Consider the following 56161-nt stretch of genomic DNA (forward strand, 5'->3'; position numbering starts at 1 on the left):
GTCGTCAGAGATAATGGCAAAATCGAAGGCGGCCAGGGATTCCTTGAACATTTCCATGGCGTAGTACTGCTTGCCCAACTGGTGCCAGGCGACCTGGCAATAGGGACGTGTCTCCAGGTAGTCGTTCAGGTAGCGGATGGCCCCCTCAAAATCCTCGAGGAATTCGAAGCAGTATACCACGTTGTAAAGGGAGGCGTAATCTTCCGGATCGGCTTCCAGGCACTTCATGAAACAGGTTTGCGCCTGGCTGTATTCGTCCAGGAAAAGGTATTCCATCCCCAGGAGGGAATAGACGTCAAAATCGTTTTCGGAAATTTCGAGCGCCTGCCACAGGAGTTCGATGGCCGCCGGGTGGTTGTCTTTCTTTGAGCAGATATTTGCACGCTGGATATAGATCTCCTCATTCAGCCCGTCGAGCACCTGCAATTGATCCAGGATGTGTTCGGCCCGGTCCAGGTGGTTTTCGAAAACGAGTACCTCCACCTTCAGCAACTGCAGTTCCAGGGAGTCCGGGTGCTGCTGCAACCCCATGCGGATGGCCTTTTTGGCCAGGGCGATTTTACCGTTGTTCAGGTAGTGGTGGATGATTTCCTCAAAATCCTCAGAATCAAAGAAATAGACCTCATCGGTCTTTAACATGGATTCAAATTTGAGGATGGATTGGCTGGGTTGTTCATTCGGATCGAGCGTCATAGAAGTCCGTTTGGTTTCCGTATGGATTTAAAAATAGTTTTTGATAGCTTGAAAAGGGGCGGAAGGAGCCTTTGTTATCAACAAATTAGTTAACAGGGGTCCCCGGGGAGGTATCCAGTACCTCCAGGAGGGTCCTGCATCCCTCCCTGATTTCCGCCTCCGAGATAGTCAGGGGCGGGGTAATGCGCACGGCCCGCGGTTCAAAGAGCAGCCAGAAGAGCAGGAGCCCGCGTCGCTGGCACTCCAGGATCAGGTGATTTGCCGCAGCCGCATCTGCCAGGATCAGGGCCAGCATCAGGCCCCGTCCCCGGATTTCGAGGATAAGCGGGTGCCTCAGGAGCTCCCTGAAAAGCTGTTCCTTACGGATGGCTTCCCGCATGTAATCCCCGGATTGCAACTCCCGCAGGGTGGCCAGGGCCGCTGCGGCAATGACGGGGTTGCCGCCGAAGGTGGTGATATGCCCCAGTTTTGGCTGGTCGCTCAAGGTGGCCATGTGCTCCCTGGAGGCGGTGAACGCCCCTACAGGCAGGCCCGACGCCATGCCTTTGCCCATCACGAGGATGTCCGGTACACAGTGGTAATGCTCAAAGGCAAAAAGTTTTCCCGTCCGGCCGAATCCGGGCTGGATCTCATCCAGGACCAGCAGGGCCCCGGCCTGGTTGCACCGCTCCCGGACCTTTGCCAGGTAGCCTTCCGGGGGGAGCCGGAACCCCGCACCCCCCTGGATGGTCTCCAGGACAACGGCTGCCGTATGGTGGTCTATCTTTTCCAGGTCGGCCTCCTCCCCGAAACGGATGTGCCGGATATCGGGCAGCAGCGGACGGAACGGGGCTTTGCGCGATTCGAAACTCATCAGGCTCAGGCTCCCGTAGGTATTTCCGTGGTAGGCATCTGCTGCGGCGATGATCCGGGATCGGCCGGTTACCCGGCGCGCTAGTTTCATAGCCCCTTCCATGGCCTCCGTCCCGGAATTGACCAGGTAGGTCGTTTCCAGCGGAGCCGGGAGGGCGTCTGCCAGTTCCCTGCAAAATCGCACAGCCGGTTCCAGGGCAAATTCCCCGTAAACCATCACGTGCATGTACTTCCCTGCCTGCTCCTGCACGGCCGCCACCACCCCGGGGTGGCAATGGCCCAGAGTACAGGCGGAAACCCCGGCGATAAAATCCAGGTAGGCTTTTCCCTCCCGGTCATACACATAACTCCCAGAGGCCCGTTCGATCTCCAGACCGAGGGGGTGGGGGGTGGTCTGTGCCTGGTATGAGAGGAATTCTTTGTTCACCTTCCGGATTTTTCGGGGGCCGGTTTGCCCGCGCTTCGTTTCGGTACGGGTTGTGTCCCGGCGGGGGAGGCCGCCGGTTCCTCACCGGGGGTGGGGTCCGAATCCCGGTCGATCGGTTCGCTCAGCCCCCGGATTTCCGGCAGGACGAGGTTGTTGTCGTCATCGTCAAAGATCTCCTCCCAGGACCGCATGCGTTCCTCCCCCCTCCAGGTAAACCCCTCGAGGATCCGGCTGTCCTCCGGCAAGTCCTTTTCCGGGAAGATAACCCCGTCCGGGTCTACAAAAAAGGTGATGTCCTCGATGTCGCTGTCCTCCATCAGGAGGCGGATCCGGCTGCAGAGGGTTTTGTCAATGCCAATCAGCTGGTTGTCATCGTCGTACATGAAATAGACCACCTCGGTATTCCCGACAAGGTCCACGATTTTGAGCTGGTCGTCGATGAACTTGCCGAGCAGGTCCTTGCCCTTTGCCTGGTTGTAACCGCGATGGCCGATGGTATCCTCCGATACCAGGAAGGCATTCCCGATGACCTTCAGGGAGTCCAGCTTTTCGGTTTCGAGGTCGCTGAGCAGGTAGATGCTGTCGCCGGTCATCTGGTTTTCCAGGTTCCACATCACCGGGTCGCGGATCAGCTGCGTGATACCGGTTCGCTCCTCGAAATGGATGGAATCGCATTTCCCGCTGAGATCCGTTTTATAGAACCGGGCCCCCCGGAAAGCCCTTAAGATACGCGCTTCCGGTTTGCCAGTCACCATGAGCGTATCCCCGTGCATATAGAGGGAATCCTGTTCCACCAGGCTGATGGAGACGGCCCGCCGTGTGGCAAACACCGAATCCTTTTCGCGGTGCACCTCCGCATAGTGGGCCCGGATCACGCCATTGTTAAGGGTGTCCGTGATCTTGATATTGTTGGTGGCCGAGGCAAAGGCCGTGGCCTTGTCAAAGTAGACGCTGTCTCCCTCGATGATCCGGTTGTTGTAGTGGATTTCAGTGTTGCGGATGCCGTACCCCTGTTCTACCTGGGTGTCGTAGTACCCGCGCTCGCAGTAAAGGGTGTAGTCCTCCCCGGTAATGGTTGAGGGGCCATACATATAGGCATTTTTGGAAGTGGTGTAATAGTCCAGGCGCGTGGATTCCAGGGTGTAGTCCGGGTTGGTAATCAGCACCGAATCCTGGAACTGGTATTTCTTGGGCTCCATATAGTAGCGGCCCACCCGACTGGTGAGGGTGTTGACGGAATCCACGATCCGGCCGTAATCCCGGTAGTACGCTTCCTGTTTTTCCCGGTCAAAATACAGGGTATCCGTGGTCAGCGTCATCGACCGGTTTTTGAGCCGCACCGTTTCATAGGCTTTGGCCAGTCGGAGGTTGCCGTTGTATTCCACCCTGCCGCTGGTCATCAGCACGGAATCTCCCTGTTGCAGGCGGACGTTCCCAATGGCTTCGAGCCGGTTGTCCTTCTGGTACAGGAAGGCGTAATCGCACCAGAGGTCGGCACCCTGGTGCTCAAATTGGACCTGCCGGGTATCCTTGCTGAAAATCGACGCCCCGGGTCTCAGGCTTTCATCTTTGGTGAAATTCCCCCCGTACACGATGGTGATCCTCCGGTCCAGGGTGCTGTCCGCCTGGGCACCCAGGGGGAGTACCGTCAGCAGGAAGGCCAGTATGGCAAAGGCGTTTTTCAATCTGGAAATTTGTCCAAAAGTAGCATAAATTGAACCGGTCCCGAAGGATTTCACATGCATTTAGCACTTGGTTGCCACCCGCTCACAGGGAGCCCGGGCAGGCATCAGCGCCGGATGGTCTGCAGGCGGTCCGGCCCGACGGAGACAATCCGGATGGGGGTCTGCAGGGCTTCTTCCAGGAATGCGATATATGCGTTGAGGGTTTCGGGCAGCTCGGAAGCTTTGGTCATCCCGGTCAGATCTTCCTTCCAGCCGGGCATCTCCGTGTACACAGGGGTCAGGTGTTCCGCTTCAAGCGTGTAGGGCAGGTGGTCGATCTGCTCGCCTTTGTACTGGTAGGCCGTGCAGACCCGGATGGTCTCAAAGCCGCTTAGCACGTCGGCCTTCATCATCATCAGCTGGGTGACCCCGTTGATGCGTACCGCGTATTTCAGGGCCACCAGGTCCAGCCAGCCACAGCGGCGCGGCCTGCCCGTCGTGGCGCCGAATTCGTTCCCCACGCGGCCCATGGTTTCCCCGTCCTGGTCAAAAAGCTCCGTGGGGAAGGGGCCGCTCCCCACCCGGGTGGTATAGGCCTTAAAGATACCGTAGACGTCCCCGATGGTGCCCGGGGCAATGCCCAGGCCCGTGCAGGCTCCCGCAGCAGTGGTATTGGATGAGGTTACGTAGGGGTAAGTGCCGAAATCGATATCCAGCAGGGATCCCTGGGCGCCCTCCGCCAAAATGCGTTTCCCCGCATCCATGGCGCGGAAGAGGTATTCCTCGCTGTCGATGAAGGTCAGTTCCTTCAGGCGTTCCACGGCCGTGAAGAAATCCGCCTCCAGTTCCTGAAGGTTGTAATGGATGTCCACGTCGTAGAAGTGGATCATCGCCTCGTGCTTGTCGGCCAGGGCCCGGTATTTATCCCGCCAGTCGGACATTTCCAGGTCCCCCACCCGGAGGCCGTTGCGGCCGGTCTTGTCCATGTAGGCCGGTCCGATCCCCTTGAGGGTACTGCCGATCTTGGCTTTGCCCTTAGCAGCTTCCGAAGCGGCGTCGAGCAAGCGGTGGGTCGGCAGGATCAGGTGTGCCTTCCGGGAAATCAACAGGCTTTTTTTGGGGTCGACCGGGAAGTCCTTCAATTTTTCCAGCTCCCCCCGGAAAATGACCGGGTCAATGACCACCCCGTTCCCGACCACATTGATGGCTTTGGGGTGGAAGATCCCTGAGGGGATGGTGTGCAGCACGTGTTTGATGCCATCGAATTCCAGGGTATGGCCGGCGTTTGGCCCGCCCTGGAAGCGCGCGATTATATCGTAATCGGCAGTTAGTACATCGACGATTTTTCCTTTTCCCTCGTCTCCCCACTGGAGGCCGAGCAGCAGATCTACAGACATGGGTCGGTTATGATTCTTTGGCGGTTTCCTCGCTACGGTTCCGGGTCCCGTAGAAGTAAAGCGAATGATTGTTGATTTTGATATCGAAAACCTCCTCGATGGTCTTCTTGATGGATTGGATGCGCGGATCGCAGAACTCCACAACCTCCCCGGTGTCGGTGAGGATCACATGGTCGTGTTGTCGGTCGAAATAAGATTTTTCGTACTGGGCCTGGTTTTTGCCGAACTGGTGCTTGCGCACCAGCTTGCACTCCAGCAACAATTCGATGGTATTGTACAGGGTGGCCCGGCTGACGCGGTAATTCTTGTTTTTCATCTTGATATAGAGCGATTCGATATCAAAATGGTCGTCACTGTCATAGATTTCCTGCAGGATGGCGTACCGCTCGGGGGTTTTGCGGTGCCCGTTGTCTTCCAGAAAACTGGTAAACACGTTTTTGACGATTTCCTGATTCTTGTCGGCCATGGGCAGTGGAGCTAAATCCGCCTACAAAAATACGCTTAAAATTAGGAATAGCCACAAGTTGCGGCCGAATTTAGGCGGGTGTCGCCTCAGAGGCGGATCACCTTGTCGATGCCGTTGATCTCCTTGAGGTTTGCGACGAGTTTTTTGAGGATGGCCTTGTTTTTGACCACCACGGTGATCTTGCCTTCGAAGGTACCCCCGTCCGTGCTGAAATTGATATTGCGCATATTTACGTGCATCTCATCCGAAATCAGGTCGGTGATGTCGTTGATCAGCCCCATATTGTCGATGCCGCTCATCCGGATCTGGGCGGTAAACTCCTCCTGGGTGGAGTCCACCCACTTGGCGGAGATGATCCGGTAGGCGTAATTGGACTGGAGGGAGATGGCGTTGGGGCAGTTCTTTTTGTGGACTTTGATGCCTTCGTTGACACTGACAAAGCCAAAGACCTCATCCCCGGGGATCGGGTTGCAGCACTTGGAGAGCGTATAACTGAGCTTTTCCTCTTCCTTCCCGAAGACGAGCATATCGTACTTGGCCGTGATCTCGTCCCGGTCGATATCCTTGGGGGTTTCCTTGCGCCGGATCTTGTTCTTGAAAAAACTGATGAACGCATTGTTGTAGGAAGCCGCGAAATCCCGGATCTGCTGGTTGTCAATGGCGCCGTTGCCCACCCGGTAGAAAAGGTCCAGGCTGGTCTGCAGCTTGAAGAACACGACCATCTTGTTGACCACATCCTCGCTCAGGGTGATTTTCAGGGATTTCAGTTTGCGCCTCAGGGTTTCCTTGCCCTCCACGGCAAGTTCCTTTTTCTCCTCCCGCAGGGAAGAGCGGATCTTGGAACGCGCCCGCCCGGTGGTGGCATAATCCATCCAGTTCTGGTTGGGTTTGGCGCTTTCCGAGGTAATCACCTCCACCTGGTCGCCGCTCCTGAGTACGGTGTTGAGCGGGACCAGTTTGCCGTTGACCTTGGCGCCCCGGGTATGCATGCCCACCTCCGTGTGGATGTGGAAGGCAAAATCCAGGGGGGTCGCCCCTTTAGGCAGGGATTTCAGTTCCCCTGAAGGGGTAAAGACGAAGATCTCCTTGGAATAGAGGTTGAGCTTGAATTCCTCTACAAAGTCCACGGCACTCCCGTTGGAACTCTCCAGGGCTTCCTGCAGGCGGTTGAGCCAGATTTCGATGCCTTGTTCCTTCTGGTCGCCGTGTTTGTACTTGAAATGGGCGGCATAGCCCTTTTCGGCGATCTCATGCATGCGCTCCGAGCGGATCTGCACCTCTACCCAGCGCCCTTTTGGGCCCATCACGGTGATGTGCAGGGCTTCATACCCGGTGCTTTTGGGGGAGGAGATCCAGTCCCGTAGGCGTACCGGGTTGGGGGTGAAGTGGTCCGTTACGATAGAGTAGATCTTCCAGGCGAGGAACTTCTCGTTTTTCCGGTCCGATTTATAGATGATGCGGATGGCGAATTTGTCGTAGATCTGGTCGAAGCTCACATTCTGTGTCTGCATCTTGCGGCGGATGGAATGGATGGATTTCATCCGCCCCCTGATCGTGTAGTTGAGCCCCTCCCGGTCCAGGGAGTCCCGGATGATGGCCGAGAAATCCTCGATATACTGGGTCTGTTCCTCCTTGGTATCCTCAATTTTGCTCAGGATATCATTGTAGACCTCCGGTTCGGTGTATTTCAGGCTGAGGTCCTCGAGTTCCGTCTTGATATTGTACAGCCCGATACGGTGCGCCAGGGGGGCGTAGATATAGAGGGTTTCCGAGGCGATTTTCACCTGCTTGTATTCCGGCATGGAGTCCATGGTAAGCAGGTTGTGGTAGCGGTCGGCGATCTTGATGATGATCACCCGGACGTCGTCGTGGAGGGTCAGCAGCATCTTGCGGAAATTCTCCGCCTGCTGGGAAATATTCGTGTCCTTCTTCAGGTGGGCAATTTTGGTCAGCCCGTCGACGATCCGCGCAACCGTCTCCCCGAACATCCGCTCGATATCGTTCAGCGTGTAGGGGGTATCCTCCACCACGTCGTGTAACAGGGCCGATGCGATGCTCACGGCATCCAGCCCGATTTCCGAAGCGACGATCTTCGCTACCGCTATCGGGTGGAATACGTAGGCTTCGCCCGATTTGCGGCGCTGGTCCTTATGGGCATCCACGGCTACGTCAAAGGCCTGCCGGATCAGGCGCTTGTCCTCGTCGGACAGCGTCTGGTAGCTGATGCGCAGCAGTTCCTTGTACTGCTTGGCGATCTCCTTGTTCTCCTTTTGTATGAGTGTTTGCGGCGCCATGGATTAAAAGTAGCACAAATTCAAAAGCATACCAACAAAAACCATGCCTGTTGACGGGAAGTATCGGCCATTTTATCGGGTTCAGCCCCCGTAAATCACCGCATCCGGAATTTCATACTGCGCGTCCCCGATCCCGATGATGAACACGTCTCCCTCGTGGGAGGACTGGAATTCCCCGGTGGCGGGTAGCGGGTCGCAGCCAATTGCCCGGCCGTTCTCAAAGAGGATGGTTTGGCGCGTGCCGTCCTGGAGGGTCAGGATCACCCTGCCGGAGCCGTTTCCGCTGCGGATCACCCCGAAATTGCATTGTTCCGTTCCGTTCACCCCACAAGGCACCTGGCCCGTGGCGTGGAAAGGGGTCCCCGGGACCAAGGCATCCGCCTCGGGTTGTTTGCCCCGGATGACCTCCAGCCGGAAATCTGCTGTTTCCCCTCTGCGGGCCGCACTGCGCATCAGGTAAACCCGGATGCGGTACTCCCCGCTTTTTGCAGACGTCCCCTCGTACTGGTTCCCCGATACCGACCCGATGAAGACGGCCTCATAGGCTTCCCCGGGCTCCATCAGGTTGAAGTAATTGGCGCTGTTTTGGGTCGCCAGGCTGATATTGAGGTATTGCCCGGCTTGGGCCGAGAACAGGTAGTCCGCGATCCGGTATCCGGAGAGCGTGTCCCGGACCACTGCCGTCCGGGTATCGCCGGGCCATTCGATCCGTTGGGTGCGGATATCCGGATCCGCCTGGCAAAGGAGGTTGTAGTGGCCTAAAAGGGCCAGGATGAGGAAGGTAAAAAGCGGTCGATTCATGTAAATAAAGATTAATCGGACTCGAAGGAAAGGTACCGGTCAAAAAATGGCAGCATGTCATTGGGGATCCGGCCATCCCGCGTATATATGCCGCTGGTGTGCGTGCCGATGTACTCCTCGGCGAAGTGAGTGATATTCGCATTTTCCAGTCGCTGGCTGAACATGTTGCACTGCTGGGTAAAACGCTCCCCGGCATTCCTCCCCCAGTCCAGGGCAATGCCCCGGAGCTGCCGCAGGTTTTCCAGGTTGTCCTCGATCATATGGACGGGCATGTTTGCCTGCCACTTGGCCAGGACCTCCGGGCGGGTAACCAGGGAGTCCCCCTGGTATTCAAAGGGTACGTCACAATAAAAAGGCGGGTTGTCCGGGTTGGGGGACCAGGAGCGCCCAAAGGCGACAATTACCCTGGGGAAATAGGAATTACTGAGTTCCTCCGCTGTACGGATTGCCGCCAGGTCCCTGTAGGTGGTGCTGTTGGGGCCGTATTCCCTGACGATTGCAAGGGCACCCGGACTCAGGGCATAGACACTCCCGAAAATATCCGGGTGGTGCATGGCGATCTTCAGGGCCCCGTACCCTCCCATGCTGTGTCCCGTGATCCCCCGGCTGTTTTTGTCCGGCAGGGTCCGGTAATGGGTATCCATGTACCCGACCAGGTCCAGGGCGGTAAAATCCTCCCAGTTGCCAAAAAGGCCCGAGTTGCTGTAGAAGCTGCCGTCATAAGTTGTTTTCTGGTCGCTGATTACCAGGATAAATGGCCGGATTTTCTTTTTTTCGATGGCGTGATCCAGGATATCCACCATCTGGGGATACAGGGTATGATCCCCCATAAAGCCATGCAGGAAGTAGATTACCGGGTAACGCTCCCCGCTATTGTCATAGCCGGGAGGCAGGTACACGGAGAGTGCCCGGGTGGTTGCCTCCCCCATGGGGTTTTCGAGACGGGCAGAGTAAAGGGAATCGACAATGACTTTGCCTCCGGCGGTTTGTGCCTGCAGCAACTCCGCAAAAAGGATCAGCAGCAGGAGCATCGTTTTTTTCATAAGATCTGATCAGTTGGAAATCAATTGGAAATCAGCTGGAAATTAAGGAATTTAAGCAAAACCTGTCGACTTCCTGAGCGGCATTTTCACGGATCCCCGGGAATCTTGTACTTTAGGGGTTCAGATCAGTCGCTATGCTAGCCCTCCTGGGAGTCCTTACCATCGCCATCCTGCTTTTCCTGATTATGAGCAAAAGGGCCTCAGCGATCGTGGCGCTTATCGTTGTCCCGCTCCTGACCGGCCTGGCAGGCGGGTTCGGGACGGAACTCTTCGGTTTTATGACCGAGGGCATCCAAACCATTGCCCCGACTGGGGTCATGTTTATTTTCGCCATCCTTTTTTTTGGTATCCTCACCGACGCGGGCACATTCCGGCCCATCATTGAACGGTTGTTAAGAGCCGCCGGGCGACATCCTGCAAGGATTGCCGTGGCAACGGCCCTGCTGGCCATGATGGTCCATCTGGACGGCTCCGGAGCCGTAACCTTCCTGGTTACCGTTCCCGCTTTACTGCCGCTGTACGACGAATTGAAAATGCCCCGGACGACCCTGGCCACCATTGTGGCACTGGCAGCCGGGACCATGAATATACTTCCCTGGGGGGGGCCGACGCTGCGGGCGGCTTCGGCCCTGGAGGTTCCGGTTACCGAACTTTTCAACCCGATGCTGCTGCCTGTGTTGGCGGGCCTGGGATTTGTGCTCTTCCTGTCTTACAGAATGGGGCTCAGGGCCGCGTCCGGGACAGGGGCCGACCCGGGAAATACGGAGGGGATTTCCATGGAGCTTCCCGAAACGGACCCCGACCTGGAACGTCCCCGGCTGTTTTGGGTCAACATCGCGATGATCCTGGCCGCGGTGGTCTTTTTGATTTCCGGCCTTGCCCCGCCCCATGTGGTGTTTATCATCGCCTTTGCCCTGGCCGTTACGCTGAATTACCCCAACCTGAAACAGCAGGCGGATCGGATCAATGCACATGCAAAGGCGGCCCTGCTGATGGCGGGGATCCTTTTTGCCGCCGGATGCTTTACAGGGATCCTCAAAGGCTCCGGCATGATCGATGCAATGGCCGAGGGTTCGGTAGCCGTACTGCCGGATTGGGTAGGGGGCCACCTGGCGATTATCACCGGGGTTTGCTCCATGCCTGCCAGCTTGTTATTTGACCCGGATTCCTTTTATTTCGGGATCCTGCCCCTTTTAGGCTCAACGGCGGAATATTTTGGGGGGGATGCATTGGAAGTAGGCCGTGCGGCCATATCCGGTCAAATGACCACGGGATTCCCTGTAAGTCCCCTCACGGGGGCTACCTACCTCCTTGTCGGTCTCACAGGGGTGGACCTTGGGGACCATCAGCGGAAGACCATCCCCTATGCCTTCCTGACCACCCTGATCATCCTGTTTGTTTCACTGCTCGTTGGCGCAATATCTCTATAATATGAGCGATAGTTTACGGATCGGAAGCGGGGCGGGATATGCGGGCGACCGCCTGGAACCTGCCCTGGAACTCATGGAGCGGGGCCGCCTGGACTTTATCGGTTTCGAATGCCTTGCAGAGCGGACCATCGCCCTGGCCCAGCGCGAACGGGACCGGGATCCTAAGGCGGGTTACAACCCCATGCTGGCTTATCGGATGGAACACCTGCTCCCCCTGGCCCGGAAACACGGCATTGGCGTGCTGACCAACATGGGAGCTGCCAATCCTGCGGGGGCAGCGGCTAAAACCGCCGGGATTGCAACAAAACAAGGCCTCCGGGGCATGAGGATTGCGGCTGTGACCGGTGACGACGTACTGGAACAGGTACGCAACCGGCCCGGTCTGAAAATTCTGGAAACCGGAATGGCCCTCGAAAGCCTGGGTAGCCGGATCGTATCCGCCAATGCCTACCTGGGGGTTGCCCCCTTGCTTGAAGCCCTGCGGCATAAGGCGGATGTCATCATTACCGGTCGGGTGGCCGACCCCGCCCTCTTCCTTGCACCCATCATGCATGCCTTTGGTTGGGATATCTCCGATTATCAGCGGCTGGGCAGGGGTACACTGGTCGGGCACCTGCTCGAATGTGCGGCCCAGGTAAGTGGCGGGTATTTTGCCGACCCCGGCCGGAAGGACGTCCCCGAGTTGTGGCGCGTGGGATTCCCCTTTGCGGAGGTATACCCGGACGGGAACGGTTTTATCTCCAAGCTGGAGGGTACGGGCGGGCAGGTGAGTACGGCGACGGTTACCGAACAGTTGCTTTATGAAATCCACGATCCCGCTGCGTATCTGACCCCGGATTGTACAGCAGATTTTTCGGGCGTTCACCTCCATTCGGAAAAAACGGATGAAGTGGCCTTTTCAGGGGCCGGGGGCAGTCCCCCGACCGACACCTATAAGGTCAGCGTGGGGTATCGCAATGGCTATCTCGGGGAAGGACAGATAAGCTACGGGGGTGCCAACTGCCTTGATCGCGCCCGACTGGCCGGCGAGGTGGTCCGCAGGTGGCTGGAGCCGGTAGCCGGATCCATAGCAGACCTGAGGATTGACCTAATCGGCTATGATTCCCTGGGCCCTTCTGCCGGAAATCGCAGCCCCGCCCCCAGGGAAGTCCGCCTGCGGGTGGCAGGGAGGTCGGAAGACCCGGAAGTTGCGCGCCGGATCGCCAACGAGGTGGAAGCCTTGTATACGAATGGCCCGGCTGGGGGAGGCGGTGCCTCCAAGCGGGTCGAAGAACTGATTTCGGTGGCATCCGTGCTTCTCCCCAAAAGCGAGGTGGCACATACGGTCAAATACATGGAAACCTGATCAGATGAAACTCTACGAGATAGCGCATTCACGTACCGGGGATAAGGGGAACATCTCGAATATTTCCCTCATCGCCTATGACCCAACTGATTTTGAATTGCTCCGGGAGCGGGTTACCGCATCCCGGGTCCGGGAGTTTTTTTCCAGCCTGGGGGTCACGGAAGTCCGGCGCTATGAATTGCCCCAGCTCGGGGCCCTGAATTTTGTGCTCCACAACGCCCTTGCAGGCGGTGTAACTTCGGCCACCACCCTGGATAAACACGGGAAGACCCTGGGTTCCTTTCTGCTGGAAATGGAGATTTGAATTTTGGCCGGTAACCCGAGGCTGCCCTTGAATGTGGGTAGTTTGTCGGTTTCAGGAAGCCCCGTCCTTTACGCGGACGGGTATCCAGAGGTCCTCTTCGGAATCCGGGTGGTCCCCCAGATAAGTCGGGCCCATAACCGCAAGGTGCGGCCTGTGTTCCAGGTCGTAAAGGGAGGCCGGTAACCATTCGGTCAGTATCCGGTGATAAAATGCGCCGACAGTCCGGGGACTGCCCCGGTAGCGAAAGACTGCATACAGCCCCTCGGGAAGTTCCAGTTTTTCTAACGGTTCCGGGAGGCCCTCCCAGGTGGTTACCGGGACGCCGGCCCACTTCCTGAATGTGCGGTGGGGGTCGAAGTCCCTGAGGTATTCCGCGTCCGGGTAAATGTCGACGGAGTAGAGTTCGTTTCCAACCCGCCCGGGGATGTGGTTGCGAAGGGGCATGAATTCCTGCCAGAGTTCCCGGGTCTGATTATCCATCAGGGACATGGCGCGGCAACTACCGGCAAGGAGCATTCCGGGCATCGTTTCAATTCTCGGCAATAAGGGATTTCTGGCTGTTTCTGGAAGCATTTTTTACTCTTTGAGTCGGGATACGGGAAAGGGATCCGATATCAGGGGTATCCGCCAGGCGGTATCCCCGTCGCTGAGCCTGCCACCCATCTCGCGGGGGACGACCCGGTCGATCACCTCCAGTCCCGTCTGGGCCATTTGCCCGAAGGTATCGATACCCCCGTTTGGAAAATTCTGCCGGGTCCGGTGGATATTGAACCGGTCGGAGAAGGTGCGGCCAAAGGCTTTTTCCACCCCCTGGCGTCCCAGGATAAACCCGAGCAACCCGCCCCATGTGGCCGTCGGGTTGTCGGAATCCCAGCCACACAAAACGCCAATTTTAATGGTTTCCTTTAAATCGCCCCTGCCGTAAAACAGGCTGACCAGGCTGGCCGCGTAATTGATCCCTGCTGCAAAACACCCGTTGCAATACAGGTTTTGGGAGGTAATGTCATACCCGTCCTGCCGTTCGACCTGATAGCGCTGGTAAATGGCATCCCGTGCCTGTTCCCAGGGAATCCCGGATTCGTATTGGGATTTGACAAAGTCGTACATGCGGGCGGAATAGCCGCTTTCAGGCAAATGGGTGCGGGCCATTTCCGCAATTTCGAACAACTGCCCCTCCAGAGGTTTCCCGGGGTCGACCAGGGGGGCCAGGGAATGCATGATTACGTAGAATTCGGAAATCAGGGCCGCCTGCCCGCCAGCCGAGGTGCGGATGGGCAGATGGGCCATCTGCAGCGCCACATCCGGGCGGGCAGGGGAGAGGAGGCCAAAGATTTCCGTGGTCAGCTGGGCATCGATCATTTCCCAGTGTTCATTGAGCGCGGGGTCACTGGTTCGGGGCGGCAGGATTCCTTCCTGCATCAGGTCCAGGGCGCGCTGGTTGGAGACCCAGAGGTAGTTTTCCTCCTCTTTCCGGATATGCCTGAGCCAGCCTTCCCGGATTTGTTCCGGCGTCAATACGGCGGTTTGGTGAGTGGCCAGCAGGTGCTGGTACATATATTCGATATCGGTGTCGTCGTCGGCACCCCAGATGCTGTCCGGCCCGCGGAATACAAAATCGATGGTAGCGGAAAGCGGACTGGGCGAATCCGGCGTAAAGATGCTGGGTTGGTCCGGTTTCCCCCAGTCTTCCCGGGTGTAAAATTCCCCGGTCCGGATATCCCCGATGTTGCCGATCTTGTCCATTTCGGTGACCAGGCCCGTCCAGTTGGCAATGCATTCGGCAAGCCAGAACCCCTCTAGTTTTTCTGCATAACCGGCCCGGTCAAGGACCAGGGTATCGGTTGGGGCAACGGCCCCGGCTGGCTGGGCGAAGGCAGTGGGTGCGGTCGCGGCCAGCAGGAGGACAAAAAATTGGATTCCGTATTTCGGTTTCGTTTTCAGGCGCACAGGACTCAGTTTTCGGATTGGAGGAGGTCAAAATACGACACCTCCGGGCGGTTTTCCGGATACCCGGCCGTTTCCCGGAAGGCCTTGCGTTCTGCGGTAAAATCCCACCACCTGCGGCTGCTGTCCCCGGTCTTCGCATAATGTACCGCGAGCCGGAACTGGTCTTCCACGCAAGGGTCCGTCCGGTATCCTTTCCGGAACTCATAGGTGTCCGTAAGGGTGGCACCGTCCAGTCCCCGGAGCTCCTGGATACGCCGGTACCCCAGGAAGTAGAGGTCATCGGCAAAGTGGATCCCCACGGAGGGAATCTGCTGGAATTCGGCCCGGGCCCTCAAAAGATCGGCCCGTTCGGGGGAGGCACCGAGGATGACCTCCAGTTCGTCGGTGGCGTAGTCGGGGATTTCACGGATTTTGACGCCATGGGCCCGGAGGCCCTTCCGTTCGGAATCCGTCAGGTTGAGCACGGGATGGAATCTTGTTTTCATTTGCAGGGCATTCCAATCAGGCGTTGAGGACTTCCAGGACGCGTTCCGGGGTAAAGGGCAGGTGCCTGAGGGATTTTCCGGTCAGTTTCAAAAAGGCATTGGCAATCGCCCCGGCTACAAGGGGGGTGCCCGTTTCCCCCACACCTTCCGGATGCTGGTCGGAACCGAGGATGACCGTTTCGATGCTTTCGGGTGCATCCTGCATCCGCAACAACCGGTAGTCGCTATAATTGGATTGCTGTACCCGGCCGTCCCGGATGGTGATCTGTTCGCTGAGCACGCTGCTCATGCCCATGATGATCCCCCCTTCGATCTGGGCTTTGATATTATCGGGCTGCACGGCTATGCCGGGGTCCACGGCACACCAGAAGTGGTGGACGGTGATTTTCCCGGTATCCCGGTCCAGGGAGATTTCACAGATCCCCGACCCCAGGGAGCCGTGTTCCACAAAGGCCACCCCCCGGGCGCGGCCCTCCGGGGCCGGTGTGTCCCAATCCGCCATTTCGGCTACCTTGTCCAGGGTGGCAAGGGCCCTCGGCGCGTCGGCCATCAATTCCCGGCGGAGGGCCACCGGGTCTTTTTTCAGGTCGGTTGCAACCAGGTCGAGCATGTGTTCGATTGCGAATTTATTCGGGCCATGCCCCACGGATCGCCAGTGCTTGAGCCGGATCCCGTGCCGGGCTTCCCGCCATTCGGCCAATTGGTTCGGGATCCGGTAATGGTCGTTGCGGATGCCGCTGGCCACCAGGTTCCCCCCGTCCCCGACCACGCAATGCGCAAACCCCGTGAGCTTCCCACCGGAATCCACTCCTGCTGTGACGCGCTGCAGGCTCATCGGCCGGAAGGCACCGTATCGGACGTCATCCTCACGGGTCCAGATGAGTTTTACGGGCTTAGGGGCCACTTCCTGGGCCAGTAGGACGCATTCGGAAACAAAATCATTCATGCTGCGACGGCCAAAGCCCCCGCCGAGGTACTGGAGGTTTATGGTGACATTTTCGGGCGGGATGCCCAGGAGTTCCGGTACCCCCAGCTTGGAATCCGGGCCCTGCTGGCTCCCTACCCATACTTCCGCACTGCCCCCGTCGGCGGCAACCTGCACCACCGCGTTTAGGGGTTCCATCTGCGCGTGATAGATATAGTCGTTTTTAAAATCTGCGGTTATTCGCCGGGCTGCCGAGTTAAAGGCTTTGTCGACATCCCCGCTTTCCACGATGACCTCGCCCCGGGCATTCCCTGCGGCAATTTTTTCGTATTCCCGGTAAGCCGTCCCGGAATCAAAACCACTGGCTGCTGAAGTCCCCCAGGAGATACGCAGGTTTTTTTTCGCCTCCAGCGCGCCTTCCAGAGAGGTCGCGATCAGGCCTATGGCATAGTCCAGGCGGATGATTTTTAGCACGCCGTCCATCCCCAGGATTTCTGCCTCGTTCTGCAGCTCAGGGGCTGCCCCGTGCAAATCCCCTCGTTCCAACACCCCGTAAACCATATCCGGCAGGCGGATATCTATGGCAAATTGTGCCCGTCCATTTACCTTTTCGGGAAGTTCAGTCCGCTGCAGGTCCTGGCCCACCAACCGGTATTCCGAGGATTTCTTAAGCGGGATATTCTCCGGGAGGGTTTCGGGTATTTGCAGGCCGGAGGCGATCTCCCCGTACCCGAGCCGGCGATCCGATTCGGGGTGAACCACATATCCCGGCTCGGTTGTCAGTTCGCCCATTGGTACCCCCCAGGTTTTCGAAGCGGAGTACAGAAGGATATAGCGGGCCTCGGCCCCGGCCCGGCGCATCACATCAAAATAGCTGTTGGTGGTGCGGCTGCCGACGGTGAACATCAGCTTGCTGCCCGGGGCCCAGCCCGGGGAGCCATACACCTCGGTTACCTGGGGCGAAAATTCCACATGCACCTTGCTCCAGTCCGCATCCATTTCCTCTGCGAAAATGGCCGGCAGGGCCGTCATGGAACCCTGTCCCATTTCTGCTGCCGGGTTGAAAATGACCATTTCCCCGTCTGATGAAAGTTTAACCCAGGCCGTCAGCGGTTCCTTTTTCAGGGCCGCTTCGAGCTTTTTCGGGTCTTCGCAGGAAATGAGTCCCGGAAGGATGCCGGATACCCCGATGTATAGTGTAAAGCCGCCTGTGGCCTTTAAAAAATTACGGCGACTTGCAGTATAAGTGTTTGTTTCCATGTGCTATTGTTGTAAAGGGGTACCGTTTTCCGAGGCTATCCGGATCGCCTTTTCAATCCGCAGGTAGGTGCCGCACCGGCAGAGAATGGGACTCATATGCGCACGGATTTCCTCCCTTGTGGGACTGGGGTTCTGATCGAGTAATGCAGCGGCCTGCATGATCTGGCCTGACTGGCAGTAACCGCACTGGGGTGCCTGTGCTTCTATCCAGGCTTTTTGGAGGGGATGCTCTCCCGAACCGGATAGTCCCTCGATGGTCGTGATTTGCTGCCCGTTGGCGTAATCCTCCGCACGGAGGATGCATGCGCGCATCGGGCGGTTGTCTATGTGGATGGTACAGGCGCCGCACTGGGCGATGCCGCACCCGTATTTGGTTCCGGTAAGCCCCAGGTGTTCCCGGAGCACCCACAGCAGGGAAGTTCCGCTTTTGACCTCGGCTTCGAATTGCTCCTGGTTGATGTTGAAGGAAAGTTTGGCCATAGCTGATCAGATAAGGGAAATAAGATACAGAAAAAGATGCCCAAATGGGAATATCACCCCCTGAATTTGCACCGGGCCATTCAGGGGGCGGGCTGTCCGAAAACCCGGTACGGGATGTCCCCGGCTTCGCGGTACCGGGAGCGCATGTTCTTTCCCTGCGGCGGGTTCCCGATGAACTGCCCGGGAATCATTCTTCCTCTTTTGGCTTCTTTACCCGTTTTTTCTTCAATTCGAACAAATCCAGCCGGCGGTCCTTCAGGTTCCGGACACTGCCCAGTTGGTTCAGTTCGAGCAACAGGTCCATGTCCAGGTCGGCAATCAGTATCATTTCCGTATTCGGGGTTGCCTCCGCTTTGACCCCGTCCGAAGGGAAGGCAAAATCGCAGGGCGTCAATACGGCAGACTGCGCATATTGTATGTCCATGTTATGGACCTTGGGAAGGTTTCCGACGCTGCCGGCAATAGCCACGTAACACTCATTTTCAATGGCCCGCGCCTGGGCGCAGTTACGGACACGGGAATACCCGTTCTGGGTATCCGTGAGGAAGGGTACAAACAGGATGTCCAGGCCCTGATCTGCCAGTAACCGGCTGAGTTCGGGGAATTCGATGTCGTAGCAAATCAGGACGCCTACCTTGCCGCAATCCGTATCGAAGGACTGCAGGATATCGCCTCCCTGCATGCCCCACAACCGGGCCTCATCAGGGGTCATGTGCAACTTGTCATAGCGCTCGGTGGTTCCGTCCCGGCGGCACAGGTAGCCGGCATTATAGAGGAGGCCGTCCCTGATTTCGGGCATGCTGCCCGTGATGATGTTGATGTTGTAGGAGATAGCGAGTTCCGAAAAGCGGCGCATCACCTCCGGGGTATGCTGTGCCAGCATCCGGATGGCCTCCGCTTCCGGCAGGTGGTTGTAGGCTGCCATCAGGGGGGCATTGAAAAATTCGGGGAACAGGGCAAAATCCGAACGGTACTCGGAGACGGAGTCCAGGAAGTATTCGGCCTGTTGCATGACCCCGTCCAGGTCGCGGTAATGCCGCATCTGCCACTGGATCAGGCCCAGGCGGACCACTTTTTTCCGGGTAGTGGCCTTGCGGGTGGGCTTTTCGTAGTAGATATTGTCCCATTCCATCAGTACGGCAAACCCGTTGGAGTCCGAGTCGTCCTTCAGGTAGCCTTTCAGGATTTTGGAAGGGTGGAAGTCGTTGGCGATCTGGAAATTCAGGACCGGGTCGTCCAGTTCCTTGCGGCGTACCCGGTCGATGTATTGTTTGGGGGTGAGTTCTTCGGCATAGCGATGGTAATTCGGCATCCGGCCCCCGAAGGCGATGCCCTTGAGGTTCAGTTTTTCGGTAAGTTCCTTCCGGTAGTCATACAAACGCCGCCCCAGGCGGAGGCCCCGGAATTCAGGCTTGATAAATATATCAATCCCATAGAGTACATCCCCCTCGGGATGATGGGTGTTAAACGTGTCGTTCCCCGTGATGTCCTGGTAAGTGTGGGTGCCGTCCAGGAGCGCACTGTCGACAATGATCGAAAGGGCACAGCCCGCCAGGGAATTGTTTACCTTGATCACCACCTGGCCTTCCGGGAATTTTTTGATCAGCGACCGGATATCCCCTTTTTCCCAGTAGTCTTCCGGCATGCTCGGATACGCCTGTATCATGGCTTCCTTCAGCTCCTCGTAGTCCTTCATGGTGAGATACCGCAGCTCGATATTCTCAATATTCTGTTTCATTTCAATCATTGTATTCGGGAATTGGAACGCTGCAAAGGTAAGGCCTTCGCCCATTTCCGGGAGGGGTCCGGCGTCGAATTCTTCGCGATCCCCGGGGATTATCGCACTTTCCGCCCTTTTTCGGCATCCCGTAAATTCCGGATGCGGGCCGTCAGGGGCGGGTGGGAATACCGGACAAATACATAGGCCGGGTGGGGGGTGAGGTTGCTCAGGTGGTTGCGGGATAACTTCTTGAGGGAGCTGACCAGCGGTTCTGCGGCAAAGGTCTCCCGGGCAAAAGCGTCTGCCTCGAATTCAAATTTCCGGGAGAAGTAATTCATCACCAGGCCGGTGATTTCCGATATGGGGCTGTACAACAGGGCAAAGCTCAGCAGGGCGGCATGAAAACTCGGGCGGTCCACCCCGATGGCCAGGGAGAGTTCCGGGTGGTTGATGAACAGGGAAAGCACATACAGGGTTACCCCGGTAAGCGCCGCGGAGGTAAGCAGGTTGAACAGGATGTGGTTTCTTTTGTAATGCCCTACCTCATGGGCCAGCACGGCAACCACTTCCTGCTCCTCCAGATCCTTGATCAGCGTATCGTACAGGGTTACCCGCCGCTGGTTGCCGAAACCGGAAAAATAGGCATTGGCCTTCGTGGAACGACGGGAGCCGTCGATCACAAAGATTTTCTGGAGTTCAAAGCCCACCTGCCGGGCGTATTCGTAGATGCGGTCTTTCAGGGGCCCGTCCTCAAGGGGCTGTTGCCGGTTGAACAGGGGGACGATCAGGCGGCTGTAAAACAAATTCATGAATACGGTAAAGGCTGTAATGAGGATCCAGGCGTACACCCAGAAGCCCTGCCCGACCCACGCGTATAACCACATGACCAGGACCAGCATGCCGCCCCCGAAAACCATGGCGAGTGCCCAGCCTTTCAATTTATCCGTCCAAAAAAGGGCCGGGGTTTGCTTATTGAACCCGAACCGTTCCTCGATCACAAAGGTCTGGTAATAGGCGAAGGGCAAGCCCAGGATTTCCCCGCCCAGGAACAGCAGCCCGAAGAAGGTCAGGGCCTGCCCCACCGGGTGGGGGCTTACCGATGCGGCAAGGGAATCCAGCCATCCAAACCCCCCGGAAATCAGGAAAGCCAGGGTGATCAACAGGGAGGCTGTTGCGGCCAGCAGACCGAACCTGTAATTCACGGTTTTATAGGCCTGGGATTTTTGGTAGGCCTCCTGGTCGTAGAGGTCCCGTACCTCCTCGGGCATTGGATCCCCGAACCTCCGGGCATTGAGGTAGTCCAGGATCCGGTCTGCCAGGTAGTCCAGCAGGAGGATCCCGATAATCAGGTAGTAAAGTGCCTCAGCGGTCATAGGTTAGTTTTTGGCAGCGCATAAAATAGGTAAATTCTGACGGCAGGCACAAGAAATACGACCAGATACACCCCTGCCAGCCTATTTTTCGACAACGGGTGCGAATCCCCGTTGGCGGCAAGCCTCAAATATCAGTATGGCCGCTGCCACGGATACGTTCATCGAATCGATCTCGCCCCCCATGGGGATTTCCACGCATGCGGCCGCCTGCTCGGTCCAGCCCGGGGTCAGCCCGGTGGCCTCCGTGCCAACTGCGATGGCCGATGCCCCGGTAAAGTCTGCCCGGTCGTAGCGCACGGCCCCGCCCAGGCTCGCGGCAAAAATCCCGATATGCCTTTTTTTGAGGAAGTCCAGCACCTCTTCCGTGGTCCCGGTGGCCACCGGCACGGTGAAGAGGCACCCCACACTGGACCGGATCACGTTGGGGTTGTACAGGTCGCCCTGCATGTCCGCGACGATAACCGCATCAAGAGAGGCTGCATCGGCGGTTCGCAGCAGCGCCCCGAGGTTACCGGGTTTTTCCGGGGACTCCGCCACCAGGATCAGCGGTTGTTCCCGCCTGAACTCAAGGTCTCCGAGACGATGGCTTTTTGCCTCCATAAGCGCGATCACTCCTTCGGTCTTGCCGCGATATGCCACGTGCCGGTACACTTCCGGGCTGAGGCTGACCAGCGGGCACCCCGTGGTGCCCCCTAGTTGGTGCAGCTCTTCTACCGGCAGGATATCCGGGCAAAAATAGAGGGTCCGGATCCGGTACCCCCCCTTTAATGCGAGGCCCAACTCCCGATACCCCTCCAGCACAAACAGGCCGGATTTCCTGCGGTCCCGGGATTTCTGGCTCCAGTGCTGCAATTGCCGGATTTCCGGGTTCTGGATACTGCTGATATGCTTTTCGGACGCCATGGGCAATAAAAAAACGGAACAACATGAGAATTGTTCCGTTTCAAATATAGGGTTAATCCGGATTACTGTTGTCCGTACTTCCCGGCATAGCGCTTCCAGAGTTCCGTCTGGTGGGTCTCCAGGGAAATTTCGCGACCGTCGATAAATGCGTGGGTCAGTTTGTTGGTCCTCATATCCAGCGCGTCCCCTTCCGAAACGAACAGCGTGGCGCTTTTTCCCTGGGCCAGTGTCCCGTAGCGATCGTCTATCCCCAGGATCCGGGCTGTGTTCCCGGTGATCAGCTGGAGGGCCTTTTCCTTATCCAGGCCATAGCCGGCCACGTGTCCGGCATAAAAAGGGAGGTTCCGCGTCTGGAAATTGGCCATATCCTCGTTCTGCAACCCCACCAGGATGCCCGCATCGGCCAGTAATTTGGGGAGTTTGTAGGGGTGGTCATAGTCGTCGTCCGAGTATTCCGGGAGCATGTGCGGCTGGTTGACCAGTACCGGGATGTCGTTTTCCGTGAGGAAATCTGTCACCAGGTGGGCCTGGTAGCCACCCACCAGGACAATTTGCCGGATGCCTGCCTCTTTCAGGGCACTTACGGCGTCGATGATTTCCCGTTCCCCGTTGGCATAGGCGTAGAGGCGTTTGGAGCCGTCAAAGAGGCCCTGCATGGCTGCAAAGGCCGGGTTGAGGGGTGCATTGGCCCCTTTGCCGTAAGCCCGGGCATCCCGGATGAATTCCAGGATTTCCTGTTGGTCTTTTTCGTAGTCCTTATTCGGTCGCAGTCCACGGGGTTCCCCGGCCCACCAGCGACCCCTGCGGAAGGATTGGGGCCAGTGCAGGTGGATGCCGTCATCCGTTTTGACTGCGGCATCCTCCCAGTTCCAGGCATCGAACTGCACGATGGAGGACGTGCCGGAAATGGTGCCCCCCTGGGGCGTGACCTGGCCGAGCAGCACCCCGTTGGGGCGCATGCTCTCCACCACCTTGGATTCTGCATTGTAGGCGATCAGGCTGCGGACATGGGGGATCATCCCGCCAATTTCGTCCTCGTCGTCGGAAGGCCGGACTGCATCGATCTCTACGAGGCCCAGGGACTTGGCCGGGGCAATGATGCCCGGGTAGACGTGTTTGCCGGCCGCGTCGATCACTTTGCCGCTGGCGGCGACATCGGCTCCCACGGCGGTAATGGTCCCATTCTGGAAAACGATGGTACCGTCCTCAACGACAGTCCCGTCACCCAGGTGGAGCGTGGCCCCGGTTATACTGATGGTTTCGCTCTGGGCCGGGGCAGGGGTTTGTTGTGCCCCCAGGGTTCCCATGGCCAAAAGCATTAAGAGAAAAATGTTTTTATAGCGTTGCATACGTTTTGTTTTAAGTGTTCGGGATTACAGGCTGTCGCAGTGGAACCGTTCTTTCCGGCTCTGGCGCGGGGTTCGTTTGGACCCCCCGTCCTTTTCCTCGAGCATCATGTTGATGAGCGTGGTGCGATCGCGGTCGATGCGCTGACGGATCTGGGCATCCCTCTCCAGGTCAAAGTATGGGACCCCCTCGATATAGGTTTTTTCCGCCCTGGAATAAACGGCAAGGGGATTCCCTGACCAGAGTACCAGGTCCGCGTCCTTGCCTTCCGCAATGCTTCCCACCCGCTCGTCCAGGTGCAGGAGTTTTGCAGGGTTGATGGTGACCATCTTCCACGCTTCCTCTTCGGACATGCCCCCGTACTTGACGGTTTTGGCAGCCTCCTGGTTCAGGCGGCGGGACATCTCTGCGTCGTCGCTGTTGATGGCGGTGGTCACCCCGGCCCGCGACATGATGGCGGCGTTGTAAGGGATGGCATCATTTACCTCGAACTTGTAGGCCCACCAGTCGCTGAAGGTAGACCCCCCAACACCGTGTTCGGCCATTTTGTCGGCTACCTTGTAGCCTTCAAGGATGTGGGTGAAGGTGTTGACCCGGAAGCCCATTTTCTCGGCCACTTTCATCAGCATGTTGATTTCGCTCTGCACATAGGAGTGGCAGGAAATAAACCGTTCCCCCCTGAGGATTTCTGCCAGGGTTTCCATTTCCTCGTCGTGGCGGTAGGGTTCCCCCGAATCCTTTTTGGCCTGGTATTCCCTGGCACGCTGGAAATAGTTCAGGAAGACCTGTTCCACGCCCATACGCGTCTGCGGGAACCGCTCATAGCTCTGCCAGTTGCTCTGCTTGACGTTCTCCCCCAGGGCAAATTTGATAAACTTCGGCATTTCCTGGTACAGCATTTCGGATGCCGGTCGGCCCCACTTCAGCTTCAGGATGGCGGACTGGCCCCCGATGGGGTTGGCGGATCCGTGCAGAAGCTGTATGGAGGTAACACCTCCGGCCAGGTCGCGGTAAATATCCACGTCTTCCGGATCCACTACGTCCGACATCCGCACTTCCGCCGAAGAATTGTGGCCGGCTTCATTGATGGCCACGGCGGCCAGGTGGCTGTGCTCGTCGATGATCCCGGCCGTCAGGTGTTTCCCGGTGGCATCGATGACGTGTGCCCCGCCCGCGCTCAGGTCCTGCCCGATTCGGGCAATCCTGCCTTTGCGGACCAGGACATCCGTGTTTTCCAGGATACCGGCGTCCTCACTGGTCCAAACCGTTGCGTTCCTGAACAGTACGTCTTCCTGGGTCGGCGGGCTTGCGTAGCCATAACCGACATTCGGGTAGGTCAATGGGAGCACTTCGGGGGTTTTTGCGGAAGCGCCTTCCGGATCCGAATCCGAATCCCCCGCCTCAAATGGCTTGGTCAGGCGGGCAGTGAACCTGCTCTCATTGCCGTTGGGCAAAACGCCCTTGCCCTGCAGGTTGTCCGAGCTTTCGCTTACACGGGCCGTCATCCGGTAACGCTCGCCGGTATCGTTGAAGCTGATGTCCACCCAGTCCCCGCTGTAATTCAGGTTGGATTTGAGTTCGGCAGTGTCCCGCATCACCTTGATGCTAGGGGAGGCGGCCTTCCCGGTCAGACTCAGGGTAAAGGATTTCCCGCCCGCGTTCAGGGCGTATTCGCCCCGGATGTCCTTGCGGTCCATATCCTCCAGGATATCGCGGTTTCCCCGCACCCAGTTTTCATACAGGGTGGTGGTTTCATCGAAAACGGGACCGGAGGTGATCAGGAAGTTGGCGAGACGCCCTGGCTGCAGGGATCCGATCTGCCCGCTTTTGCCGAGCAGCCTGGCCGGGGTGGTCGTCAGTGCCTCCAGTGCCTGTTGTTCCGTAAGCCCGTGGGCCATGGCCTTGCGGACCTTCTCGTGGAAGTCCGATTCCTTGGAAAGGCCGTGGAGGGTAAAGGCAAAGGTAATCCCGTTATCAGCGAGTACCTTCGGGTTGGTGGGCGCCTGGTTCCAGTGCTTCATGTCCTCGAGGCTCACGATTTTAGCCTCGTAGGGGTTGGATACGTCAAAGGCATCGGGGAAATTCAGGGGTACCACCAGGGAAGCCCCGGCAGCTTTTATCTGACCGATGTTCTCGTATTCCTGCCCGCCTGCCAGGATCACGTAATTCACGCCAAAGGCATCCCCGATGCCGTCTGCGCGCAGGACGTTGTTTTTGTCCCCGGCCGCGAAGAACTGTACCATCCCCTTGTTGGCGTTCAGTGCTTCCAGGGAGCGGTCGGTGTTGGAGGTATTCCCTTTGGCATACCAGTCGGCATCGTAATACATCTGCCGGAGCAGGGCCATGGCCCCCATCAGGGAGGTCGGGTAAGACTGTCGGGAGGTCACGCTTTTCTCAAAGGAAAAATACTGCCCGGAGCCGTCGTCCAGTACCCGGCGCGCATCATCGTCGGAATCGCTGAGGGTCAGCAGGATTCCGGTACCCCGTGCAATCCCGTCATGGACATGGCTGTTGACCACCCCGAAACCCGCTTTTCGCAGGGTTTGTGCCTTGGTCTTGTCGAACTGGTAGGCTTCGATGGCCTGTTGTTCGGGCCGGATGTGGTCGTTCCAGTAAAAACCATCCCGGCTGGCATCGTATTGGGACGTGCGACCGGAACCCTGGGCGCGTTTGGGTTCCTGGATTCCGAATCCGGAAAAGATGTCGATAAAGGAAGGGTAGATGTATTTTCCGCTGAGGTCGATCACCACGCTGTTTTCCGGTACCCGTACAGCGGCACCTGCCTGCACGACCAACCCCTTCCGGATGAGCAGTGTCCCGTTTTCGACCACCTGGCCGGGCGCTATTTGGATCCGGGCATTTGTGAGCGCGGTATAGTTTTCGTTGGACGCTTTTACACCGTCGTTTTTGGGGAAATATTCCTGAGCAAAAGCGAACATCCCCAGCCCCATGAAGGCCAGGAGGGAGAGTCTCCATTTCATAAAATTCGGTAGTTTATTGGATTAGCGGTCTAAAAATAGAATAATCCGTATGCAAGCCCCGGGCAGGTGCCTACTTTAACAAATTTTTAGGGACCGTCCGGATCCGGTGTTATCTGAAGCTCCTGGCGGTGGTAATCGACCAACAGGGATACCACGCGGTTGTAGCTTTTTATGCCGTCTTTTTGGCGGTTGACTTCCAGATACCGGTTGAACAGGGCCTTGAAAACCGGCTCAAGAGGGTTTTCGTACGCTTCCCAGAAAGCCTGCATCTGGGCGTAGTTGGCACGGACCCCTGCATTGAGGGTACCTACGATTTGCTTTCGCTCCAGGCTGTCGCGCCGGTCGATCTCTGCCAGGCAGTATCCCAGGCCGTAAGCTGCAGCCGTATACCGGAAATAAGGATCCGGGTTGCGCTCGGTAACCAGGTAGCCGATGAAATTGGTTTCGTTTTCCGCCGAATACCCCAGTTGGTGGCCTACTTCATGCCCGCAGACAACGGGATAGCGGAAAAGCGGCAGGCGCGCATTCACCTGGGCCTCGGCGGTAAACGGGTTCAGGTACCCGCCGTAACCCATATAGGTCAGCGCGGTGCTGATCAGGGAATTCTTCAGGCTTGGGTGGCGGTAGCGGAACCCGGGAAATTCCTCCCCCAGGCTTTGATAGGCGTCGATGGTCTTTTGGCGAATCTCTGCTTCGGAGTAGGGCAATTCCACCGGGGATATTGAATCGCCGCTGAGGGACTGCTGCAATGCATTGGCCCGCAGGGCGAGGAACCGGGCGGTTTGTGACAGCTCTTCCCCGGTGTAGGTCTCCTTCATGCCCAGGTGTTCCCCCAGGGGAACCCGGAAGTAATTCATGCCCCACAGGAGGTAAAAGGTAAAATGCAACACAGCAAAACCCGCTGCCAGGTCCCGCAGGAAGCCAGCAAAGTTTTTGCGGATGGCAGAGCGATTGCGGACCAGCCAGACGAAGAACGCGCCCAGGAGCCCCAGGTATAATAGGTCTCCCACGGAAAACGGCACCCAGCCATAGAGCCCGCGGAAAAACCCGGAAAGGTAGGGGTACAGGCCCCTGCTGTACCACTGTTCCACCCATTCGGGAGATGCGGCCATCCAGCGGATTAGCAGGAACTGCAGGGGCAGGGACAGGGCAATGATATTCTTGAGCCGTTTATGCATGCCCCCAAAAATAGCTATTTCACGCGGGTAGCTAACGGGCATTCGCTATTTTTACCCCACAGAAAGATAATACCATGGAAGAATTACTGACCCGGGCCGAACCGGGACGCGTCTGGAAGCATTTCGAAGCTCTGAGTGCGGTACCCAGGCCCTCCAAGGGGGAGGGGCGCATCATTGCCTTTGCCATGGAGTTTGGCCACGGACTGGGCCTGGAAACGATGCGGGATGAGGTGGGCAACGTGCTTATCCGAAAGCCGGCCAGCCCGGGAAGGGAGCAGGCCCCGGGGGTAATCCTTCAGGCCCATCTGGATATGGTCCACCAGAAGAACGATGCCACAGAGTTCGATTTTGAAACCGAGGGGATCCGGCTTTACCGGGACGGGGACTGGGTTCGAGCCCGAGGGACTACACTGGGGGCGGATAACGGACTGGGGGTGGCTGCCATCATGGCCGTCCTTGAGGCCGATGACCTGGAGCACCCTCCCCTGGAAGCCCTTTTCACCATCGATGAGGAAACGGGGATGACCGGCGCCAAGGGGCTCAGGCCCGACTGGTTGCGGGGCCGTATCTTATTGAACCTGGATACGGAAGAAGACGACGAGCTCAGTGTGGGCTGTGCAGGGGGCGTGGACGTGTCGGGCACCTCCGGCTATGATCCGGAAAGCGTTCCCGGAGGCCAGCTCGGTATGGAAATCCTGGTCAGGGGATTGCAGGGCGGCCACAGCGGGATGGATATCCACAAGGGGCTTGGCAATGCCAACAAACTCCTCGGCCGGCTGCTGTATGCCTGCCGTCAGGAGGCAACCTTCGGCCTGGCCGGTTTCAGCGGGGGGAACCTGCGCAATGCCATCCCCAGGGAATCCCGGGCGCTGCTTGCCCTGGACCCTGCCTCGGAGGCCGCCATCAGGGCTGCCCTGGAACGGGAGCGGGAGGCCGTGCTGGCTGAATTCGGCCCGGTGGAACCCGGATTGGAAATATTATTCAGTAAGGCGCATACCCCAGAGGCTGTCATGCCCGGGGCAGATGCGGACCGCTTTCTGCGATGCCTGGAAGGCCTGCACAATGGGGTGGTTGCGATGAGCGCGGAATTCCCGGGCCAGACCGAGACATCCAACAATGTTGCCCGGGTGGAAGCCGGTTCGGGGGAACTTCAGATCGGCTGCCTGGCCCGGTCCTCCCGCGAAGGGGCCAAGGCCGCAGTAGTTCGCAGGCTGGAGGCGGTGTTCTCCCTGGCGGGTTTCCGGATGGAGACCAGCGGGGACTACCCGGGCTGGGAACCCGAACCGGAATCCCGGATCCTGGAACTGCTCCTGGAGCGGTACAAGGCGCTGTTCGGCAGGGAGCCCCATGTACTTGCCGGCCATGGTGGCCTCGAATGCGGAATCATCAGGGACAAGTACCCGGACCTGGATATGATCAGTTTCGGGCCGACGATCCGGGGTGCACATTCCCCGGACGAACGGGCAAACGTACCCTCCACGGTCAAATTCTGGAAACTGCTCAAGGACGTCCTCTCACGCATCGGCACATAGGAGCCCCAATTGGCAGGACAAATAAAAAAACCCGGTTTCGAAACCGGGTTTATTATTAGCATTGTATCCGATGCGGGGTTTATTCCCCTCCCTGAATCCCGAGTATTTCCAGGTCAAAAACCATGGATGCGCCAGGGGGGACCGGGCCGTTGCCCTGTTCGCCATACGCCAGGTGGGACGGGATGAAGACGCGCCATTTGTCGCCTACCTCCATCAACAATAGCGCTTCCTTGAACCCGGCAATCAGTTGGGTATCCGGGCTGTACGGCATCGGATAGGGGGTAAGAGCCCCGCGGTGCATCTGCACCAGCTGGTCGAGCATCCCGAATTCCCTGGCAACCGATTCTTCCGAACTGTCAATCAGGGTGCCGTCCTCGAGCCAGCCGGAGTAATTGACCAGTACCATGTCCCCGATGGCCGGTTTGGGGCCTTCCCCCTCATTGACCACCTTGTAGGAAAGCCCGGAGGGCAGGCTTGTTGCTTCCGCCTTCTGGCTGGCGAATTCCGCCGCTGCATTTTCCAGCTTCTCGCGTTGCGCGGCTTCCGCTGCCTCCTCCTGTGCAAAATAGTTCTCCATGACGGCCACTGCGTCAAAGTCCCTGGCATCCTTGCCCTTGCGGACAATCTCCACCTTTTCCATCAACACGGAATCCACCGGCTTGTTGTTGCCCGGTTCCACAGTTACGGCGGCTATGGAATCCACTACTTCGATGCCCTTGACGACTTCCCCGAAAACCGTGTGTATTCCATCCAGCCAGGGGGTGGGCGCATGGGTGATGAAAAACTGGCTGCCGTTGGTCTTGGTGCCCCCGGAGTTGGCCATCGAGAGGATCCCCTTCCGGTCGTGGACCAGCGAATCCACAATTTCGTTGGAAAACCGGTAGCCGGGCGTACCGCGTCCGGTACCGGTCGGATCCCCTCCCTGAATCATGAAGTCTTTCATGACCCGGTGGAAGGAAACCCCGTCATAATAGGGTTTGCCCTTGAATTCCTCACTGACAAACGGGCTGGTCCCCTCGGCCAGGGTCACGAAATTCGCAACCGTCACCGGGGTTTTTTCATATTCGAGGCGCAGGATGATCTCGCCCTCTGAGGTCTGCATCTCGGCGTACAGGCCATCGCCCAGGTCGGCGTATTGATTGGATTTGCAACCGGTGGCCAGCAGGGCCAGAAGAAACAGAATGGAAAAGGTGTATTTCATATCTTAGGGTTTGAGTGATAGGGTATCGGATTCTTTTTCGATTTGCAACAGGGTCAGCGTACTTTGTACCGGGACATTCGGGCCGATGCGTTCCTGGTCCCCGTGGTACCCGAAGGCCAGGGATGACGGGAAGAAAAATACCGCGCTTTCCCCTTCCTGCAGGAGCTTCACGCTGTTCCTGAGTCCGGGGAACAACTCCTGTTTGTCCACCTTGTAACGCACCAGTCCAATCTCGTCCCGGGTGTACAGCGTATCGTTTTCCCAGGTGCGGATATCGTAGGTAAGCGTAACCAGGTCGTCCGGTCGGGGGGTATAGCCTCCGGTATCGCCCTTTTGCAGGTAGTAGTACCGGGAACCGCTTTCACTGTTGATATAGGTATGCAGGCTGTCCCGCGCAACCAGCTCGTCCAGCCAGGCCTGTTCCTGATCCAGCAGCCGTTTATTTCGCTCTGCAGAGAGTTTTAAAAAGGACCCGGCCTTCCGGGTGACCGGCCAGCGCACCTCGGGTTCCCCGCAACTGACGGTCAGTACTGCCAGCAAAGCCAATAGTCGCGTTTTCATGGATTGGATAGTTTTTCCTGGTATTCGGGAAGCAGGGCCTCAAAGCGCCGCGTGGTCTCCTCCAGGGGGGCCTCGCTCCGGCCACCGGCCGCATTGATATGGCCACCGCCATTGAAATGCGTGCGGGCCATATCGTTGACGGAGAACGACCCCCGGGACCTCAGGGAGATCTTGATGATCCCTTCTTCCCGGCTTTCGATAAAAATGGCCGCCAGCACCATGCCCGAGATGGACAAACCGTAATTCACGAACCCCTCCGTATCCCCCTTGCGGTAGTCGCAGCTGTCGAGTTCTTCCTGGGAAAGGGTGATGTAGGCAGTGTTGTAGGGCTCCAGGATCCGCATGTTTTTCAGGGCAATACCCAGCAGCCGCAGGCGTTCGGGCCTGTTGGTGTCGAATATCTGCCGGTGGATCTCCGTATGGTCTGCCCCGCGTTCCATCAACAGGGCAGCCACCCGGAGGGTTTCCGGGCTGGTGGAGGCAAATTTAAAGGAACCGGTATCGGTGAGGATCCCGGCATAGAGGCAGGCTGCCGTTTGAGGGGAAAGCACCTGGGCACCGTCCAGTGCAACGATGGTATTGTAGATCATCTCGCAGGTGGAACTCATGGAAACATCCGAATACCGGATGTCTGCATAATCTTCCGGGCTCTGGTGGTGGTCGATCATCACCATGCGGGCCTCTGCACCTTTCAGTGCCTCCTCCATGGGACCGGTCCGGTCCAGCGCATTGAAATCGAGGGTGAAGATCAGGGTGGCTTCCCGGATGAGCGCTTCCACGCGTTCCTGCTCTTTGCAATAGTAGGCGACTTCCCCGGCCCCGGGCATCCATTTCAGGAAAGCCGGAAATTCGTTAGGGGAGGCAACGGTAACCGCCTGCTGGGTTCTGAGCAGGAAATGCTGCAGGCCCAGGCAGGCCCCCATGGCATCGCCATCGGGGTTTTTATGTGGAATAAGCAGGATGCGCTGGGGGGTAGATAACCAGTGTCGCAGCGTACGGGCATCTTCACAATTCATGCGTGCAAAGATACAACTAATTCAAAAGAAGACCGATTGGCGCACTGTCATTTCTGTTGGTGGTTGGGGTAATAAAGTGTACTTTTGCCCAAAATTTTTTGAAATGACTGGAAACAGAACCTTTACCATGATCAAACCGGATGCGGTTGAGAACGGGCATATCGGGCCGATCCTGGAAAAGATCACCGCAGCGGGGTTCCGCATTGTGGCCATGAAATACACCCAGCTGAGCCGGCGCGATGCGAAGGAATTTTATGCCATCCATAAGGAGCGCCCGTTTTTCGGGGAGCTCGTCGATTTCATGACCCGGGGTCCGATCGTTTCGGCCATCCTGGAAAAGGACAACGCCGTGGAGGATTTCCGTGCCCTCATCGGTGCCACCAACCCGGCAGAAGCCGCAGAGGGAACCATCCGGAAGTTGTTCGCCTCGGATATCGCCGAGAATGCGATCCACGGTTCGGACAGCGATGCCAACGCGGAAATCGAAGGGGCCTTCCACTTTTCAGGGCGGGAAATCTATTCCTAGGCAAGCAGGCCCAGGTTCGGCCCCCTGTGGGTCCAAACACCCGTGAATCCCCCCGGTTGTGGGGGAGGCCTTCTAAACCGCCAATGTATACCCAACCCGACCTTCCCGGTCGGGTTTTTTATTGGGATACCGGTTTTTCCACTATTGCAGCACCAGTTCTTCCCCTATTGCAGTACCAGTTTTTCCACCAGCTCCCGACCCATCCGCTCGTTTAGCATGTCGATTATCCTGGAGGTGCCCAGGCTGAGTTCCTCCCGCAACACCGAGGAGCCCAGGGAGACGTAGAGGGTGCCCCCCCTCAGCTGCACGCGGCGCGTATATCCGGCTACCCCGGGACCGAGGACTTCCTTCCATGCCTCGGCAATATTTACCTGGTCGATGCCCTTTTGCAGCCCGCGTTGTTTCAGGAAGTCCTTCAGGGCATCCCCCAGGGATTGCTTGTCGTCTTTACGGGCCATCGGTTCCGGGTATTTGCAGGGGTTCATAGCGGGCGTATTCAAAGAGGAGGCCGGCCGGGCTCCGGAGGGCGAGGGACCCGGGCCTGAGCTCCTCGATCTCCTCCTCCCAGCTGCCTTCATCCCCCTCAAAAACGAGGAAGAACCTGCCATCCCTTTCCAGGACCTGCAGGGGAAGGGCGTCGTCGGAGGTCTGAAACGTGCCGTCCGCGTTGGGCTGTAGCTTTTTGCGATAGCCGGTCGTACCGTCGAGGTTGAAGTAATCGATGGTCGGGTTCACCACGTAGTCCTTGTTGTTGCCATCCGGGAAGACGACCTCACGGATTTCCCAATAGCCCTGCAGGTACTGGAGGTCCGATGTGGAAACGCCGTTTCCGCAGGCCGTTGCCAGCAGCAGGATCAGCAGGATCGGCAGGCGCCGCGGGTCAAAGTTCGATAAACGCATAGCTCTGGTGTATTTTTTTTACCACCGCCTCGGTGCGGTCGGCATGGGTGTCGCTGATGAATATCTGACCGAACAGGTCCTGGTTGACCAGGCTGATAATGTGGGCTACCCGGTGCTCGTCGAGTTTGTCGAAAATATCGTCCAGCAGGAGGATTGGGGTACCGGGACGGCGGGCCTTCATAAACTGGAACTGCGCAAATTTCAGGCTGATCAGGAAGGATTTCTGCTGGCCCTGGCTGCCGAATTTCTTGATCGGATGCCCGGCGATGTCCATGCGGAGGTCGTCCTTGTGGATCCCCTGGGTAGTGTACTGCAACAGCCGGTCTTTCTCCAGGCTGGAGGCGAACAGTTCCTCCAGGGGGGCCTCGCCCAACTGGCTTTCGTAAGTCAGGGACACTGCCTCGTCCCCCCCGGAGATGGCCCGGTATTGTTCCCCAAAAATGGGTTGGAATTCCGACATGAAGGCCTGCCGTTTTTGGTGGATCCGCGTGCCCAGACCGGCAAGCTGGAGGTTGTAAACGCCCAGTGTATCCGGGTCAAAGCGGTGGTTTGCCGCGAAGTATTTCAGCAGTGCATTGCGCTGGGAGACGATTTTGTGGTAATCCAGCACGTCCTGCAGGTAGGCGCGGTCCGACTGGGAGATCACCCCGTCCATGAATTTCCTCCGGGTTTCGCTCCCTTCCAGGATGAGGTCCCGGTCGGCCGGGGAGACGATCACCAGGGGGACGTTCCCGATGTGTTCCGACAAGCGGTCGTAGGCCTTGTCGTTGCGCTTGAGGACCTTGCGGGCCCCTTTTTTGAAACTGCAGACGATATGCTCTGTTTCCCCTTCCCGGTCAAAGACCCCGTCGATCACGAAGAAGTCTTCCCCGTGGCGGATGTTCTGTGTGGTGACCGGGTTGAAGTAACTCTTGCCAAAAGCCAGGTGGTATATGGCATCCAGTACGTTGGTCTTCCCGATGCCATTGGGCCCCACCAGGCAATTTATCTTATTGTCGAAGGAGAAATCCCGGGACTCGAAATTCTTGTAATTCAGTAAGGATAAGCGGTTTAAATGCATGTGATTCAGCTCGGCACCCGGGAGGAGCGTTCCGGGCAAATTATTCAAAAATAACGAATAAATTGCCTTTCGGTTTTGGATAAAACCCTTATTTTTGCGCGACCAATATTACAAAAAATGGCGACATACAAAAAGCGCGGGCACAAGCCTAAAAATAAGGCAGAGGCAACCGAGCAGCAGCAACACGAGAGCACCACGGCAGAGGTCTTCAGCACGCTCGACAGCAGTGCATCCCGGACCGAGCAGTGGGTGGCCCGCAACCAGAATTACATCCTGGGGGTCATCGGCGTGATCGCCGTTGGGGTACTCGGGTTCCTGGGGTACCAGCAGTTCATTCAGAAGCCCCGGGAGGAAGCGGCCAGCAACGAACTTTTTTACCCGCTCCAGTATTTTCGCCAGGCACAGCAGAGCGAAACCGCCACGGATTCCCTCTACACCCTTGCCCTGAACGGGGCAGAGGGCAAATACGGGCTTATCGACATCGTCGATGAATACTCCGGCACGGAAGCGGCCAACCTCGCGCGCTATGCCGCCGGGGTCTCCTACCTGCAACTCAACCAGTACGACCAGGCCATCAACTACCTGGAGGATTATTCCTCGGAAGACGCTATCCTGGGGGCAGTAAGCCTTGGTTCCATCGGGGACGCCTTCATGCAGCTCGGCCAGCCGGACGAAGCGCTCAGTTACTACGAAAAGGCCCTTGCTCACGATACCAACGACTTTACCACCCCCCTCTACCTGCAGAAGGCCGGGGTTACCGCCCTGGAAATGCAGCGGTACGACAAGGCAGTGGATTACTTCAGCCGGATTCGGGACAGTTATCCACAGTCTGCCCAGGCCTCAGGGGTCGAAGCCCTTATCGGCATGGCCAAAAAGGGGAGCTGATGGCTACCTCTGGAAAAGACCTGTCGGCCTATGACAAGGAGGACCTCCCGGATACGGGGGGGATGCGGATCGGCCTGGTCGTATCCGAATGGAATCCTGAAATCACCGAAGCACTTTACCAGGGGGCCTACGATGCCCTGATCGATTGCGGCCTGAGCGACGACCGTATCCTGCGGTGGCGTGTCCCTGGGAGCTTTGAGCTCGCTTTCGGCTGCAAACGGATGATCGAACGGGAGCGCCCCGATGCGGTCATTGCCATCGGGAGCGTGATCCGGGGGGAAACCGCCCACTTCGATTTTGTATGCCATGCAACTGCCGCCGGTATCAAGGACCTGAATATCCGCATGGAGGTCCCGGTCATCTTCTGCGTGCTGACCGACGATACCATGGAGCAGGCCCGCGACCGCAGTGGGGGCCGGCATGGGAACAAGGGCACCGAGGCGGCCATCGCGGCCCTCAAGATGGCAGCCCTTTAATCGGAAGCCAGAAGTCCGGCACGTCCCTGTTAACAATTTTTGGCACGCGTCCCGAGGCAGGGTTTCCGTTTTTCAGTACTTTTGGGATTCGGGTTATGGGACGATTTTCGAAACTTCGCAAGAATAAAAAATACAGTTACAGGCCCCGGTATTACGACGATAACGGAGAGGGTAACCCTTTCAAGATCCAGCACAAGTTAGACAAATACCGAACCACGGCCCAGGGGCCGGGCGGCTTGAAATCCCGCTGGAACAGCGCCATAAATGATATGAAGCACCGGGGCGACCGAAACCTCCGGCTGCGTTTCTTGATAATTCTCGTGGTTTTGTTGCTGATCGTATTGTTTATCTTCGATTTTGACCTTTCTATATTTTTCCCCAGCGAATGACGGACCGTATCAAATTATTGCCGGAACACGTAGCCAACCAGATTGCGGCTGGCGAGGTGGTCCAGCGCCCTGCATCTGTGGTCAAGGAATTGCTCGAAAATGCGGTGGATGCCGGTGCCCAAAGGGTCCAGTTGGTAATCCGGGATGGGGGCAAAACCCTGGTACAGGTGGTGGACGACGGTTGCGGAATGAGCCCGGCGGACGCCCTGCTGAGTTTCCGCAGGCATGCCACTTCAAAGATTTCTGAAGCGGCCGATTTATTCCGGCTCCACACCAAGGGGTTCCGGGGCGAAGCCCTTGCTTCCATTGCCGCCATCGCCCAGGTCGAAATGCAGACCCGGACAGGGGAAGCCGAACTGGCCACCCGGATCCGGATTGCCGGGGATACGGTTCAGTCGAATGAATCTGCCGTTGCCCCGGAAGGTACTTCCATCAGTGTCAAGAACCTGTTTTTCAACATCCCGGCCCGCCGGAATTTCCTGAAGTCGGGGAAGGTGGAATTCCGCCACGTACTGGATGAGTTCCAGCGGGTAGCGCTGGCACACCCGGGGGTGGCATTTACCATGACCCACAACGACAGCGAGGTGCATCAGCTTCCCGCATCCAACCTGCGCCAGCGTATCGGCCACCTTTTCGGCTCCCGGATGAATACCCGCCTGGTCCCCGTACGGGAGGAAACCCAGCTGGCTGCCATAGACGGCTTTGTGTGCAAACCCGAATTTGCCAAAAAGAGCCGGGGCGAACAGTTTTTTTTCGTCAACGACCGCTATATCCGCAGTGCCTACCTCCACCATGCTATCATGGCCGCTTTTGAGGGACTGCTCAAACCGGATACCTACCCCGGATACTTCCTGTACCTGCAGGTCCCTGCCGATGCCATCGATATCAATATCCACCCGACCAAGACGGAGGTCAAGTTCGAGGACGAACAGAGCCTGTACGCCATCCTGAGATCGGCCGTAAAACATAGCCTGGGACAATTCAATATCAGTCCGGTACTGGATTTTGAAAGGGACCCGAACCTGGAAACCCCTTACGCGTACGAGCGGAAACAGGCTGCCCTCCCGGGGGTCAGCGTCGACAGAACCTTTAACCCCTTTGCAGGGGATAGCACTGCCCGGGGCGCTTCGCGGGCCGGAAAAAAGACCAGTGCGGCCGGATGGGAAGTCCTGTATGAAGGCCTGGATGAGGAAGTGGTGGAAGAAGCTACCCGACAGGACTGGACGATCGAATCGGAAGGGGGCAACCCCTCCCTGTTCCGGGGGGACACAGCCCCGGCACCCGATCAGGCCGGGATCTTCCAGGTGGGCCGCAAATACCTGCTCACGCGGATCAAATCCGGGTTGCTGCTGATCGACCAGCACCGTGCCCACCAGCGGGTGCTCTATGAAAAGCTGTTGCGGAACACCACCCAGCAGGAGCCTGCGACCCAGGCCCTGCTGTTTCCGCTGAAAATTGAATTCAGCCCGGCCGAATGGCACGTACTCAATGCGATCAAGGAGGCCCTGAGGGGTATGGGCTTTGGGTTTGGCCGCATGGGTGACCATTCTGCAGAAATTACGGGGCTTCCCGTATTGATGGCGGAATCCGATGCGGAATCCATCCTGGACGGGGTGATAGCGGATTGGCAACGGCATGAGGGCGGGGAGCATTTTTCCCAGAGCGACCGGATTGCCAAGGCCCTTTCGCGCTCCCTGGCGGTGAAGCCCGGGACGGCCCTCGAACAACAGGCGCAACTGGCCCTGGTCAACGACCTTTTCGGTTGCAAGGAGCCCGGGTTGAGCCCGGGGGGCAAACCGGTTTATGTTACCCTCCCCATGGAGGAACTCGAAAAAAAACTCAGTTAGATGGGAAGACTCACCGAAGGTATCAAGCACCTGCTGATAATTAACATCATCCTCTACGTGGCCGCGATGCTTTACGGGGAACAGTTGTACGACTGGCTCGCACTGTGGTACCCGGAGAACCCGAATTTTTTCCTGTGGCAGGTGGTTTCCCATATGTTCATGCACAGCAACCAGACGATCATGCATATCCTGTTCAATATGTATGCGCTCTGGGCCTTCGGGACCCCCCTGGAACGCATGTGGGGCACAAAAAAGTTCCTGTTTTTCTATTTTTCTGCAGGGCTCGGGGCTGCGCTGATCCACTCCGGCGTCAATTACTACCAGGTGCACCAGGGGGTGGATGCGCTGGTGAACGCGGGTGCGTCTGAAGCGGACATCATGAACCTGCTCGCCCAGGGCAAATACAACGAAAACTGGGAAATGATGGCCCCCGGCGGGGCGGTCAACAAGATGCTGGAATCCTACTTCACGCCGGCCGTAGGGGCTTCCGGTGCCATTTACGGTATCCTGGTCGCATTCGGGATGTCCTTCCCCAACAGCGAACTCTTCCTGATCTTCCTGCCGATACCCATCAAGGCAAAATATTTTATCCCTGCCCTCATTGGCCTGGATCTGTTTTCCGGCCTTACGGGCTACTCCATCTTCGGGGCGGGGATCGCGCATTTTGCCCACGTGGGAGGGGCTATTTTCGGGTTCCTGATGATGTGGTACTGGAAAAAAAATGAGTTTAACAAAAACCGGTGGGACCTGTAAATGACAAACAGCAACCTTAAATATCAATATGCACGGCTCAGTATCGCGGAGAAGATCATCGTGGTCAACCTGGTGGTTTATATCGTTTTCGGGCTGGCAGGTTTCCTGCTGGACCTCCCGGGGAGGAGCCTCGAACGCTGGTTTGAGCTTCCAAAGGACTTCTTCGAATTCCTGACCCAGCCGTGGTCGCTGGTGACCTATTCTTTTTTGCACGGGGGGCTGTTGCATATTTTTTTCAATATGCTGATGCTCTTTTATGTGGGGCGGATCTTTCTGAACTTTTACGGACCCAGGCGGTTTGTAAACGTGTATTTTCTGGGCGTAATGCTCGGGGGTGCCTTCTTCCTGGCAGCCTACAATATTTTCCCCGTTTTTTACCAGAGCCAGTCGCCCCTCATCGGGGCTTCCGCCGGGGTAATGGCCGTCCTGATCTTTGTCTGCACCTACATCCCCCACCAGCAGGTACGCCTGCTTTTCTTTAACGTCAAGTTGTGGTATATCGGCGCCTTCTTTGTGCTGATGGACCTGGTGCTCATCCCCACCGGGGACAACCCCGGGGGCCGGATCGCCCACCTGGGCGGCGCGTTGCTGGGCTACCTGTATGCCCGTCGGTCCGCCCAGGGCAGTGACCTGGGGGCCGGGTTCTCCCGTATGCTGGACTGGTTTGCGGGCCTTTTTGAGAAACGGGAGCGCAAGGCACCCCTCAAGACCGTTTACCGCAAGCAGGACGCAAAAAAGGCCGGCAAGGTGGATTACGACAAGGAAGCCCGGCAGCGCAAAATCGACACCATTCTGGACAAGATCAGCAAATCCGGTTACGAGAGCCTGACCCAGGACGAAAAGGACTTCCTTTTCAAAGCCGGCAAAGAAGACTGATACGTGAACAGGTCAAAACTAACAGCAGGCCTGCTGTACGCCCTGATTCTCTGCAATGCCCTGCTCTTGCTCATCGCGTGTATCAGTTATTACCGACTGTTCTGGCCGCCACTGGACCTGTTGAGTATCGGGGTACCCCTGTTGTGGGCGCTCAATGCCATCGGGGTGGTTTACCTCCTGGCCACGCACCGCCGCCGGGCGCGGTTCCCCGGGCTGATTCTGCTGTTGTCCCTTTTCTCTTTCGGACCCTATTACCGGTTATCCGGACCCGCCGAACGCGTAGGGACGAAAGGCATCCGGATTGCCAGTTTCAATACCGGCAACACCCGGACCCCCGGTGGCAGGGAGCGGACCACTGCCTTGCAAACGGCCCTGGACCAAATGGATGCGGATATCCTGTGTTTCCAGGAGCTAGACCGGCGCAGTTCCTATTCGCTCCCAAGGTATCCCTACCGGGCCATTTCCCCGGATAAACCGGATAAATCCACCCAGGCCATTTTTTCCACCTACCCCATAGTGGGATCCGGTAATATCGACTTTAACGAATCGGCAAACAATGCGATGTACGCGGACATCGTCGTTGAGGGAGACACCATCCGCGTCTACAATGTGCACCTTCAGTCCTACCGGATCAGGTCACCGCGATTAAAACGCTTTATTTTCCGGGACAATGGGATGACTTTTCTTAAACGAATTCAGGCGGTTGCCAACCTGCACGTTGAACAAGCCCAGTTGGTCAAGGAGCACCAGGAAAGTTCCCCGTATCGGTCAGTGATTTGCGGGGACTTCAACGCCACCCCTTTTTCCCGGACCCACCGGATCCTCTCAAAAGGGTTAAACGATAGTTTCGGGGAAGCCGGATCCGGTTATGCCGGCACCTATAGCCGCCGCGGCATCCCGTTCCGCATCGATTTTATCCTCGCGGATCTCCGCATGGAGGTGTTGCGCCACCAGACCCACGACATCCGCCTTTCGGATCACCTCCCCGTTTCAGCCACCCTGCGCCTCCATAGCCAGTAAGAGGCAATCCGCACTGTCCGCGGCGATGTGGATCATCAGGCCCAGGCCCAGCAGCCGGGTTTTCCGGAAAAGCAACAGGGCGACATACACAGCTATCGCGAAGTATGAATGCAGCGGGTGGTACCCGATACTGCATCGCCCAGGGTCAAAAACCGGGTCGGCCAGCAGGTGGTCCAGATCAATGAGCAGCCCTGCCAGCAGGATGCCCAACACCAGCCAGCTTTTCCGTGGATACCATCCGAAAGCCACCAGGATGGGCAAGCCAAAGTGCAGACCGTAATGTACCGCTTCCCGCATCCTATCCGTTGAGTTGGACCTGCATCAGGTAGTCCCGGGTTGCGGGGCCTTCGTTGAACAACAGGTCCAGGGCGCTCACATTCGGGATAAAACCGTGCCGCTGGGTAAATACCTGAGGATAGGGGGGGAGCTCCGCGGGGATTTCCGATTTGGCATCCACGAGGAACCTGAGGTCCGCCACCCCTGTCGGGGCCGCTTCGTATTTTTCCGTTTTCCGGACAGGGAACTCCAACCCCAGGAGTTTGCAGAGGATTTCCACCGTCGCCAGGTTTAGCTCCAGCAACCGGTCAAAGCGGGACTCAAACAGGGGCAACAGGTCGGCTTCGTAGAACTCAAAAAACGGTGCCGAACGATACGCGGTCTGCAGTCCCCGCCAGTGCTGCCGCTGCCAGTTATAGGTGTTGTCCAGGCAGACGTCCCGGTAACGCTGTCGTCCTGAAGTTCCGCCTGTGTGCCGGATAGGCAGGTTGAGCATTTGCTTCCCCTGGTCCGTGCAGATGTAGCAGCGGTTTCGATAGGTCTGCTTTTGGTAGTTGTCCCACACCTCCCAAACCACTTCTGCCCGGGCCACCCGGGACAGGGTCAGGCAATTGGGGAAATATACCGGGTGCAGGAGCTCGGCCATGGCAGGGTCAGGCCTTGTTCCGGTTCCGGCGCCGGCGGCGGACCAGGAAATCAATCACAAAATAGGCGGCAAGTGCCATCAGGAAATACCGGAAATAGGAGCGGGGTTCCCCCGAACCGCTGACCGTCGTGAAAATCCGGCCCCATCGGGGCTTCCAGTTTGCGATCCCCTGATTGAAGTTGTCAAAGCTCATCCAGATAAAGACCGGTTTGCCCACGATATGGTTTTCGGGTACATAGCCCCAGGCCCGACTGTCCTCCGAATGGTCCCGGTTGTCCCCCATCATCCAGTAGTAATTCTGCTTGAAGGTATAGGTGGTGGCGGGTTCCCCGTTGACCAGTACCCGGTTGCCGGAAACGCCTACCGTGTTGCCTTCGTAGTCCCGGATGATTTTCTTGTAGAACGGCAGGGTCTCTACCGTCAGGGCCACCTCGTCCCCGGCCGCCGGGATATAAATAGGGCCGAACTGGTCGTTGTTCCAGGGATAGAGCGGGCTCTGCGGGAATATATTCCCGCCCGGCACCCCGGCCGGCTCCACCTGTCGCACCAGGGAGTCCACCCCCGAATAGGCGCGCAGCTTTTCGGCCATGGCGTCAGTCAGTGCCACCACCCTTTCCCGGGTGGGAATTTCCCGGATCTGTGTGATGCCGGCCGCCCGCACCACATCCAGGGGAAGCCCTTCGGCAGGGGTCAGCATGACAGTCTGCCCATTCTGGTTGTCGTAGTCGTAGATGTACGGCCCGACCATGTTCAGCTGGGGCCCGCTGAGCCCCTGGGACACATAGGTGCGCAGGAATTCATCCGCGCCAATCTCCTGGAGCCAACGCGTGGAAATGCCCTTTTGCCCGTAAACCGTGTAGTCGTACATGGGGCGGGCCCGGTCCGAGAGCTGCAGGCGCTTCCCGTCGATATACACATAACCGTCAACCACTTTCAGGGAATCGCCCGGGGCCCCCACGCAGCGTTTGACGTAATTTGACTTTTTGTCGATGGGCTTTTCCACCCCGCGTTCCGCCCGGAAGAACTGGCGTACTGTATCGGCGGGCCAGCTGAACACCACGAGGTCGTTTCGGGATACCTTCTGGAATCCCGGCAGCCGCATATAGGGCAGCTGGGGCTTGTTCAGGTAGGAGCGAACCCCGAGCACCGGGAGCGTATCGTGTACCATGGGAGCTGCCACGGTAGTCATGGGCACCCGGGCCCCGTAATGAAATTTGCTGACCAGCAGCAGGTCCCCGACCCGCAGGGTACGTTCCAGGGAGCCGGTGGGGATCACGTAGGGCTGCATGAAGTAGGTATGCACCAGGGTGGCAGCCACAATGGCAAAGACAATGGAACTCACCCATTCCCCGGAGGCAGACTTCGGATGCAGGTCCCGCTCCGGCAGATAGGTAACCTCCTGCGTATAGTTGATATAGTAGATATAAAAGCCCAGGGTCAGCAGGACGAGCCAGGTATCGGTCAGGCGGTTCCGGCCAAAGCTCCGGATGGTTTCCACCCAGATTACCGGGAACATCAGCAAGTTGATAATCGGGATAAACAGCAGAAAGACCCACCAGCGGGGCCTGCCGATAATCTGCATCAGCACGATCGCATTGTAGATGGGGATCGCAGCTTCCCAGGCCTGACGCCCAGCTTTCTGGTACAATTTCCAGGTCCCCAGGAAATGAATGACCTGGACAAGAAGAATAAACAGGATCCACTGGGTATAATCCATAGGAGTCTTTTGTTTTCAAATAACGCCCAATAGGGGCTTTCTACTATAGTGCTTAACGGAGGTTTAACACATCTTTCATGCTGTAAACCCCTTTTTTGCCAACCAGCCATTCGGCAGCAACCAACGCCCCCAGGGCGAAGCCTTCCCGATTGTGCGCCGTATGGGTAATGTCAATCCGGTCCACGGAGGAATTCCAGGATACCACATGCGTCCCGGGTACATCCCCCAACCTTCGGGACTGTACCGGCAGTTCCCTGTCCGTTTCCGGGTCCGGGCTCCAGCTGTCATAGTCCGTATGCGAAAGGACCCCCTCTGCCAGCGTGATGGCTGTGCCGCTGGGGGCATCCAGTTTCTGGGTGTGGTGGGTCTCCACGATGGAAGCCCGGTAGCCGGGGTTTTTTGCCATCAGCCCGGCCAGGTATTCGTTCAGGCTGAAAAAGAGATTCACCCCGAGGCTGAAATTGGAGGCATAGATAAAGGCGCCTCCGAGCTTTTCGCATTTCCGGGTAATCTCCCCGTACCGTTCAAGCCAGCCCGTAGTCCCCGATATTACCGGCACCCCGGCTTCCAGGCATCGGGCAATATTGTCAAAGGCTGCTTCGGGGCTGCTGAAATCGATGGCGACATCGAGTTCGCCAAAAGGGACCACATCACCAGGCCCGTCGATACGCGCCCGGATCTCGTGCCCCCTGCCCGGGGCGAGGCCTTCAATCATTTTTCCCATCTTTCCGTATCCGAATAGTCCTATTTTCATATCGTCAGAATCGCAGGTTCACGGCCAGCCCGTAATGGGGGTTTCCGTTGATGGGGTTGGTTTCCAGGTAGGGTGTTACCTCCATGCTCAGGTCCTCATCCACGTTGTATTGTTTCAGGTGTGCATCCACATTGGCGTCTATGATGTTGAGGGCATAGAGGCCAATGGTGATCAGCAGGGCGAGGTCGCGATCCCGCTGGTAGCGCTCCTGGGCGTCCTGCAGGGCTTCGTCCGAAAAATCCGGGGTAGTCGGGGTCACGTTGTCGTCCTTGTTGAGGTCGTAAAACTCATCATCGGTGAAACCGGCCCGGCGACGTTTGAAGGCAGTCCGGAAGCGGTCGTACAAGTCGTCGTTGTAGATGTAGACATAGGTCCCTGTACCAATGGCGGCCCAGACGATCGGGGCCTTCCAGTACCGGCGGTTGTAGATCTGCCCAAGGCCGGGAAGTACGGCCGAAAAGAAGGCCGCCTTGCTGGGGGCCAGCGGGTTTATCTCCTGTTTTTCCACCTTTTCGAAACGGATCCCGCTTCCTGCCATCTGCCGCTGCACGGCTTCTTCATCCCGGTTGCGAAGGGAATCGGCAACTCGCTGGCGGGCCGCGGAATCGGCCTCCTGCTCCAAGGCGAGGGAATCGGCTACCTGTTGGCGGGCCAGCGAATCCTGAGGAACCTCCCGGGCATTGGTTTCCTGGGCCTGCAGCCCAGGGCCAAGACCGGCCAGCAGAAGGAACAAACAGGCGGCCTTAGTCACCGGTTATCCGTTTTTTCAGCCTTCTGAATTCTTCTTTGTTATGAAAGGGGATGGTGATCTTCCCTTTGCCCTTGTCGGAAGCCTGTACGGAAACGGCTGCATCCAGGTAATTCTTCAGGATGGCCAGGCCGTCAGATGCAAATTCGGGCAATTCGGTGTTTTTGGCGCTTTTTTTGGGCGGGGTTTTTTCCCCCAGGGACCGGACCAGCGCCTCGGTCTGGCGAACCGACAGGTTGTCGGCAATGATTTTTTCATAGACCCGAAGCTGCTCCGAGCGGTTTTCCAGGTTCACCAGGCAGCGTCCGTGGCCCATGCTGATAAACCCGTCCCGCATCCCGGTTTGTACGATGGGGTCCAGCTTCAGCAACCGGAGGTAATTGGTAACCGTACTCCGTTTTTTGCCCACGCGGTCGCTCAGTTTCTCCTGTGTCAGGCCAATCTCCTCGATGAGGCGTTGGTAGGACAGGGCGATTTCCACGGGGTCCAGGTCCTGGCGCTGGATGTTTTCCACCAGGGCCATCTCCAGGGTTTCTTGGTCGTTGGCGATCCGGATATAAGCGGGGATGCGTTCCATGCCAATCCGGCGGGATGCCCGGTAGCGTCGTTCCCCGGAGACCAGCTGGTATTTGTCAAAGCCCAGTTTCCGCACCGTAATCGGTTGGATGACTCCCAGTTCCCGGATGGAGGAGGCGAGCTCGTCCAGGGCTTCATCGTTGAAATTGGACCGCGGCTGGAAGGGATTTACCTCAATGCTTTCGATATCGAGTTCGACGATGCTGCCCACCACCTTATCCGCATTTTTGTCGGATACGGACTGGATGTCATTCTCCGGGTCCTTCAATAAGGCCGAAAGCCCCCGGCCCAGAGCCTGTTTTTTGGTCGCTTTTGCCATTATACGGTTTGCCTGTTTTTCTGCAGCAGTTCGTGGGCCATATTCAGGTAATTCGTCGCCCCCTTGCTGCTGGCGTCATACTTGATGATGCTCTCCCCGTAACTGGGTGCTTCCCCCAGGCGGACGTTCCGCTGGATAATCGTTTCGAATACCATGTCTCCGAAATGTTTCTTGACTTCCTCCACTACCTGGTTGGAAAGCCGCAGCCGGGCATCGTACATGGTCAGCAGCATCCCCTCTATATCCAGGTCCGGGTTATGGATCCGCTGGACGCTTTTGATGGTATTGAGCAGTTTTCCAAGGCCTTCCAGGGCGAAATACTCGCATTGGATGGGGATGATCACCGAATCGGCCGCGGTCAGCGCATTCAGGGTCAGCAGCCCCAGGGACGGGGCACAGTCGATCAGCACGTAGTCGTACCGGTGCCGAACGCTTTCGATGGCCTTCTTGAGCATGGATTCCCGCATGTCCTGGTCCACGAGTTCAATCTCGATGGCCACCAGGTCAATATGCGCCGGGATCAGGTCCACGTTCGGGGAACTGGTCGCAATGATGCAATCCTCTGCGGACCGCGTGTGCTCTAGCAGCTGGTAGCTGCCCAGGGAGATCTCGTCCGCGTCCACGCCAAGGCCTGAAGTGGCGTTGGCCTGTGGGTCCGCATCAATGAGCAATACCTTCTTTTCAAGCACCCCCAGGGAGGCTGCCAGATTCACCGTGGTGGTCGTTTTACCGACCCCTCCTTTCTGATTCGCAATAGCAATAGTCTTGCCCATTTGACACGTAAGTTAGGGGTTAAAAATACGATTATTTGGGTTCCGGGAAAACGTAAATTGTTAACATGGGGTGAATAACTTTCCGTATTCGCGGCCTTTTCGCACTGCAGTTGGTCGGGAACCTCCCGGGGGGCAAAACGCGGGGAGAGATCAGTTCCCTCCCATGAGAAGTTCCAGGATCTGGATGGCGGCCTCGCTGATGCGTGTGCCGGGCCCGAATATGCCTGCCACACCGGCGCGGGTAAGGAAGTCGTAGTCCTGTTTGGGAATGACACCCCCTACAATAACCAGGATATCTTCCCTGCCCATCTCCCGGAGTGCACGGATTACTTCGGGCACCAGCGTCTTGTGCCCGGCAGCCAGGGAAGATACCCCCAAAATGTGCACATCATTCTCCACGGCCTGCCTGGCGGCTTCCTCCGGGGTTTGGAAGAGCGGCCCGATATCCACATCAAAGCCCAGGTCCGCGTAGGCCGTGGCGACCACCCGGGCCCCGCGATCGTGTCCGTCCTGCCCCATTTTGGCGACCATGATACGGGGACGGCGGCCTTCCCTGGCCGCAAATTCATCGGTCATCTTACGGGCCTTCTCAAAGGCCGGGTCCTGCTGGATTTCTTTGGAATACACCCCGGATATGGTTTGAACGCTGGCACGGTGCCGCCCATAGGCAGCTTCGAGTGCCCCGCTGATTTCTCCAAGGCTGGCCCGGTGACGGGCAGCCGTTACTGCCAAAGCTAGCAAATTATCGGCTTCCCCCCGGGATTCCCCGGCCTGTTTCCTCCGGGCGGCTGCTGTCAGGGCCGAGAGGGCTTCCCGGACCGCTTCGGCATCCCGGCTGTTGCGGACGGCTTCCAGCCGTTCGATCTGTTGCCTGCGGACCCGGGTGTTATCCACTTCCAGGATTTGAAGCGGATCGTCTTCCGGGCTTGGGTACCGGTTCAGCCCCACGATCACATCCCGGCCGGAATCGATCCGGGCCTGTTTGCGGGCCGCGGCCTCCTCGATCCGCATTTTGGGGATGCCCGCTTCGATGGCTTTGGTCATCCCGCCGTGGCTCTCGACCTCCTCGAGCAATTCCCATGCTTTTTCCACCAGACTGGCTGTCAGGCGCTCCACATAATAGCTGCCCCCCCAGGGATCCACAGTGCGCGTTACGCCGGACTCACGCTGCAGGATCAGCTGAGTGTTCCGGGCGATCCGGGCCGAGAAATCGGTGGGCAGGGCGATGGCCTCGTCCAGGGCATTGGTGTGCAGGCTCTGGGTGCCCCCGAAAACAGCCGCTGCCGCCTCCACCATGGTCCGGGCGACGTTGTTGAAGGGGTCCTGTTCGGTAAGGCTCCAGCCGCTGGTTTGGCAATGGGTACGGAGGGCCATGGATTTCGGGTTCTGGGGGCCGAATGGTTTGACCAGCCGGGCCCAAAGCATGCGTCCGGCGCGGAGCTTGGCAATTTCCATGAAATGGTTCATGCCAATGCCCCAGAAAAAGGACAGACGCGGTGCAAAGGTGTCTACTTCCAGACCGGCATCCAGGCCTGTCCGGATATATTCCAGCCCGTCGGCGAGGGTGTAGGCCAGTTCCATGTGAGCCGGGGCACCGGCCTCGTGCATATGGTAACCGGAGATGCTGATGCTGTTGAAGCGGGGCATGTGCCGGCTGCTGTATTCAAAGATATCGGCCACCAGCTGCATGGAAGGTGCCGGGGGGTATATGTAGGTGTTGCGGACCATGAATTCCTTGAGGATGTCGTTCTGTATGGTCCCGGAAAGGGCCGCCGGCTCAACCCCCTGCTCCCGGGCCGCCACGATGTAGAACGCCATGATGGGGATCACCGCCCCGTTCATGGTCATGGAGACTGACATCTCATCCAGGGGGATGCCGTCGAAGAGGCGTTTCATATCCTCCACGGTATCGATGGCCACACCAGCTTTGCCCACATCCCCGGGTACGCGGGGGTGGTCGCTGTCATACCCCCGGTGGGTGGGCAGGTCAAAGGCTACGGAAAGGCCTTTCTGGCCGGCTTCCAGGTTCCGTTTGTAAAAGGCATTGCTCTCCTCCGCGGTCGAAAATCCGGCGTATTGCCGGATGGTCCAGGGACGCCGGACATACATGCTGCTGTAAGGACCCCTCAGGTAGGGCGGTATCCCGGCGGCGTAACCCGTATGGAGCAGGTCCCTGGAATCCCCCGGCCCGTAATAGTCTTTGAGCTCGATATCCTCCGCCGTCCGGAAGGTATCCGACGCCCCATTGCCCGAAGGGGCTCCGGGTTGGCTGTTCTCCCATTGAAGTTCCTGTATCCTATCGCGGTTCATCCTTCAGCCTTTTTTGTTCATAACGGGCAGTGAGCCGCCTCAGCAGCAGGGGCTCCAACAGGGTCTTGCCGGATTTCCGAGGGAATACCTCTTTCTGGAGCTCTCCCGCCATTTGGTCTGCGGGGTTGGGGAATACATTGCTGCCGACGAGCTGGAGGTCGCCCGCATCGAAAGCGTCCTGCTCCTTTTTCGCAGCCTCGCGGATTTTCTCCTGGATCTTGAGCGCCTTGAGCTGTACGAGGAAGCCGCCCCCTTTTTCCAGGTTTTTAAACAATTCCAGGGATTTGCGTCCCAGCTGGTCGGTCAGGCTTTCCAGGTAGAAGGAGCCGTCGGCAGGGTTGGATACCCTGGAGAAATGGGCTTCCTCCCGCAGGATCAGCAATTGGTTCCGGCCAATCCGGTCTGCAAAATCGTTGGGTTGTTGGTAGAGCGTGTCATAGGGCTGGTTGCAGATCAGGTCAGCCCCGCCCACGGCCGCCGCCATGCATTCCAGGGTGGTCCGCAGCAGGTTGGTGTTGTAATCGTACAGCGTCTTGTTGCGCAGGCTGGGCACGGCGATCACGCGACATGCCCCGGGCAGTTCGTATTTAGCTGCCAGGAGGATCCAGAGGCGCCGGAGGGCGCGGATCTTGGCAATCTCCATAAAATAGTCCCCGCCCACGGCCACGCGGAACACGGGGTTTTCCAGTGCGGGCAGGAGTTCGGGGTGTTCCTGTGCCTGCAGCACATATTCCTGAATGTGCGACATGGCGTAGGCGAGTTGCTGGACGGCATGGGCCCCGGCCTGCTGGTAGTGGTCGGCCCGTATGGAGAGGGACAGCTGCTGCGGCCACTGCCTGCACAATTCCTGCAGGCGCCCCAAATCGGCCGATTTGCCCCGGGACCAGTTGCCGGTTTCCGCAAGGGTCCCGATCGGGTCGGGCAGGAGCACCGAATCGCCGCCAAGGGACCCGGGCAGTACGCTTTCCGGATCCAGGTGGACATCCGGCCACTCGAGCCAAAACGGGCCTGCATCCGCTCCCAACCCGCCCAGCCATTCCGCGGGGCCTTCGACCCGGACCAAAAAGAGTGAAATCCCGCCTTCAATGGCCTTACGGGCTCGTTCGGCTGCCTCCCCGTCACCGGAGACCAGCAGCATCCCCGCCTTCCAGCCGGCGGGGAGGGGCAACCGGGCCCTGTCTGCAGGCGGGAGGTCTTCTGCGGTATAGAACGGTTTGATCCGGATACCCTCAGGCGTGGTACGGGTCATCTGCTCATTGTAGTCCTCACCCCTCAGCCCGGCCTGAATTTGCAGTTTCCAAGCCGCTGCCGATACGGGCGGAAACCCTTCAAAAAGTTCGTTAGTTGTCATCTTCCGCATCTTTAAGGCTGTCTAGGTCGATCAGGAAGATTTCCTCATCCTTTTTTTTCAGCAGGTAGTGCTCCCGCGCAAACTTTTCGAGTTCCTTCGGGTCTGAGAGTTTTTCGATCACCTCCCGGTCGCTCGCAATCTGCTCCCTGAGGAACTCCTGCTGCTTTTCCAGTTTCCGGATTTCCCGTCTCAGTTCGAGGTGTATCAACAGGGAATTCTGATCAAAAAAGACCATCCAGACCACAAATACGGTCAGTACCAGAACATAGAGGTTGCTGGCAAACTTAAACCAGGACTTGTTTCGCAGCTGCTTCCAATTCATGGCGTGGCGATTTTCTCCGTGATGATGGCCCGCACGACGTCGATGGCCACGGTGTTGTATTTGTTGTTTGGGATGATGAGGTCCGCAAATTCCTTGGTTGGCTCTATAAACTGGTCATGCATGGGTTTAAGGGTCTCCTGGTAGCGCCGCAGCACCTCGTCCAGGTCCCGGCCGCGTTCCGTAATGTCCCGCCGCAACCTGCGGATCAGGCGTTCATCCGAGTCGGCGTGTACAAAGATCTTGATATCGAACAAATCCCGTATTTCCGGGTGGGTCAGGATCAGGATACCCTCGACGATCATTACTTTCCGGGGTTCTGTCCGGATCGTTTCCGCAGTTCGGTTGTGCTGCTCAAAGGAATACACGGGTTGGTCTACGGCCCGTCCTGCCTTCAGTTCCTCCAGGTGGGCGCGCAACAGGTCGAAGTCGATGGCCCGCGGATGGTCGAAATTTATTTTGCACCGGTCTTCATGAGTCAAATCGGAGAGATCCCGATAATAGGAATCCTGGGAAATCACGCCTACCTCGCTCTCGGATAACTGCCCGGTAATCTGATTTACCACGGTCGTCTTGCCGCACCCGGTACCCCCCGCAATTCCGATCGTCAACATGACCTTGGTTTTGGACAAAATTAGGAATTTAGAAGTAACCTGCCCCATGCCCGGGTCAGATAGTTTGCCCGGTCGACGGCTGTTCCGGTCTCCGCGAAAAAATTGATAGGAGTCGTTGTTTTGGTCCCGAAACCTTACTTTTAGAGAGAATCAAAATCTGAACATGCGATGAGTACCACCTACCGTGCCACAGTAGACGGGTCGCGGAAATTTGACCTGGACCCGGAACAAGTGCGGAAGCTGGACCTGGTACCCACAGGTCCGATGGAATTCCACCTGCTGGATGGCGGCAAACCCGGGCTGGTAAGGATCCTTGAGGCCCGACCCCTCGAGAAATACTACCGGATTGGCGTGGACAGCCGGGTTTTTGAAGTCCGTCTGGCAGACGACCTGGACCTGCAGATCGACCAGATGGGCTTCGAACTCCAGACTGCCCAGCAGATATCGACCATCGAAGCACCCATGCCGGGCCTGATCCTTTCCATAGCAGTCTCCGAAGGGGACCAGGTCCGCCAGGGGGATACGCTGCTCGTGCTGGAAGCCATGAAGATGGAAAACGCTATCCTTGCGCCGGCGGACGGGGTGGTCGGCCGCATACCGGTGCGTAAAGGCGACGCAGTGGAGAAGAAAAGCGTGCTCATCGAATTCGAAAAATAGGACCCATGCAAAAAATACTCGTTGCCAATCGGGGCGAAATTGCGCTGCGCGTCATGCGCACGGCACACCGGATGGGGATCTCCACGGTCGCCGTCTATTCGGAAGCGGACCGGGATGCACCACATGTGCGGGCTGCCGACCAGGCTTTTTGTATCGGACCGCCCCCTTCTGCGGAATCCTACCTCCTCGGGGATCGTATCATTGAAGTTGCCCTGGATACCGGGGCGGAAGCCATCCATCCGGGCTACGGGTTCCTGAGCGAGAATGCCGGTTTCGCCCGGGCAGTGGCCGAGGCTGGCCTCATTTTTATTGGCCCCGGACCCGACGCCATCCACACCATGGGAGACAAGCTTGCCGCCAAGAGAGCTGTTCAGGCATACGACATACCGCTTGTCCCGGGAACAGACGAGCCGGTAACGGACCTGCAGCAGATCCGCGAAATTGCGGCCGGGATCGGTTACCCGGTACTCATCAAGGCCGCCGCAGGGGGCGGGGGCAAGGGGATGCGCGTGGTAGATCGGGAGGGCGAACTCGAAGGGCAGATCCAGCGCGCCATGAGCGAAGCCAAATCGGCCTTCGGGGACGGGTCCGTATTTATCGAAAAGTATGTGACAGCCCCCCGGCATATCGAAATCCAGGTAATGGCAGATACCCACGGGAATATCCTCCACCTTTTCGAACGGGAATGCAGCATTCAGCGCCGCCACCAGAAAGTGGTGGAAGAAGCGCCTTCCTCTGTATTGACGCCGGAACTCCGGGACCGGATGGGCCGGGCAGCCGTGGATGTGGCGCGCGCCTGCAATTACGTCGGGGCAGGCACCGTGGAATTCCTGCTGGATGCCGACCATCATTTTTATTTCCTCGAAATGAATACCCGCCTGCAGGTAGAGCACCCGGTAACCGAACTCATAACGGGCCTTGACCTGGTGGAGCTGCAGATCCGGGTGGCGCGGGGGGAGGAACTTACCCTGAAGCAGGAAGCATTGAAGATAAACGGGCACGCTCTGGAACTCCGGGTCTATGCCGAGGACCCGCTGCAGGATTTCATGCCCAGCGTGGGCAGGCTTGAGCTATACCGTCCCCCCGCAGGGGAGGGGATCCGCGTGGATGACGGGTTTGCAGAAGGCATGCAGGTCCCGATCTTTTACGACCCCATGCTCTCCAAGCTGATCGTCCATGGGGAAGACCGGCCGGCTGCCATCCGGAGGATGCGGGAGGCCATTGCAGGTTACCAGGTGGCCGGGGTTGCAACCACATTGCCATTCGGCGATTTTGTCTGCCGGCACCCGGCATTTACAAGCGGCAGCTTCACCACGCATTTTGTACGGGACCATTACTCCCCCGAAGAACTGGAAAACGACTTGGAACGGGAGGCCTCCGTCGCAGCCAGGGTGGCCCTGCATGCGTATCTAAATCACCTGGATAAACTAAGTATCAACAAAGGAACCGATGAAGGATAATCTTGAGGAATTGCGCCGCCGGCAGGAAGCCGCCAGGCTTGGAGGCGGGCAGAAACGCATCGACAAACAGCACGAAAACAAAAAACTGACGGCCCGGGAACGGGTCCGTTACCTGCTGGATGCGGGTTCTTTCGAGGAACTCGGTAGCCTGGTGACCCACCGCACTACCGATTTTGGCATGGCAGACCAACAGTATTATGGAGACGGGGTCGTAACCGGTTACGGGACCATCGACGGTCGCCTGGTCTATGTATTTGCCCAGGATTTCACGGTGTTCGGGGGATCCCTCTCCGAGACACATGCAGAGAAGATCTGCAAGACCATGGACCTGGCCGTAAAGGCGGGTGCCCCGCTCATAGGCCTGAACGACTCCGGCGGCGCCCGGATACAGGAAGGGGTGCGGTCCCTGGCGGGCTATGCGGACATCTTCTACCGGAATGTCCGGGCTTCGGGGGTGGTGCCCCAGCTTTCTGCCATTATGGGGCCTTGTGCCGGGGGAGCGGTCTATTCCCCGGCCCTGACCGATTTCATCGTCATGGTGGAACAAACCAGTTACATGTTCGTCACCGGGCCCAACGTGGTGCGCACCGTAACCAACGAATCTGTGGATTCCGAGGAGCTCGGCGGGGCCAGGGCCCATTCGACCAAATCGGGGGTCGCCCACCGGACGGCACCCAACGATGCAGCCTGCCTGCAGGACCTGCGCAAACTCCTGTCCTACCTGCCGCAGAACAACCGGGAACAGCCCCCGGCCGTCCCCTACGAAATGGGATCCGAGTGGCGGGAAGACCTGGGCAACCTCGTACCGGGAAACCCGAACCAGCCCTACGACATGAAGGAAGTGATCCGGGGTATCGTGGACCCGGATTCCTTTTTTGAGATCCACCCGGATTATGCGGACAACATCCTGACCGGTTTTGCCCGCCTTGCGGGGAGGCCTTTGGGGGTGATTGCCAACCAGCCGCTCTCACTGGCCGGGGTCCTGGACCGCGACAGTTCCCGGAAGGCGGCACGTTTTACCCGTTTCTGCGATTGTTTCAACATCCCCTTGCTGGTGCTGGTGGATGTGCCCGGGTTCCTCCCGGGAACCGACCAGGAATGGAACGGGATCATCGTGCACGGGGCCAAGTTGCTCTATGCCCTGAGCGAGGCCACCGTTCCCCGTATTACGCTGATTACCCGAAAGGCCTACGGAGGGGCCTATGACGTGATGAACTCCAAACACATCGGGGCCGACCTGAACTACGCGTGGCCCGGGGCCGAAATTGCGGTAATGGGCGCCAAAGGCGCAAGTGAGATTATTTTCCGGAAGGAAATCGCCCGGGCGGAGGATCCCGAAAAGAAACTGGCCGAAAAGGAGGCGGAATACGCCGAAAAATTTGCCAACCCCTACCGCGCTGCCGGCAGGGGCTTCATCGACGAGGTCATCGAACCCAGGGAAACCCGCAGGAAGCTCATCCGGGGCTTTGCATCCCTGCAGCACAAAGAGGTGGAGGCCCCCAGGCGCAAGCATGGCAACATTCCCCTTTAGCCCCCGGGAAGGTAGATCACCCCGGAACAGGAATCCCGGCTCGCCCCAGTGACCGAAGCGAGCACATTCACGCCTTCCTGCAGCCTGAGGGCCCCCAGGAGGGCAAAGACCAGGGCCTCCTTGTTTTCCACCAACCCCCCTTCCGGGACCACCAGACGAATCCCCGGGGCAGTCGCCTCTTCCAGCACTTCCATCAGGTAGGCATTATAGGCCCCACCCCCCGTGACCAGCACCTTCCCGGGATTTCCCCCGGCTAGTTGATCAATCTGGCGTGCTATTGTCCCCGCAATGTGCCTGACGGCTGTCTGCAGCCGGTTTTCCGGGGAGTCCGGGGCATCTGCCAGCAGGGGCAGGATGGCATCCCGGAACCACTCGTACCCGGTGGATTTCGGGAACGGCTGATGGTAATAGGGCAGGTTGTCCAGCGCCCGGAGCAACCCGGGAAGGACGCGGCCTTTCCGCGCCAGGTTCCCCCCGGCGTCGTATGGATGTCCGGCTTCCCGGCTGAGGTGGTTCAGCAGCATATTGGCTATCCCGATATCAAATGCGGTCCGCTTTCCGTCCCTTTCAAAGGAAATATTGCTGATGCCCCCCAGGTTCAGGCAAAAGTCGAACTCCCCGAAGAGCAGCCGGTCCCCGATGGGAACCAGGGGTGCCCCCTGCCCGCCCAGGCGGACATCCAGGGAGCGGAAATCCCCGATACAGGTCACCCCGGAATGCAGGGCGACCTCCTGGGGGCACCCCAGCTGAAAGGTCACACCGCGGTCCGGCCGGTGGTGGATGGTGTGCCCATGGCTGGCCACCGCGTCCACCCTGGTATTTCGGGTCCGGAGAAACTGCCGTGCGGCCCTGCCCAGCCAGCGACCGTACTCCGTGTGGAACGCGAGCAGGTCTACCGCCCCAAGGCCGATGGCCTGGTGCAGCCTTTCCCGCATGGGGGCGTCGTAGTCGATGCAATCCGCCTCCAGGATACGGTATTTCCAGGTTTCGCCTGTGTCGGTCAATTCGGCCAGCACCAGGTCCAGGCCATCCAGGGAGGTCCCGGACATCATGCCCAGTATGCGATAGGTCTTCATGGATTTCAGGGGGTTTTCATGGTTTTCGGAGTTTTAGGGTTTTCAGGGGAATGGGCAATCGGCCGGGGGCGGGTGCATCCCCCTTGAAATAGGCAGCGGCCCGTCCCTGGAACTCCGTCGTGGGCTGATAAGCCAACAGGATCCCGGCCAGCGGCTCCAGGTTGAAAAGGTCCAGCGCATACGGGTTTCCGAAATGGCAAAGCCAGACTTCCCGGTTTTTGCAGAGTTCCCGGATGGCTTCCAGGGCAGCAGGGGGCATGCCGAAACTATTGGCGGGCTTCACGCGGGGCGGGGTGAGAGCAAGAAGGACCTTTTTGGTGGCGGGTATCGGGTAACCCGCCTCCCGGGTATCCGTCCATCCCCAGTGCAAGGGCGGCCTTTTGACAACCCCCTTCAGGCCGTGCAGGAATACCTCCGCCATGTCCCCGGCGCAGACCAGGGTGGTATCCCCATCGGAGGCAAAGCGCTCCGGCGGCGCCCCGGTTGCCCTTACGGCAGTCAGGCACCGGGCCGCCAGTTCCTCCCGGAGCCCGGCCGGGCTGAAATCCGGTTGGATGGGCCGGGTGTTTTCGGAATATACCCGCTCCTTCAAACCCCAGATTCGCGCGAAGGCCATATCGATCTTGCCCCGGTCGCCTTCCTTGCAAATGCGCTTATGGGCCAGAGGGATATCTTCC

53 protein-coding genes (2 of these 53 only partly in view) are annotated in these 56161 nt (G+C 58.1%); 15 read left to right on the forward strand and 38 right to left on the reverse strand.

Annotated elements, in window-relative coordinates; translation table 11 throughout:
• The 8 genes from H7F20_RS07630 to H7F20_RS07665 all read right to left on the reverse strand — a co-directional run.
• On the reverse strand, window positions 1-693 hold the 5' end (the start) of the coding sequence (locus tag H7F20_RS07630) for a lipopolysaccharide assembly protein LapB (RefSeq protein ID WP_185785503.1). The gene continues 708 nt to the left of window position 1, outside the view; 693 of the gene's 1401 nt are visible here — the first part of the coding sequence; it begins with the start codon at window positions 691-693; its stop codon lies off the left edge, out of view.
• Between the two features lie 85 nt (window positions 694-778).
• Window positions 779-1972 (reverse strand): aspartate aminotransferase family protein, encoded by a 1194-nt coding sequence (locus H7F20_RS07635; protein WP_185785504.1) that lies wholly within the window; start codon window positions 1970-1972, stop codon window positions 779-781.
• Window positions 1969-3717 (reverse strand): OstA-like protein, encoded by a 1749-nt coding sequence (locus H7F20_RS07640; protein WP_185785505.1) that lies wholly within the window; start codon window positions 3715-3717, stop codon window positions 1969-1971. The genes H7F20_RS07635 and H7F20_RS07640 overlap by 4 nt, the downstream gene beginning before the upstream one ends.
• A 44-nt stretch (window positions 3718-3761) precedes the next feature.
• Complete coding sequence (locus H7F20_RS07645) at window positions 3762-5033, reverse strand: adenylosuccinate synthase (protein ID WP_185785506.1); 1272 nt, start codon at window positions 5031-5033, stop codon at window positions 3762-3764.
• Window positions 5034-5040: 7 nt separating this feature from the next.
• On the reverse strand, window positions 5041-5499 hold the full coding sequence (locus H7F20_RS07650) for a Fur family transcriptional regulator (protein WP_185785507.1): 459 nt from the start codon (window positions 5497-5499) through the stop codon (window positions 5041-5043).
• An 86-nt stretch (window positions 5500-5585) separates the two neighbouring features.
• Window positions 5586-7793 carry a bifunctional (p)ppGpp synthetase/guanosine-3',5'-bis(diphosphate) 3'-pyrophosphohydrolase gene (locus H7F20_RS07655; RefSeq protein ID WP_185785508.1) on the reverse strand — a complete coding sequence of 736 codons (2208 nt, stop codon included), beginning with the start codon at window positions 7791-7793 and terminating at the stop codon, window positions 5586-5588.
• Window positions 7794-7874: 81 nt separating this feature from the next.
• Entirely contained in the window at window positions 7875-8594 is a 720-nt protein-coding gene (locus tag H7F20_RS07660; protein ID WP_185785509.1) for a hypothetical protein, read from the reverse strand.
• 11 nt (window positions 8595-8605) lie between these two features.
• Entirely contained in the window at window positions 8606-9637 is a 1032-nt protein-coding gene (locus H7F20_RS07665; protein WP_185785510.1) for an alpha/beta hydrolase family protein, read from the reverse strand.
• A 134-nt stretch (window positions 9638-9771) separates the two neighbouring features.
• Between H7F20_RS07665 and H7F20_RS07670 the strand changes: the two genes are divergently transcribed.
• From H7F20_RS07670 to H7F20_RS07680, 3 genes are read left to right on the forward strand one after another with little or no spacing between them, the layout of a single operon-like run.
• Window positions 9772-11067: a CitMHS family transporter gene (locus tag H7F20_RS07670; RefSeq protein ID WP_185785511.1), complete on the forward strand. Its 1296-nt coding sequence runs from the start codon at window positions 9772-9774 to the stop codon at window positions 11065-11067.
• Window position 11068: 1 nt separating this feature from the next.
• Window positions 11069-12412, forward strand: a complete 1344-nt coding sequence (locus tag H7F20_RS07675; protein WP_185785512.1) for an acyclic terpene utilization AtuA family protein — start codon at window positions 11069-11071, stop codon at window positions 12410-12412.
• Between the two features lie 4 nt (window positions 12413-12416).
• Window positions 12417-12716, forward strand: a complete 300-nt coding sequence (locus H7F20_RS07680; RefSeq protein ID WP_185785513.1) for a hypothetical protein — start codon at window positions 12417-12419, stop codon at window positions 12714-12716.
• A 51-nt stretch (window positions 12717-12767) separates the two neighbouring features.
• Here H7F20_RS07680 and H7F20_RS07685 read toward each other — a convergent pair whose 3' ends face one another.
• From H7F20_RS07685 to H7F20_RS07735, 11 genes are all read right to left on the reverse strand, one after another.
• Window positions 12768-13289 (reverse strand): GyrI-like domain-containing protein, encoded by a 522-nt coding sequence (locus H7F20_RS07685; RefSeq protein ID WP_255444007.1) that lies wholly within the window; start codon window positions 13287-13289, stop codon window positions 12768-12770.
• Between the two features lie 3 nt (window positions 13290-13292).
• A complete protein-coding gene (locus H7F20_RS07690; protein WP_370588489.1) occupies window positions 13293-14663 on the reverse strand; it encodes an ADP-ribosylglycohydrolase family protein in 1371 nt (456 codons plus the stop codon).
• Window positions 14664-14668: 5 nt separating this feature from the next.
• Window positions 14669-15148, reverse strand: coding sequence for a helix-hairpin-helix domain-containing protein (locus H7F20_RS07695; RefSeq protein ID WP_185785515.1), 480 nt, complete (start codon window positions 15146-15148; stop codon window positions 14669-14671).
• A gap of 16 nt (window positions 15149-15164) precedes the next feature.
• On the reverse strand, window positions 15165-17333 hold the full coding sequence (locus H7F20_RS07700) for a xanthine dehydrogenase family protein molybdopterin-binding subunit (RefSeq protein ID WP_185785516.1): 2169 nt from the start codon (window positions 17331-17333) through the stop codon (window positions 15165-15167).
• Between the two features lie 3 nt (window positions 17334-17336).
• On the reverse strand, window positions 17337-17813 hold the full coding sequence (locus H7F20_RS07705) for a (2Fe-2S)-binding protein (protein ID WP_185785517.1): 477 nt from the start codon (window positions 17811-17813) through the stop codon (window positions 17337-17339).
• A gap of 187 nt (window positions 17814-18000) precedes the next feature.
• The gene (locus H7F20_RS07710) at window positions 18001-19551 is read right to left on the reverse strand and encodes a carbon-nitrogen hydrolase family protein (protein WP_185785518.1); all 1551 of its coding nucleotides are present in this window, start codon (window positions 19549-19551) and stop codon (window positions 18001-18003) included.
• A gap of 98 nt (window positions 19552-19649) precedes the next feature.
• Entirely contained in the window at window positions 19650-20906 is a 1257-nt protein-coding gene (locus H7F20_RS07715; protein ID WP_185785519.1) for a M48 family metallopeptidase, read from the reverse strand.
• 81 nt (window positions 20907-20987) lie between these two features.
• Window positions 20988-21809, reverse strand: coding sequence for an RNA methyltransferase (locus tag H7F20_RS07720; RefSeq protein WP_185785520.1), 822 nt, complete (start codon window positions 21807-21809; stop codon window positions 20988-20990).
• A gap of 62 nt (window positions 21810-21871) precedes the next feature.
• A complete protein-coding gene (locus tag H7F20_RS07725; RefSeq protein ID WP_185785521.1) occupies window positions 21872-23158 on the reverse strand; it encodes an amidohydrolase family protein in 1287 nt (428 codons plus the stop codon).
• Window positions 23159-23182: 24 nt separating this feature from the next.
• Complete coding sequence (locus tag H7F20_RS07730) at window positions 23183-26137, reverse strand: amidohydrolase family protein (RefSeq protein WP_185785522.1); 2955 nt, start codon at window positions 26135-26137, stop codon at window positions 23183-23185.
• Window positions 26138-26223: 86 nt separating this feature from the next.
• The gene (locus H7F20_RS07735) at window positions 26224-27357 is read right to left on the reverse strand and encodes a DUF3810 domain-containing protein (RefSeq protein WP_255444008.1); all 1134 of its coding nucleotides are present in this window, start codon (window positions 27355-27357) and stop codon (window positions 26224-26226) included.
• Between the two features lie 32 nt (window positions 27358-27389).
• On the opposite strand from H7F20_RS07735, the gene H7F20_RS07740 reads away from it, so the two are divergent.
• On the forward strand, window positions 27390-28847 hold the full coding sequence (locus tag H7F20_RS07740) for an aminoacyl-histidine dipeptidase (protein ID WP_185785523.1): 1458 nt from the start codon (window positions 27390-27392) through the stop codon (window positions 28845-28847).
• Between the two features lie 79 nt (window positions 28848-28926).
• Here the strand turns inward: H7F20_RS07740 and H7F20_RS07745 are convergent, their stop codons facing one another.
• From H7F20_RS07745 to H7F20_RS07755, 3 genes are read right to left on the reverse strand one after another with little or no spacing between them, the layout of a single operon-like run.
• Window positions 28927-30048, reverse strand: a complete 1122-nt coding sequence (locus H7F20_RS07745) for a peptidylprolyl isomerase (RefSeq protein WP_185785524.1) — start codon at window positions 30046-30048, stop codon at window positions 28927-28929.
• 3 nt (window positions 30049-30051) lie between these two features.
• Window positions 30052-30609: a gliding motility-associated peptidyl-prolyl isomerase GldI gene (gene gldI / locus H7F20_RS07750; protein WP_185785525.1), complete on the reverse strand. Its 558-nt coding sequence runs from the start codon at window positions 30607-30609 to the stop codon at window positions 30052-30054.
• Window positions 30606-31625 carry a bifunctional oligoribonuclease/PAP phosphatase NrnA gene (locus tag H7F20_RS07755; protein WP_185785526.1) on the reverse strand — a complete coding sequence of 340 codons (1020 nt, stop codon included), beginning with the start codon at window positions 31623-31625 and terminating at the stop codon, window positions 30606-30608. Before H7F20_RS07755 ends, gldI begins: the two co-directional genes overlap by 4 nt.
• A 103-nt stretch (window positions 31626-31728) precedes the next feature.
• Between H7F20_RS07755 and H7F20_RS07760 the strand changes: the two genes are divergently transcribed.
• On the forward strand, window positions 31729-32151 hold the full coding sequence (locus tag H7F20_RS07760; RefSeq protein WP_185785527.1) for a nucleoside-diphosphate kinase: 423 nt from the start codon (window positions 31729-31731) through the stop codon (window positions 32149-32151).
• A 164-nt stretch (window positions 32152-32315) separates the two neighbouring features.
• On the opposite strand, the gene H7F20_RS07765 is transcribed toward H7F20_RS07760, so the two are convergent.
• The 3 genes from H7F20_RS07765 to H7F20_RS07775 are packed head-to-tail and all read right to left on the reverse strand — an operon-like array spanning window position 32316 to window position 34111.
• Entirely contained in the window at window positions 32316-32609 is a 294-nt protein-coding gene (locus tag H7F20_RS07765) for a DUF721 domain-containing protein (protein WP_185785528.1), read from the reverse strand.
• Window positions 32599-33051: a hypothetical protein gene (locus H7F20_RS07770; protein WP_185785529.1), complete on the reverse strand. Its 453-nt coding sequence runs from the start codon at window positions 33049-33051 to the stop codon at window positions 32599-32601. The genes H7F20_RS07765 and H7F20_RS07770 overlap by 11 nt, the downstream gene beginning before the upstream one ends.
• Window positions 33032-34111 (reverse strand): DNA replication/repair protein RecF, encoded by a 1080-nt coding sequence (locus tag H7F20_RS07775; RefSeq protein WP_185785530.1) that lies wholly within the window; start codon window positions 34109-34111, stop codon window positions 33032-33034. Before H7F20_RS07775 ends, H7F20_RS07770 begins: the two co-directional genes overlap by 20 nt.
• 117 nt (window positions 34112-34228) lie before the next feature.
• Between H7F20_RS07775 and H7F20_RS07780 the strand changes: the two genes are divergently transcribed.
• From H7F20_RS07780 to H7F20_RS07805, 7 genes are all read left to right on the forward strand, one after another.
• Entirely contained in the window at window positions 34229-34996 is a 768-nt protein-coding gene (locus tag H7F20_RS07780) for a tetratricopeptide repeat protein (RefSeq protein ID WP_185785531.1), read from the forward strand.
• On the forward strand, window positions 34996-35472 hold the full coding sequence (gene ribH, locus H7F20_RS07785; RefSeq protein WP_185785532.1) for a 6,7-dimethyl-8-ribityllumazine synthase: 477 nt from the start codon (window positions 34996-34998) through the stop codon (window positions 35470-35472). The genes H7F20_RS07780 and ribH overlap by 1 nt, the downstream gene beginning before the upstream one ends.
• Before the next feature lie 95 nt (window positions 35473-35567).
• A complete protein-coding gene (locus H7F20_RS15875) occupies window positions 35568-35861 on the forward strand; it encodes a riboflavin synthase subunit beta (protein WP_221898704.1) in 294 nt (97 codons plus the stop codon).
• Complete coding sequence (gene mutL / locus H7F20_RS07790; RefSeq protein WP_185785533.1) at window positions 35858-37708, forward strand: DNA mismatch repair endonuclease MutL; 1851 nt, start codon at window positions 35858-35860, stop codon at window positions 37706-37708. Before H7F20_RS15875 ends, mutL begins: the two co-directional genes overlap by 4 nt.
• Window positions 37709-38461, forward strand: a complete 753-nt coding sequence (locus tag H7F20_RS07795; RefSeq protein ID WP_185785534.1) for a rhomboid family intramembrane serine protease — start codon at window positions 37709-37711, stop codon at window positions 38459-38461.
• Window positions 38462-39337 carry a rhomboid family intramembrane serine protease gene (locus H7F20_RS07800; RefSeq protein ID WP_185785535.1) on the forward strand — a complete coding sequence of 292 codons (876 nt, stop codon included), beginning with the start codon at window positions 38462-38464 and terminating at the stop codon, window positions 39335-39337.
• A gap of 3 nt (window positions 39338-39340) precedes the next feature.
• The gene (locus H7F20_RS07805) at window positions 39341-40357 is read left to right on the forward strand and encodes an endonuclease/exonuclease/phosphatase family protein (RefSeq protein ID WP_185785536.1); all 1017 of its coding nucleotides are present in this window, start codon (window positions 39341-39343) and stop codon (window positions 40355-40357) included.
• Here the strand turns inward: H7F20_RS07805 and H7F20_RS07810 are convergent.
• The 11 genes from H7F20_RS07810 to udk all read right to left on the reverse strand — a co-directional run bounded on the left by H7F20_RS07810 (window position 40328) and on the right by udk (window position 50760).
• Window positions 40328-40654, reverse strand: coding sequence for a DUF6122 family protein (locus H7F20_RS07810; RefSeq protein ID WP_185785537.1), 327 nt, complete (start codon window positions 40652-40654; stop codon window positions 40328-40330). The genes H7F20_RS07805 and H7F20_RS07810 overlap by 30 nt on opposite strands.
• A gap of 1 nt (window position 40655) precedes the next feature.
• Complete coding sequence (locus H7F20_RS07815) at window positions 40656-41279, reverse strand: WbqC family protein (RefSeq protein ID WP_185785538.1); 624 nt, start codon at window positions 41277-41279, stop codon at window positions 40656-40658.
• 7 nt (window positions 41280-41286) lie between these two features.
• A complete protein-coding gene (gene lepB / locus H7F20_RS07820) occupies window positions 41287-42996 on the reverse strand; it encodes a signal peptidase I (RefSeq protein ID WP_185785539.1) in 1710 nt (569 codons plus the stop codon).
• Window positions 42997-43048: 52 nt separating this feature from the next.
• Window positions 43049-43750 (reverse strand): 4-hydroxy-tetrahydrodipicolinate reductase, encoded by a 702-nt coding sequence (gene dapB / locus H7F20_RS07825; protein WP_185785540.1) that lies wholly within the window; start codon window positions 43748-43750, stop codon window positions 43049-43051.
• 4 nt (window positions 43751-43754) lie between these two features.
• On the reverse strand, window positions 43755-44483 hold the full coding sequence (locus tag H7F20_RS07830; protein ID WP_255444009.1) for a DUF5683 domain-containing protein: 729 nt from the start codon (window positions 44481-44483) through the stop codon (window positions 43755-43757).
• A 10-nt stretch (window positions 44484-44493) separates the two neighbouring features.
• The gene (locus H7F20_RS07835) at window positions 44494-45393 is read right to left on the reverse strand and encodes a ParB/RepB/Spo0J family partition protein (protein WP_185785541.1); all 900 of its coding nucleotides are present in this window, start codon (window positions 45391-45393) and stop codon (window positions 44494-44496) included.
• The gene (locus H7F20_RS07840) at window positions 45393-46166 is read right to left on the reverse strand and encodes a ParA family protein (protein WP_185785542.1); all 774 of its coding nucleotides are present in this window, start codon (window positions 46164-46166) and stop codon (window positions 45393-45395) included. The genes H7F20_RS07835 and H7F20_RS07840 overlap by 1 nt, the downstream gene beginning before the upstream one ends.
• Window positions 46167-46316: 150 nt before the next feature.
• Window positions 46317-48476, reverse strand: a complete 2160-nt coding sequence (scpA, locus tag H7F20_RS07845; RefSeq protein ID WP_185785543.1) for a methylmalonyl-CoA mutase — start codon at window positions 48474-48476, stop codon at window positions 46317-46319.
• A complete protein-coding gene (locus H7F20_RS07850; protein WP_185785544.1) occupies window positions 48463-49827 on the reverse strand; it encodes a methylmalonyl-CoA mutase family protein in 1365 nt (454 codons plus the stop codon). The genes scpA and H7F20_RS07850 overlap by 14 nt, the downstream gene beginning before the upstream one ends.
• The gene (locus H7F20_RS07855; protein ID WP_185785545.1) at window positions 49817-50149 is read right to left on the reverse strand and encodes a septum formation initiator family protein; all 333 of its coding nucleotides are present in this window, start codon (window positions 50147-50149) and stop codon (window positions 49817-49819) included. Before H7F20_RS07855 ends, H7F20_RS07850 begins: the two co-directional genes overlap by 11 nt.
• Window positions 50146-50760: a uridine kinase gene (gene udk / locus H7F20_RS07860; protein ID WP_185785546.1), complete on the reverse strand. Its 615-nt coding sequence runs from the start codon at window positions 50758-50760 to the stop codon at window positions 50146-50148. The genes H7F20_RS07855 and udk overlap by 4 nt, the downstream gene beginning before the upstream one ends.
• Window positions 50761-50928: 168 nt before the next feature.
• On the opposite strand from udk, the gene H7F20_RS07865 reads away from it, so the two are divergent.
• Genes H7F20_RS07865 through H7F20_RS07875 form a run of 3 tightly spaced genes read left to right on the forward strand, consistent with a single transcriptional unit; the run spans window position 50929 to window position 54408 of the window.
• Entirely contained in the window at window positions 50929-51417 is a 489-nt protein-coding gene (locus H7F20_RS07865; RefSeq protein ID WP_185785547.1) for an acetyl-CoA carboxylase biotin carboxyl carrier protein subunit, read from the forward strand.
• Window positions 51418-51422: 5 nt separating this feature from the next.
• Complete coding sequence (locus tag H7F20_RS07870) at window positions 51423-52877, forward strand: acetyl/propionyl/methylcrotonyl-CoA carboxylase subunit alpha (RefSeq protein ID WP_185785548.1); 1455 nt, start codon at window positions 51423-51425, stop codon at window positions 52875-52877.
• Window positions 52867-54408 (forward strand): acyl-CoA carboxylase subunit beta, encoded by a 1542-nt coding sequence (locus H7F20_RS07875; RefSeq protein WP_185785549.1) that lies wholly within the window; start codon window positions 52867-52869, stop codon window positions 54406-54408. Before H7F20_RS07870 ends, H7F20_RS07875 begins: the two co-directional genes overlap by 11 nt.
• Here H7F20_RS07875 and H7F20_RS07880 read toward each other — a convergent pair.
• Both H7F20_RS07880 and H7F20_RS07885 read right to left on the reverse strand, forming a co-directional pair.
• Window positions 54405-55484 (reverse strand): anhydro-N-acetylmuramic acid kinase, encoded by a 1080-nt coding sequence (locus tag H7F20_RS07880; protein WP_185785550.1) that lies wholly within the window; start codon window positions 55482-55484, stop codon window positions 54405-54407. The genes H7F20_RS07875 and H7F20_RS07880 overlap by 4 nt on opposite strands.
• Window positions 55485-55500: 16 nt before the next feature.
• Window positions 55501-56161, reverse strand: partial view of a glycoside hydrolase family 3 protein gene (locus H7F20_RS07885; RefSeq protein WP_185785551.1) — the 3' portion only. 953 nt of this gene lie beyond the right edge of the window; only the last 661 of its 1614 coding nucleotides appear in the window; its start codon lies beyond the right edge, outside the window — the gene reads right to left on this strand; the stop codon is at window positions 55501-55503.

This window comes from Robiginitalea sp. SC105 (genome assembly GCF_014243345.1).
Classification (GTDB): Bacteria; Bacteroidota; Bacteroidia; order Flavobacteriales; family Flavobacteriaceae; genus Robiginitalea.

What these genes read in the sequence shown, in the direction of transcription:
- H7F20_RS07640 (WP_185785505.1), bottom strand. Translation starts at nt 3,717, where the DNA reads ATGCATGTGAAATCCTTCGGGACCGGTTCAATTTATGCTACTTTTGGA.
- H7F20_RS07645 (WP_185785506.1), bottom strand. Translation starts at nt 5,033, where the DNA reads ATGTCTGTAGATCTGCTGCTCGGCCTCCAGTGGGGAGACGAGGGAAAA.
- H7F20_RS07650 (WP_185785507.1), bottom strand. Translation starts at nt 5,499, where the DNA reads ATGGCCGACAAGAATCAGGAAATCGTCAAAAACGTGTTTACCAGTTTT.
- H7F20_RS07655 (WP_185785508.1), bottom strand. Translation starts at nt 7,793, where the DNA reads ATGGCGCCGCAAACACTCATACAAAAGGAGAACAAGGAGATCGCCAAG.
- H7F20_RS07660 (WP_185785509.1), bottom strand. Translation starts at nt 8,594, where the DNA reads ATGAATCGACCGCTTTTTACCTTCCTCATCCTGGCCCTTTTAGGCCAC.
- H7F20_RS07665 (WP_185785510.1), bottom strand. Translation starts at nt 9,637, where the DNA reads ATGAAAAAAACGATGCTCCTGCTGCTGATCCTTTTTGCGGAGTTGCTG.
- H7F20_RS07670 (WP_185785511.1), top strand. Translation starts at nt 9,772, where the DNA reads ATGCTAGCCCTCCTGGGAGTCCTTACCATCGCCATCCTGCTTTTCCTG.
- H7F20_RS07675 (WP_185785512.1), top strand. Translation starts at nt 11,069, where the DNA reads ATGAGCGATAGTTTACGGATCGGAAGCGGGGCGGGATATGCGGGCGAC.
- H7F20_RS07680 (WP_185785513.1), top strand. Translation starts at nt 12,417, where the DNA reads ATGAAACTCTACGAGATAGCGCATTCACGTACCGGGGATAAGGGGAAC.
- H7F20_RS07685 (WP_255444007.1), bottom strand. Translation starts at nt 13,289, where the DNA reads ATGCTTCCAGAAACAGCCAGAAATCCCTTATTGCCGAGAATTGAAACG.
- H7F20_RS07695 (WP_185785515.1), bottom strand. Translation starts at nt 15,148, where the DNA reads ATGAAAACAAGATTCCATCCCGTGCTCAACCTGACGGATTCCGAACGG.
- H7F20_RS07700 (WP_185785516.1), bottom strand. Translation starts at nt 17,333, where the DNA reads ATGGAAACAAACACTTATACTGCAAGTCGCCGTAATTTTTTAAAGGCC.
- H7F20_RS07705 (WP_185785517.1), bottom strand. Translation starts at nt 17,813, where the DNA reads ATGGCCAAACTTTCCTTCAACATCAACCAGGAGCAATTCGAAGCCGAG.
- H7F20_RS07710 (WP_185785518.1), bottom strand. Translation starts at nt 19,551, where the DNA reads ATGAAACAGAATATTGAGAATATCGAGCTGCGGTATCTCACCATGAAG.
- H7F20_RS07715 (WP_185785519.1), bottom strand. Translation starts at nt 20,906, where the DNA reads ATGACCGCTGAGGCACTTTACTACCTGATTATCGGGATCCTCCTGCTG.
- H7F20_RS07720 (WP_185785520.1), bottom strand. Translation starts at nt 21,809, where the DNA reads ATGGCGTCCGAAAAGCATATCAGCAGTATCCAGAACCCGGAAATCCGG.
- H7F20_RS07725 (WP_185785521.1), bottom strand. Translation starts at nt 23,158, where the DNA reads ATGCAACGCTATAAAAACATTTTTCTCTTAATGCTTTTGGCCATGGGA.
- H7F20_RS07730 (WP_185785522.1), bottom strand. Translation starts at nt 26,137, where the DNA reads ATGAAATGGAGACTCTCCCTCCTGGCCTTCATGGGGCTGGGGATGTTC.
- H7F20_RS07735 (WP_255444008.1), bottom strand. Translation starts at nt 27,357, where the DNA reads ATGCCCGTTAGCTACCCGCGTGAAATAGCTATTTTTGGGGGCATGCAT.
- H7F20_RS07740 (WP_185785523.1), top strand. Translation starts at nt 27,390, where the DNA reads ATGGAAGAATTACTGACCCGGGCCGAACCGGGACGCGTCTGGAAGCAT.
- H7F20_RS07745 (WP_185785524.1), bottom strand. Translation starts at nt 30,048, where the DNA reads ATGAAATACACCTTTTCCATTCTGTTTCTTCTGGCCCTGCTGGCCACC.
- gldI (WP_185785525.1), bottom strand. Translation starts at nt 30,609, where the DNA reads ATGAAAACGCGACTATTGGCTTTGCTGGCAGTACTGACCGTCAGTTGC.
- H7F20_RS07755 (WP_185785526.1), bottom strand. Translation starts at nt 31,625, where the DNA reads ATGAATTGTGAAGATGCCCGTACGCTGCGACACTGGTTATCTACCCCC.
- H7F20_RS07760 (WP_185785527.1), top strand. Translation starts at nt 31,729, where the DNA reads ATGACTGGAAACAGAACCTTTACCATGATCAAACCGGATGCGGTTGAG.
- H7F20_RS07765 (WP_185785528.1), bottom strand. Translation starts at nt 32,609, where the DNA reads ATGGCCCGTAAAGACGACAAGCAATCCCTGGGGGATGCCCTGAAGGAC.
- H7F20_RS07770 (WP_185785529.1), bottom strand. Translation starts at nt 33,051, where the DNA reads ATGCGTTTATCGAACTTTGACCCGCGGCGCCTGCCGATCCTGCTGATC.
- H7F20_RS07775 (WP_185785530.1), bottom strand. Translation starts at nt 34,111, where the DNA reads ATGCATTTAAACCGCTTATCCTTACTGAATTACAAGAATTTCGAGTCC.
- H7F20_RS07780 (WP_185785531.1), top strand. Translation starts at nt 34,229, where the DNA reads ATGGCGACATACAAAAAGCGCGGGCACAAGCCTAAAAATAAGGCAGAG.
- ribH (WP_185785532.1), top strand. Translation starts at nt 34,996, where the DNA reads ATGGCTACCTCTGGAAAAGACCTGTCGGCCTATGACAAGGAGGACCTC.
- H7F20_RS15875 (WP_221898704.1), top strand. Translation starts at nt 35,568, where the DNA reads ATGGGACGATTTTCGAAACTTCGCAAGAATAAAAAATACAGTTACAGG.
- mutL (WP_185785533.1), top strand. Translation starts at nt 35,858, where the DNA reads ATGACGGACCGTATCAAATTATTGCCGGAACACGTAGCCAACCAGATT.
- H7F20_RS07795 (WP_185785534.1), top strand. Translation starts at nt 37,709, where the DNA reads ATGGGAAGACTCACCGAAGGTATCAAGCACCTGCTGATAATTAACATC.
- H7F20_RS07800 (WP_185785535.1), top strand. Translation starts at nt 38,462, where the DNA reads ATGACAAACAGCAACCTTAAATATCAATATGCACGGCTCAGTATCGCG.
- H7F20_RS07810 (WP_185785537.1), bottom strand. Translation starts at nt 40,654, where the DNA reads ATGCGGGAAGCGGTACATTACGGTCTGCACTTTGGCTTGCCCATCCTG.
- H7F20_RS07815 (WP_185785538.1), bottom strand. Translation starts at nt 41,279, where the DNA reads ATGGCCGAGCTCCTGCACCCGGTATATTTCCCCAATTGCCTGACCCTG.
- lepB (WP_185785539.1), bottom strand. Translation starts at nt 42,996, where the DNA reads ATGGATTATACCCAGTGGATCCTGTTTATTCTTCTTGTCCAGGTCATT.
- dapB (WP_185785540.1), bottom strand. Translation starts at nt 43,750, where the DNA reads ATGAAAATAGGACTATTCGGATACGGAAAGATGGGAAAAATGATTGAA.
- H7F20_RS07835 (WP_185785541.1), bottom strand. Translation starts at nt 45,393, where the DNA reads ATGGCAAAAGCGACCAAAAAACAGGCTCTGGGCCGGGGGCTTTCGGCC.
- H7F20_RS07840 (WP_185785542.1), bottom strand. Translation starts at nt 46,166, where the DNA reads ATGGGCAAGACTATTGCTATTGCGAATCAGAAAGGAGGGGTCGGTAAA.
- scpA (WP_185785543.1), bottom strand. Translation starts at nt 48,476, where the DNA reads ATGAACCGCGATAGGATACAGGAACTTCAATGGGAGAACAGCCAACCC.
- H7F20_RS07850 (WP_185785544.1), bottom strand. Translation starts at nt 49,827, where the DNA reads ATGACAACTAACGAACTTTTTGAAGGGTTTCCGCCCGTATCGGCAGCG.
- H7F20_RS07855 (WP_185785545.1), bottom strand. Translation starts at nt 50,149, where the DNA reads ATGAATTGGAAGCAGCTGCGAAACAAGTCCTGGTTTAAGTTTGCCAGC.
- udk (WP_185785546.1), bottom strand. Translation starts at nt 50,760, where the DNA reads ATGTTGACGATCGGAATTGCGGGGGGTACCGGGTGCGGCAAGACGACC.
- H7F20_RS07865 (WP_185785547.1), top strand. Translation starts at nt 50,929, where the DNA reads ATGAGTACCACCTACCGTGCCACAGTAGACGGGTCGCGGAAATTTGAC.
- H7F20_RS07870 (WP_185785548.1), top strand. Translation starts at nt 51,423, where the DNA reads ATGCAAAAAATACTCGTTGCCAATCGGGGCGAAATTGCGCTGCGCGTC.
- H7F20_RS07875 (WP_185785549.1), top strand. Translation starts at nt 52,867, where the DNA reads ATGAAGGATAATCTTGAGGAATTGCGCCGCCGGCAGGAAGCCGCCAGG.
- H7F20_RS07880 (WP_185785550.1), bottom strand. Translation starts at nt 55,484, where the DNA reads ATGAAGACCTATCGCATACTGGGCATGATGTCCGGGACCTCCCTGGAT.